The sequence below is a fragment of the Robinsoniella sp. KNHs210 genome (genome assembly GCF_000686105.1).
Taxonomy (GTDB): domain Bacteria; phylum Bacillota; class Clostridia; order Lachnospirales; family Lachnospiraceae; genus Robinsoniella; species Robinsoniella peoriensis.
This window is the reverse complement of the sequence record NZ_JMLZ01000002.1, coordinates 2,212,302-2,269,972: the sequence shown is the minus strand read 5'-3', so window position 1 is coordinate 2,269,972 and position 57,671 is coordinate 2,212,302. Positions and strand designations below refer to the sequence as shown.

General features: G+C 39.0%; 57 protein-coding genes, 1 tRNA gene, 1 pseudogene and 1 other annotated feature (2 of these 60 cut by a window edge). Of the genes and pseudogenes, 38 read left to right on the top strand and 21 right to left on the bottom strand.

Features of this window, described 5'->3' with window-relative positions:
* A protein-coding gene (locus tag CD03_RS0116855; protein ID WP_027294649.1) for an IS1634 family transposase crosses the window boundary here: on the bottom strand, nt 1–787 show its start. It extends 1,073 nt beyond the left edge of the window; 787 of the gene's 1,860 nt are visible here — the first part of the coding sequence; its start codon is at nt 785–787; its stop codon lies beyond the left edge, outside the window.
* Nucleotides 788–987: 200 nt separating this feature from the next.
* Nucleotides 988–2,190: an IS110 family transposase gene (locus CD03_RS0116850; protein ID WP_027294648.1), complete on the bottom strand. Its 1,203-nt coding sequence runs from the start codon at nt 2,188–2,190 to the stop codon at nt 988–990.
* A gap of 543 nt (nt 2,191–2,733) precedes the next feature.
* Between CD03_RS0116850 and CD03_RS33825 the strand changes: the two genes are divergently transcribed.
* The 3 genes from CD03_RS33825 (at nt 2,734) to CD03_RS0116835 (ending at nt 5,126) form a co-directional block, all read left to right on the top strand.
* On the top strand, nt 2,734–3,177 hold the full coding sequence (locus CD03_RS33825) for a MerR family transcriptional regulator (protein WP_044289442.1): 444 nt from the start codon (nt 2,734–2,736) through the stop codon (nt 3,175–3,177).
* Between the two features lie 228 nt (nt 3,178–3,405).
* The gene (locus tag CD03_RS0116840) at nt 3,406–4,098 is read left to right on the top strand and encodes an iron-sulfur cluster assembly scaffold protein (protein WP_027294647.1); all 693 of its coding nucleotides are present in this window, start codon (nt 3,406–3,408) and stop codon (nt 4,096–4,098) included.
* Nucleotides 4,099–4,115: 17 nt separating this feature from the next.
* Nucleotides 4,116–5,126, top strand: a complete 1,011-nt coding sequence (locus tag CD03_RS0116835) for a GGGtGRT protein (RefSeq protein ID WP_027294646.1) — start codon at nt 4,116–4,118, stop codon at nt 5,124–5,126.
* Nucleotides 5,127–5,304: 178 nt separating this feature from the next.
* On the opposite strand, the gene CD03_RS33820 is transcribed toward CD03_RS0116835, so the two are convergent.
* From CD03_RS33820 to CD03_RS33815, 3 genes are read right to left on the bottom strand one after another with little or no spacing between them, the layout of a single operon-like run.
* Nucleotides 5,305–6,021 (bottom strand): tyrosine-type recombinase/integrase, encoded by a 717-nt coding sequence (locus tag CD03_RS33820; protein ID WP_242849113.1) that lies wholly within the window; start codon nt 6,019–6,021, stop codon nt 5,305–5,307.
* Nucleotides 6,022–6,372, bottom strand: a complete 351-nt coding sequence (locus CD03_RS38600) for a hypothetical protein (protein ID WP_242849112.1) — start codon at nt 6,370–6,372, stop codon at nt 6,022–6,024.
* 46 nt (nt 6,373–6,418) lie between these two features.
* On the bottom strand, nt 6,419–6,946 hold the full coding sequence (locus CD03_RS33815; RefSeq protein ID WP_044289440.1) for a helix-turn-helix domain-containing protein: 528 nt from the start codon (nt 6,944–6,946) through the stop codon (nt 6,419–6,421).
* A gap of 146 nt (nt 6,947–7,092) precedes the next feature.
* Here CD03_RS33815 and CD03_RS0116820 point away from each other — a divergent pair, with 146 nt between their 5' ends.
* The 5 genes and pseudogenes from CD03_RS0116820 (at nt 7,093) to CD03_RS0116800 (ending at nt 10,488) form a co-directional block, all read left to right on the top strand.
* Nucleotides 7,093–7,287: a helix-turn-helix transcriptional regulator gene (locus CD03_RS0116820; protein WP_027294645.1), complete on the top strand. Its 195-nt coding sequence runs from the start codon at nt 7,093–7,095 to the stop codon at nt 7,285–7,287.
* An 11-nt stretch (nt 7,288–7,298) separates the two neighbouring features.
* On the top strand, nt 7,299–7,562 hold the full coding sequence (locus tag CD03_RS0116815; protein WP_027294644.1) for a hypothetical protein: 264 nt from the start codon (nt 7,299–7,301) through the stop codon (nt 7,560–7,562).
* A gap of 113 nt (nt 7,563–7,675) precedes the next feature.
* Nucleotides 7,676–8,678 (top strand): annotated as a pseudogene (locus CD03_RS33810) (AAA family ATPase).
* Between the two features lie 273 nt (nt 8,679–8,951).
* Nucleotides 8,952–10,166, top strand: coding sequence for a plasmid recombination protein (locus CD03_RS0116805; protein ID WP_027294643.1), 1,215 nt, complete (start codon nt 8,952–8,954; stop codon nt 10,164–10,166).
* Nucleotides 10,167–10,176: 10 nt separating this feature from the next.
* Complete coding sequence (locus CD03_RS0116800) at nt 10,177–10,488, top strand: hypothetical protein (protein WP_027294642.1); 312 nt, start codon at nt 10,177–10,179, stop codon at nt 10,486–10,488.
* Nucleotides 10,489–10,566: 78 nt separating this feature from the next.
* Here the strand turns inward: CD03_RS0116800 and CD03_RS0116795 are convergent, their stop codons facing one another.
* Nucleotides 10,567–11,139 carry a SymE family type I addiction module toxin gene (locus tag CD03_RS0116795; RefSeq protein WP_052377844.1) on the bottom strand — a complete coding sequence of 191 codons (573 nt, stop codon included), beginning with the start codon at nt 11,137–11,139 and terminating at the stop codon, nt 10,567–10,569.
* A 238-nt stretch (nt 11,140–11,377) separates the two neighbouring features.
* Between CD03_RS0116795 and CD03_RS0116790 the strand changes: the two genes are divergently transcribed.
* From CD03_RS0116790 to CD03_RS0116780, 3 genes are all read left to right on the top strand, one after another.
* Nucleotides 11,378–11,590, top strand: a complete 213-nt coding sequence (locus CD03_RS0116790; protein ID WP_027294640.1) for a helix-turn-helix domain-containing protein — start codon at nt 11,378–11,380, stop codon at nt 11,588–11,590.
* Nucleotides 11,591–11,716: 126 nt separating this feature from the next.
* Nucleotides 11,717–12,745, top strand: a complete 1,029-nt coding sequence (locus CD03_RS0116785; RefSeq protein ID WP_027294639.1) for a ParA family protein — start codon at nt 11,717–11,719, stop codon at nt 12,743–12,745.
* Nucleotides 12,746–13,351 carry a HEPN domain-containing protein gene (locus CD03_RS0116780; protein ID WP_027294638.1) on the top strand — a complete coding sequence of 202 codons (606 nt, stop codon included), beginning with the start codon at nt 12,746–12,748 and terminating at the stop codon, nt 13,349–13,351.
* Between the two features lie 363 nt (nt 13,352–13,714).
* Here CD03_RS0116780 and tnpC read toward each other — a convergent pair whose 3' ends face one another.
* From tnpC to CD03_RS0116750, 5 genes are all read right to left on the bottom strand, one after another.
* Nucleotides 13,715–15,331 carry an IS66 family transposase gene (gene tnpC, locus CD03_RS0116775; protein WP_027292110.1) on the bottom strand — a complete coding sequence of 539 codons (1,617 nt, stop codon included), beginning with the start codon at nt 15,329–15,331 and terminating at the stop codon, nt 13,715–13,717.
* A gap of 152 nt (nt 15,332–15,483) precedes the next feature.
* A complete protein-coding gene (gene tnpB, locus CD03_RS0116770; RefSeq protein WP_027292109.1) occupies nt 15,484–15,828 on the bottom strand; it encodes an IS66 family insertion sequence element accessory protein TnpB in 345 nt (114 codons plus the stop codon).
* Nucleotides 15,822–16,229 carry an IS66 family insertion sequence element accessory protein TnpA gene (tnpA, locus tag CD03_RS0116765; protein ID WP_027294637.1) on the bottom strand — a complete coding sequence of 136 codons (408 nt, stop codon included), beginning with the start codon at nt 16,227–16,229 and terminating at the stop codon, nt 15,822–15,824. Before tnpA ends, tnpB begins: the two co-directional genes overlap by 7 nt.
* A gap of 1,846 nt (nt 16,230–18,075) precedes the next feature.
* Nucleotides 18,076–18,213, bottom strand: coding sequence for a DUF6019 family protein (locus CD03_RS37915; RefSeq protein ID WP_156042930.1), 138 nt, complete (start codon nt 18,211–18,213; stop codon nt 18,076–18,078).
* A 151-nt stretch (nt 18,214–18,364) separates the two neighbouring features.
* On the bottom strand, nt 18,365–19,078 hold the full coding sequence (locus CD03_RS0116750) for a helicase associated domain-containing protein (RefSeq protein ID WP_027294636.1): 714 nt from the start codon (nt 19,076–19,078) through the stop codon (nt 18,365–18,367).
* A gap of 478 nt (nt 19,079–19,556) precedes the next feature.
* On the opposite strand from CD03_RS0116750, the gene CD03_RS0116745 reads away from it, so the two are divergent.
* The 4 genes from CD03_RS0116745 (at nt 19,557) to CD03_RS0116730 (ending at nt 24,536) form a co-directional block, all read left to right on the top strand.
* Complete coding sequence (locus CD03_RS0116745; protein WP_027294635.1) at nt 19,557–20,234, top strand: response regulator transcription factor; 678 nt, start codon at nt 19,557–19,559, stop codon at nt 20,232–20,234.
* Between the two features lie 24 nt (nt 20,235–20,258).
* Nucleotides 20,259–21,200 carry a sensor histidine kinase gene (locus tag CD03_RS0116740; RefSeq protein WP_242849111.1) on the top strand — a complete coding sequence of 314 codons (942 nt, stop codon included), beginning with the start codon at nt 20,259–20,261 and terminating at the stop codon, nt 21,198–21,200.
* Between the two features lie 172 nt (nt 21,201–21,372).
* Nucleotides 21,373–22,050 (top strand): ABC transporter ATP-binding protein, encoded by a 678-nt coding sequence (locus tag CD03_RS0116735; protein WP_027294633.1) that lies wholly within the window; start codon nt 21,373–21,375, stop codon nt 22,048–22,050.
* On the top strand, nt 22,047–24,536 hold the full coding sequence (locus CD03_RS0116730; protein WP_027294632.1) for an FtsX-like permease family protein: 2,490 nt from the start codon (nt 22,047–22,049) through the stop codon (nt 24,534–24,536). Before CD03_RS0116735 ends, CD03_RS0116730 begins: the two co-directional genes overlap by 4 nt.
* A gap of 200 nt (nt 24,537–24,736) precedes the next feature.
* On the opposite strand, the gene CD03_RS0116725 is transcribed toward CD03_RS0116730, so the two are convergent.
* On the bottom strand, nt 24,737–25,039 hold the full coding sequence (locus CD03_RS0116725; RefSeq protein WP_027294631.1) for a hypothetical protein: 303 nt from the start codon (nt 25,037–25,039) through the stop codon (nt 24,737–24,739).
* 335 nt (nt 25,040–25,374) lie between these two features.
* Between CD03_RS0116725 and CD03_RS0116720 the strand changes: the two genes are divergently transcribed.
* The 3 genes from CD03_RS0116720 (at nt 25,375) to CD03_RS0116710 (ending at nt 28,354) form a co-directional block, all read left to right on the top strand.
* A complete protein-coding gene (locus CD03_RS0116720) occupies nt 25,375–25,701 on the top strand; it encodes a cupin domain-containing protein (protein WP_027294630.1) in 327 nt (108 codons plus the stop codon).
* A 168-nt stretch (nt 25,702–25,869) separates the two neighbouring features.
* Nucleotides 25,870–26,706 carry a MerR family transcriptional regulator gene (locus tag CD03_RS0116715; protein ID WP_027294629.1) on the top strand — a complete coding sequence of 279 codons (837 nt, stop codon included), beginning with the start codon at nt 25,870–25,872 and terminating at the stop codon, nt 26,704–26,706.
* Nucleotide 26,707: 1 nt separating this feature from the next.
* Complete coding sequence (locus CD03_RS0116710) at nt 26,708–28,354, top strand: MutS-related protein (protein ID WP_044289434.1); 1,647 nt, start codon at nt 26,708–26,710, stop codon at nt 28,352–28,354.
* Between the two features lie 12 nt (nt 28,355–28,366).
* Here the strand turns inward: CD03_RS0116710 and CD03_RS0116705 are convergent, their stop codons facing one another.
* Nucleotides 28,367–29,254 carry a LysR family transcriptional regulator gene (locus CD03_RS0116705; protein ID WP_027294627.1) on the bottom strand — a complete coding sequence of 296 codons (888 nt, stop codon included), beginning with the start codon at nt 29,252–29,254 and terminating at the stop codon, nt 28,367–28,369.
* A 225-nt stretch (nt 29,255–29,479) separates the two neighbouring features.
* Between CD03_RS0116705 and pckA the strand changes: the two genes are divergently transcribed.
* From pckA to CD03_RS0116685, 4 genes are all read left to right on the top strand, one after another.
* Nucleotides 29,480–31,066, top strand: coding sequence for a phosphoenolpyruvate carboxykinase (ATP) (gene pckA / locus CD03_RS0116700; protein WP_027294626.1), 1,587 nt, complete (start codon nt 29,480–29,482; stop codon nt 31,064–31,066).
* A gap of 196 nt (nt 31,067–31,262) precedes the next feature.
* Entirely contained in the window at nt 31,263–31,445 is a 183-nt protein-coding gene (locus CD03_RS0116695) for a DUF6472 family protein (RefSeq protein WP_027294625.1), read from the top strand.
* A gap of 292 nt (nt 31,446–31,737) precedes the next feature.
* The gene (locus CD03_RS0116690) at nt 31,738–31,959 is read left to right on the top strand and encodes a hypothetical protein (protein WP_027294624.1); all 222 of its coding nucleotides are present in this window, start codon (nt 31,738–31,740) and stop codon (nt 31,957–31,959) included.
* Complete coding sequence (locus tag CD03_RS0116685; protein WP_027294623.1) at nt 31,940–32,251, top strand: YbjQ family protein; 312 nt, start codon at nt 31,940–31,942, stop codon at nt 32,249–32,251. Before CD03_RS0116690 ends, CD03_RS0116685 begins: the two co-directional genes overlap by 20 nt.
* An 85-nt stretch (nt 32,252–32,336) precedes the next feature.
* Here the strand turns inward: CD03_RS0116685 and CD03_RS0116680 are convergent, their stop codons facing one another.
* On the bottom strand, nt 32,337–32,519 hold the full coding sequence (locus CD03_RS0116680; protein ID WP_027294622.1) for a hypothetical protein: 183 nt from the start codon (nt 32,517–32,519) through the stop codon (nt 32,337–32,339).
* A 41-nt stretch (nt 32,520–32,560) separates the two neighbouring features.
* Nucleotides 32,561–32,719: a hypothetical protein gene (locus CD03_RS38290; protein WP_027294621.1), complete on the bottom strand. Its 159-nt coding sequence runs from the start codon at nt 32,717–32,719 to the stop codon at nt 32,561–32,563.
* A gap of 87 nt (nt 32,720–32,806) precedes the next feature.
* Between CD03_RS38290 and CD03_RS33800 the strand changes: the two genes are divergently transcribed.
* The 4 genes from CD03_RS33800 (at nt 32,807) to ilvC (ending at nt 36,303) form a co-directional block, all read left to right on the top strand.
* Nucleotides 32,807–33,658 carry an N-acetylmuramoyl-L-alanine amidase gene (locus tag CD03_RS33800; protein WP_081820270.1) on the top strand — a complete coding sequence of 284 codons (852 nt, stop codon included), beginning with the start codon at nt 32,807–32,809 and terminating at the stop codon, nt 33,656–33,658.
* 400 nt (nt 33,659–34,058) lie between these two features.
* Nucleotides 34,059–34,475, top strand: a complete 417-nt coding sequence (locus CD03_RS0116665) for a CBS domain-containing protein (RefSeq protein WP_027294620.1) — start codon at nt 34,059–34,061, stop codon at nt 34,473–34,475.
* 237 nt (nt 34,476–34,712) lie between these two features.
* Complete coding sequence (gene ilvN / locus CD03_RS0116660) at nt 34,713–35,210, top strand: acetolactate synthase small subunit (protein ID WP_027294619.1); 498 nt, start codon at nt 34,713–34,715, stop codon at nt 35,208–35,210.
* Nucleotides 35,211–35,283: 73 nt separating this feature from the next.
* A complete protein-coding gene (gene ilvC, locus CD03_RS0116655) occupies nt 35,284–36,303 on the top strand; it encodes a ketol-acid reductoisomerase (protein ID WP_377141913.1) in 1,020 nt (339 codons plus the stop codon).
* 114 nt (nt 36,304–36,417) lie between these two features.
* Here the strand turns inward: ilvC and CD03_RS36185 are convergent, their stop codons facing one another.
* Nucleotides 36,418–37,797, bottom strand: a complete 1,380-nt coding sequence (locus tag CD03_RS36185) for a serine hydrolase (RefSeq protein ID WP_052377841.1) — start codon at nt 37,795–37,797, stop codon at nt 36,418–36,420.
* Complete coding sequence (locus tag CD03_RS0116645) at nt 37,794–38,708, bottom strand: LysR family transcriptional regulator (protein WP_027294617.1); 915 nt, start codon at nt 38,706–38,708, stop codon at nt 37,794–37,796. The genes CD03_RS36185 and CD03_RS0116645 overlap by 4 nt, the downstream gene beginning before the upstream one ends.
* A 206-nt stretch (nt 38,709–38,914) precedes the next feature.
* Between CD03_RS0116645 and leuC the strand changes: the two genes are divergently transcribed.
* Complete coding sequence (gene leuC, locus CD03_RS0116640; RefSeq protein WP_027294616.1) at nt 38,915–40,183, top strand: 3-isopropylmalate dehydratase large subunit; 1,269 nt, start codon at nt 38,915–38,917, stop codon at nt 40,181–40,183.
* 12 nt (nt 40,184–40,195) lie between these two features.
* Nucleotides 40,196–40,681, top strand: a complete 486-nt coding sequence (leuD, locus tag CD03_RS0116635) for a 3-isopropylmalate dehydratase small subunit (protein ID WP_027294615.1) — start codon at nt 40,196–40,198, stop codon at nt 40,679–40,681.
* Between the two features lie 185 nt (nt 40,682–40,866).
* Here the strand turns inward: leuD and CD03_RS38925 are convergent, their stop codons facing one another.
* Nucleotides 40,867–40,989 carry a hypothetical protein gene (locus CD03_RS38925; protein WP_255348094.1) on the bottom strand — a complete coding sequence of 41 codons (123 nt, stop codon included), beginning with the start codon at nt 40,987–40,989 and terminating at the stop codon, nt 40,867–40,869.
* 260 nt (nt 40,990–41,249) lie between these two features.
* Between CD03_RS38925 and CD03_RS0116620 the strand changes: the two genes are divergently transcribed.
* The gene (locus CD03_RS0116620; RefSeq protein ID WP_081820269.1) at nt 41,250–43,559 is read left to right on the top strand and encodes a response regulator; all 2,310 of its coding nucleotides are present in this window, start codon (nt 41,250–41,252) and stop codon (nt 43,557–43,559) included.
* Between the two features lie 459 nt (nt 43,560–44,018).
* Nucleotides 44,019–44,972, top strand: a complete 954-nt coding sequence (locus CD03_RS0116615; protein WP_027294613.1) for a leucine-rich repeat domain-containing protein — start codon at nt 44,019–44,021, stop codon at nt 44,970–44,972.
* A gap of 491 nt (nt 44,973–45,463) precedes the next feature.
* Here CD03_RS0116615 and CD03_RS0116610 read toward each other — a convergent pair.
* A tRNA-Pro gene (locus CD03_RS0116610) sits at nt 45,464–45,537 on the bottom strand.
* Nucleotides 45,538–45,636: 99 nt separating this feature from the next.
* The gene (locus tag CD03_RS0116605) at nt 45,637–46,197 is read right to left on the bottom strand and encodes a manganese efflux pump MntP (protein WP_027294612.1); all 561 of its coding nucleotides are present in this window, start codon (nt 46,195–46,197) and stop codon (nt 45,637–45,639) included.
* Between the two features lie 414 nt (nt 46,198–46,611).
* Here CD03_RS0116605 and CD03_RS33790 point away from each other — a divergent pair, with 414 nt between their 5' ends.
* The 3 genes from CD03_RS33790 to CD03_RS0116590 are packed head-to-tail and all read left to right on the top strand — an operon-like array spanning nt 46,612 to nt 51,123.
* Nucleotides 46,612–47,088, top strand: a complete 477-nt coding sequence (locus CD03_RS33790; protein ID WP_052377840.1) for a MarR family winged helix-turn-helix transcriptional regulator — start codon at nt 46,612–46,614, stop codon at nt 47,086–47,088.
* 35 nt (nt 47,089–47,123) lie between these two features.
* On the top strand, nt 47,124–49,289 hold the full coding sequence (locus CD03_RS0116595; protein ID WP_027294611.1) for an ABC transporter ATP-binding protein: 2,166 nt from the start codon (nt 47,124–47,126) through the stop codon (nt 49,287–49,289).
* On the top strand, nt 49,282–51,123 hold the full coding sequence (locus tag CD03_RS0116590) for an ABC transporter ATP-binding protein (RefSeq protein WP_027294610.1): 1,842 nt from the start codon (nt 49,282–49,284) through the stop codon (nt 51,121–51,123). The genes CD03_RS0116595 and CD03_RS0116590 overlap by 8 nt, the downstream gene beginning before the upstream one ends.
* 26 nt (nt 51,124–51,149) lie before the next feature.
* Here the strand turns inward: CD03_RS0116590 and CD03_RS33785 are convergent, their stop codons facing one another.
* A complete protein-coding gene (locus CD03_RS33785; protein WP_052377839.1) occupies nt 51,150–51,896 on the bottom strand; it encodes an alpha/beta fold hydrolase in 747 nt (248 codons plus the stop codon).
* A gap of 169 nt (nt 51,897–52,065) precedes the next feature.
* Between CD03_RS33785 and CD03_RS0116580 the strand changes: the two genes are divergently transcribed.
* The 5 genes from CD03_RS0116580 to CD03_RS0116560 form a co-directional block, all read left to right on the top strand.
* The gene (locus CD03_RS0116580) at nt 52,066–52,962 is read left to right on the top strand and encodes an SPL family radical SAM protein (protein ID WP_027294609.1); all 897 of its coding nucleotides are present in this window, start codon (nt 52,066–52,068) and stop codon (nt 52,960–52,962) included.
* A gap of 16 nt (nt 52,963–52,978) precedes the next feature.
* A complete protein-coding gene (locus tag CD03_RS0116575; RefSeq protein WP_027294608.1) occupies nt 52,979–53,743 on the top strand; it encodes an AAA family ATPase in 765 nt (254 codons plus the stop codon).
* Nucleotides 53,744–53,947: 204 nt separating this feature from the next.
* Nucleotides 53,948–54,463, top strand: coding sequence for an RNA polymerase sigma factor (locus CD03_RS0116570; RefSeq protein ID WP_027294607.1), 516 nt, complete (start codon nt 53,948–53,950; stop codon nt 54,461–54,463).
* A gap of 117 nt (nt 54,464–54,580) precedes the next feature.
* Nucleotides 54,581–56,020, top strand: coding sequence for a DUF4367 domain-containing protein (locus CD03_RS0116565; RefSeq protein WP_027294606.1), 1,440 nt, complete (start codon nt 54,581–54,583; stop codon nt 56,018–56,020).
* Nucleotides 56,021–56,065: 45 nt separating this feature from the next.
* Nucleotides 56,066–56,352, top strand: a binding site (T-box leader).
* 190 nt (nt 56,353–56,542) lie between these two features.
* A protein-coding gene (locus CD03_RS0116560; protein WP_027294605.1) for a 2-isopropylmalate synthase crosses the window boundary here: on the top strand, nt 56,543–57,671 show its 5' portion. Its footprint extends 533 nt past the window's final position; only the first 1,129 of its 1,662 coding nucleotides appear in the window; the start codon lies at nt 56,543–56,545; its stop codon lies beyond the right edge, outside the window.

Here is a 57,671-nt window from a genome sequence, read left to right as displayed (position 1 = left end):
TTCCACAATGCAGGCACATGCTGACTGGGATTCCCCTGCTATCCATGAAAAGTCCCATTTCCACAATGGGATTTGAACGGTGTTCTTTACTTAAGCCATATTTTCTCAGACCATTGATAATCTCACCAGTCACTTCATCGACGATGTCTTCGTCAGGCTGTTCACATTCAAAGTAAAAGTTTGTGCAATCATAGTATAGGACAGATGAATCTCGCTTAATGACAGAATTGCTGTTTTTGTAAAGCCATGTCAGATAAGTGTCGTAATTCGCTTCCAAGATATCCATGAATCTAAGAATATGCTGGTAATCGAACTCCGGCTGTTCAAAGTAGGAAGCGAGACGATTCCAGGTAGCGTGTTTGGATTTGGGATCTAAAATCCTTGCATAAGTAAGGAAACGAGCGATTGTAAAACAATCAAAAGTATTTTTGCGGTCATTTGTTATCTCATGAAAGAACTCCTTGAGATTCAATTCTTTCATGATGTCCTGAAGAAAGAAATACCCAATATTCAACCAGTTGGAAGCCGATGCTTCATCAGCGGAAGGTCTGACCCTTTCGTTAAAATCGGCAGTCAGATTGAAAGAGACTTTGCCAACGCGGTATTCCTCATTCATCTTTTTGATTTGTTCTCTCACATAGAGTTCAGGATCATCTGTGACCTTCAATAACTCGGAGTGTTTTCCAAAGTTTTTAATATTTCTGGTGGTTGTTTTCTTTCCATTACGGATTCCCTGCTGTGCATAATAAGTGGGATCCTTTAGTCGTTTATCAAAGTATATTTTCATAAATGCATCACCCCTGTAATTATTATACCATATAAATACAACACATACAACATAAAAATAGTAAAAATTTGACAAAAAAACCTGCTAACAAAAGTCAAGGACTTTTAGCAGATTTTTAAATTATTTTATCAGTCTATTTTTTGGCATGCTAAAAAGGCTGGCATTGTGCTCCAGCCTGCACAGACTCATGTTTTCACAATCTATTGATAAACAGCAGTTACTCTTGCATAGTAAATTCGTAGAAATTTATTCAAACCAGCGATTTTTGCATGTTTCTTGCTTTTTCCTTCACTTTCCTTTTTTAAGATATAGTTGTATACAGCATCATCTTTTGGAGCAGGATGGCTCTTAAGCACTCTCATCACCTCATATCCCACCTTCCTAAGCGTTGAAGAACCTCGTTTCGTTATTTTGCGTTTCGAACCAATAAACTGCCCTGATTCATATGGAGGTGGGTCAATTCCAGCCCATGCTATGAGTGCCTTTGCGTTATGCAGTCTTCTCACATCACCAATCTCTGCAATCAGCTTAACCGCAAGGACATCACCAACCCCACCCATTTCCCTGACCGTTGAATATTCAGGAAGGGACTTCGCAAGTTCTTGCATTCGTGTTAAAATAAGAGACAGAGAACTATCCACAGTTCTCAATACCGATACCGCTTCCTGTACTAACATTTTGGTTGATGGGGTACTGGAAGACAGTGTGGGAATGCCACTTGAAGCTAATTCATAGACTGTCTCAGCCTTGGATCTGCTTTGGTGGTATTTCTTTTCTTTTGCCCAGACAAGATACGCCTCTGTGAATTTTTCAAGGCTCATGGTTGTGATTAAATCAAAGTGCCAAAATCTCTCCACAAAGTCGCTGAGCTTATCCTTGCCATTCGTTTCATTCCAGCTGTTAAACATCTTCTTGATACCCGGCATCACATAATCCAGGATATGTGTCAGTTCCTGCAAAGCTTTCACATGAAGTTCCATATAGTACCGGTATCTGCGTCCCAGAAGCTTAAGCTCCGCATAAACTTCTTCCTCACCTTCATATTTTTGTAATTTGAACCATTTCTCGATTCCGTAATTAGCAATCATCATCGAATCAAGTTTATCAGTCTTTGCTCCTCTGATGCTGCTATCCTTCGCATATTTCTTCATTGCAAATGGATTTACAACAGATACAAAATACCCCTTGTCATGAAGGAATGTCAAAACAGGCAAATGATAAATACCCGTAGCTTCCATCACGATACGTATTTCACCATCTAACTTTTGAAGCAGATTGTGAAAGTCTTCCAACTCCTTTTCCACATGTTGCATATCAAAAGGGCTACATATAATTTCCCCGTATGGCTTAAGTATACAGATAGTGCTTTTCCCTTTTGATACATCAATTCCTACGCTTATCATCTCGAACCTCCTATAACTGTTATTCGTAATTGTTCCAGCCGCACTCATTACCATCCAGTTTAGTTGGTTACGCGGGAGCAAATCCCAACCTGCTTAATCGAATGCTTATAACAAGGGGTTGGTTAACGGTTTTTTTGACGGATGCTACGACCCAAAAAAGCCCACGTCAGACCAATTACTCCCCTTATTATAAATAAAATAAGTGCAGGTGTCAGAGTTAATTACTCTCTAACAACTACACTTTTATGGTACTAAATAAGCCTGTATCAAGGCTTTAAGGTACTTTAGAGATATGGAAAGTGTCGAAGACCCGACCATGTAATGAAAAAGTACTTTCCGAAAATGAAATATATCTCAGAACCTCATTTGAGAGGTGGTGTGGTGAAATCGGATACATAAAATAAAGGAAATAATCCCTGAAACTGTGCAGTTATGAGGGGAATCATGACTTGTATTTTTTATTGATTGAAATTATCCCTGATTCATATTATAATAAAAGACAAATGTTAAAGTTACTTTAATGTATGATAAGGGGGTCACATTATGGAATATAAAATAAAGCAGGTTTCTGAAATAACGGGATTACCGGCATCAACACTGCGCTATTATGAAAAAGAACAGTTGCTGCCAACTGTAAAGAGAAATGAAGCAGGTGTTCGGATTTACAATGACAAAGATCTTGACTGGATATCGATTATATCCTGCCTGAAAGCAACGGATATGCCAATAGCCGACATTCGCAGATTTGTAGCACTGTGCGCAAAGGGAGATGTAACTCTGAAAGAACGCCGTCAGATGGTTATCGCGCATAAGCGCGTAGTGGAAAAGCATATAGAAGAACTGGAAAGCAATCTGGACCACATTAATTTTAAAGTAGAATATTATAATGCGGCATGCAGGCTGGGCTCCGAGGCACCCCTTAAACAGATTAAATATGTAGAATGTGATGATCAATGCGTTGTACGATTGAAGAATGCTGCCAGTTAAGGGAAAGAAAGAGAGTGGAAAATTCCATTCTCTTTCTTACTGCTGTGGTGTTTGTCGGGCTTAAAAGGGGTATTCTCCTGTTTTCCCTGTTTTAGGCAACACTTTTTTACAAAAAACACTAGACTATTTTGACGTTTTATGAGAAAATGATATCAAGTATGGTGTTAAATATCTAACGATATGAACACGTACATATCCAAAGAATTCATTTTTGAAAGGAGTCTTAAAATGATTTATTCACATGAAGTAGAAACGATGTGTAAAGTAGCGCAAGGCGTGGCTCATGGTGCTGCTCCGATCCCAGAAGAAGCAAAATGGGTAAAAGCAAAAGAAATTAAAGACATTTCCGGTTTAACACATGGTGTAGGCTGGTGTGCACCTCAGCAGGGTACCTGTAAATTAACATTAAATGTTAAAGAGGGCGTTATCCAGGAAGCATTAGTAGAGACAATCGGATGTTCAGGTATGACTCATTCCGCAGCAATGGCTTCCGAAATTTTACCAGGAAGAACAATCCTTGAAGCTTTAAATACAGACTTAGTATGTGACGCTATCAATACAGCAATGAGAGAATTATTTTTACAGATTGTTTATGGCAGAACACAGAGTGCTTTCTCAGAAGACGGACTTCCAATCGGTGCCGGACTTGAAGATTTAGGTAAAGGCCTCAGATCTCAGGTTGGTACAATGTATGGAACTCTTGCAAAAGGTCCTCGTTATCTTGAAATGACAGATGGCTATGTTACAGGTGTTGCTTTAGATGCAGATGACGAAATCATCGGTTACCAGTTCGTAAGTTTTGGTAAAATGATGGATTTCATCAAAGCAGGTGATGATGCTAACACAGCATTTGAAAAAGCTAAAGGTCAGTATGGTAGAGTTGCAGACGCAGTGAAAATCATCGACCCAAGACATGAATAATAGAGGAGGGGAAAAGAATGGCTTTATTTGAATCATATGAAAGAAGAGAAAAACAAATTCTGGCTGTTTTAAAAGAGTATGGTATTAACTCTATCGAAGAAGCAGCAGAAGTTACAAAAGCAGCAGGCTTAGATGTATATAATCAGGTTGAAGGTATTCAGCCAATCTGTTTTGAAAATGCAAAATGGGCTTACACTGTAGGCGCAGCAATTGCAATCAAAAAAGACTGCAGAAGAGCAGCAGATGCAGCAGCAGCTATCGGTGAAGGACTTCAGTCTTTCTGTATCCCGGGATCCGTTGCTGACCAGCGTAAAGTAGGTCTGGGACATGGTAACCTTGGTAAAATGTTACTGGAAGAAGACACAGAATGTTTTGCATTCTTAGCAGGCCATGAGTCTTTTGCAGCAGCTGAAGGCGCTATCGGTATTGCAGAAAAAGCAAACAAGGTTCGTAAAAAACCATTACGCGTTATTTTAAACGGACTTGGAAAAGATGCAGCTCAGATCATCGCTCGTATCAACGGATTTACATATGTTGAAACAGAGATGGACTACCACAAAGGCGAAGTAAAAGAAGTATTCCGTAAAGCATACTCTGAAGGACTTCGTGCAAAAGTTAACTGCTACGGTGCAAACGATGTAACAGAAGGTGTTGCTATCATGCACAAAGAAGCTGTTGACGTTTCCATCACAGGAAACTCCACAAACCCAACTCGTTTCCAGCATCCGGTAGCTGGTACTTACAAAAAAGAATGTGTTGATCAGGGTAAGAAATACTTCTCCGTAGCATCAGGCGGTGGTACAGGACGTACACTTCACCCGGATAACATGGCAGCAGGTCCTGCTTCCTACGGTATGACAGATACTATGGGACGTATGCACTCTGATGCTCAGTTCGCTGGTTCATCTTCCGTACCTGCTCATGTTGAAATGATGGGTCTGATCGGTGCTGGTAACAACCCGATGGTTGGTATGACTGTTGCAGTTGCAGTTGCCATTGAGGAAGCTGCTAAGGCTGGGAAGTTCTAAGAAATCCTTATTTTATAAGGGTTTGAGAAGTTGTGAGTTGTGCTGAAAAGTGTTGAAAATGAGTGTGTAGAACACGGGTAGCGCACACGTAGCACACAAGCGTAGCGCACAAAGATTAGAATTAAAATGTTAGTGTATAAGAGATGTTTTTCAGGGTGAACGCCTTGTGAAACATCTCTTATTTTGTTATCTTGCATATCTCTTTATGGAGTTGCTCCATTGTCCTGTGGGTATAGGTTTTTTCTGTGATGTCTGTTATGGCGTGACCGACAATGAGTTTTAATATGTATTCGTCTACATGACATTCTTTTGCTTTTGTGATGAAAGTATGTCTGGTTTCATGCGGTCGGTGGGTCAGCTTCAAGCGTTTCATGGCTTTTACGAATCTGCCCCGGTATTTGTCATAGGTCATGTAGGTTCCCTGTTGTCCGCTATCGTCATTGAACAGAAATTCATTTTCTGGTGAGAAACGTTTTTCAATGAGAGGGTGGATAAGAGGGTGAATTGGTACAACACGGTTTTTGCCTGCGTCTGTTTTCATGCCGCCTTTCATGGTGTTAGCTTCAAGGTCAATATCTGCAGTCTTTAAGGTAGCTAATTCCTGTGGGCGCCAGCCGCTGTAAATGCCTACTAGAATCATATCCACAAAAGGAACCTCATTTACGTTATCCCAGAGCAGATTAATTTCTTCTAGTGTAAAGGGAATGACTTCTTTTTCCGGCGCTTCCCGTTTGACTGCGTTACAAAGTTGTGCATAGTCCTTTTGGACAATCTCATGTTTCATTGCGTAGCGGTACATCATATTAAATAATGATTTTATTCTGCCTTTTGTGGCACTTCCTACATCTGCGTCACGTATGGTTCCCTCTAAATGCTCCACGCGAATATCTTTCATTCACATTTTGTAAAGAGGTGTACAGTATTTATAGGCGGCTTGGACAGTGCGTACACTAGACATTGTGGAGAGTGTGGGAAAATAGTCTTTACTCCACAATTCGTATACATCTTCAAAGGTAACAGAGTTGGTCTGAATATCATAGGGGCTGGAATTATAGTTTGCAATGGCTTGTATCGCTTCATCTCTGGTGTGATAATAGCCGATTGTCACCCGGTTTTGAACCAGCTTCCCTTTTTCCTCATTGTATGCCCAACCGTTTGTAATAACTGCACGCCACGGATTGCGGCGTTTGCCTGATAGTTTGTAGACACTTCCTGTTCCGTTTGCTCTTTGTAATGTTTTAGCCATACAATCATCCTTTCTGTATTTTGTTTTCAAGGAACATTTGTTAAAGTTATTCTTCTGGTTTTTCTTCCAGTGTGGTAGCGGAATAATAGGCAAGGTCTTTATCCTGTAATTCCTTGTACTTTGTGGCGCTGATACGGTCATGCTGAAATTCTTTCCGGTACTCTGCAAATTCTTCCAGAAACAGGCACATATCTGCATTGAAATCTGCTGACTTGTCTTTACCATTGAATGTAATAGAGCACTCCCATTCGTCATGATGGGGAGGGCGTTTCACATCAATATTAAAATTCAAGCCCTTTACTCTGTCCAATTTGAAAAGGAAGTCCATAATATCTGAAAGACTATGGATATTCTTTTTGTCATGTTCGTAGCCAATTAGAAAAGTAGATGTGGTATCAAGCACCTTTGCCAACTCGTTAATCATGGCAATGGAAACTTCAATTTCTCCGCTTTCATATTTTTGTATAGTGCGGAGCGATTTCCCTAAAAGGTTCGCTAATTCGGTCTGATTGATACCTTTCTGTTTTCTGGCTGCCCGGATTCTCTGTCCGATATTGTTTTGATTGTCTATCATTTGTTCACCTCCACCCTTATCATATCATATAAAAATACGAATTACAAGTACATATATTTGCAAAAATAACTTGACATATGAAAAATAGATACGTATAATAAAATATGTATTTAAAGTGCATATTTTGAAATTAAAGGAGGAAAACAATGCGATTAAACGAAACCAAAATGCAGATTAAGATGGGCGAACAGGAAATGAATATCCGAATGTTAGCGGAAAAGAGTGGGGTATCCAGACAGACGATTTCTTGTATCAAGGCAGGAAAGAGCTGTTCTCCGGTGGTAGCGTACAAATTAGCGGAAGCTCTTGGAATGAGCATGGAAGAAATTTTGAATCAGTAGGGAGGGATTTTATGGAGAGAATCCGGTACTATGTAGAATTACCAGAGTTTAAAGGTCGGAATGTACCAATAGCAGAAATCGCAAAAGCAATCGGAAAAGACGCTCAATACATACGATATGGATTGCAAAAAGGGATATTTACATTCGGTTATGCTGTTAAGCTGGAAAATTCATCAGAGTACAATTACTACTGTCCAGACCGCAAGGTATGGGAAGAAACCGGATATTTTAAGCCGGAAGAAGAAACCAAAGATAACGAAAAAACCCTTGCTTAGCAGGCAAGAGTTTTTAATGGTAAACGGGCAAGCCGCCGATACCATATCTCACAATATAAGTATACAGGCGGCTTCTCCAAAAATCAACTGAAAATTTGAAAAGGGGTGCCAATATGGAAGAAAAGAAGAGAACAGAGTTAAAGATTATAAGTATGGCTGATGTACAAGAGGAAGAAGTGGAATGGCTTCTTTATCCACTGATTCCTTTTGGTAAGGTCACGATTATTCAGGGAGACCCCGGCGAGGGTAAAACAACACTTGCCCTACAGGTTATTGCAAAGCTGACCCGTGGGGAAGCGGTACTTCCTTTTGACGAACCGGGGGCTGGGATTGAAAGTAAGGAAGAAGCAGAATCAGATAGACAACCTATGAATGTTCTGTACCAGACAAGCGGAGGACGGTCTGGGAGATACCATTAAGCCGCGTTTAAATGCGGCAGGAGCAGATTGTTCAAGAGTATTGGTGATTGATGATAAAGAAAAAGCACTGACTATGATGGATTCCCGTCTGGAAGAAGCAATCATTGAAACGGGTGCCAGATTGGTGGTGCTTGACCCAATACAAGGTTATTTAGGTGCTGATGTTGATATGCACCGGGCGAATGAAATCAGACCCGTAATGAAACGAATTTCTACATTAGCTGAAAAGTATTGCTGTGCTATTGTGCTAATCGGTCATATGAATAAAGCCAGCGGAGGAAAATCGTCTTATCGTGGTCTTGGCTCCATTGATTTTCAAGCGGCGGCTAGAAGCGTTTTAATTGTTGGCAGGATAAAAGATGACCCGGAAATCAGGGTAGTTTGTCAGGTGAAAAGTTCGCTGGCACCAGAAGCAAAACCGATAGCTTTTCGATTGGATAAGCAGAATGGATTTGAATGGACAGGAGAATATGACATCAATGTAGATGATTTACTCTCTGGTGATTGCAGAGGTCAGAAATCAAAAGGTGCAAAGGAGTTTTTAAAAGAAATTTTGGCAGATGGACAAATGGCTTGCAAGGATATTGAGGAAGAAGCAAAAGTCCGTGGAATCCGAAAAAAGACATTGTGGAACGCTAAAAAGGAATTAAATGTTGATTCCATAAAAATAGGAAATCAGTGGTACTGGACATTGTAAAAAAGAAGATGGCAAGATTGCCATGTCTATAGGAAAAGGGAATCTTGCCACCTTGATTATGTAGGGCTTGTCATGACAGGGCGGACAGAAAAAACGGCTGTGAAGCCGTGGGCGGCGTTAGCCGGAAAGCCCCCGGCAGGGCGCAAAACCTGCTTGCAGGTCTGCATTTTTGATAGGGAACCTGTCAAAAGTGCTTTGGCACTTTCGACGAAAGTAACAAAGCCATGGCGGCTTAAACGCCGCCCGTATTGCCCGACTGAAAGGAGGAGATTCATGGAACGCACAATCAGCGGCATGATGGGAAAAGGTTCACTTACCCATAACAGGAGAGCATTTACAGCAGAGAATGTTGACGCTGAACGGACAAAAAATAATATTGAGTATTGCAATGAAAGTTTAAAACAAGTATATCATACTTTGTTTGATGAAGCAGTCAACCGATATAATGCAAAGCAGACACGTAAAGACCGTATGATTGAAAATTACTATGATAAAATTAGAACAGGTAAACAAGAAAAACTTTTCTATGAAGCAGTATTCCAGATTGGAAACAAAGATGATATGAATGTAAGAGGGGAACATGGAGAGCTTGCAAAACAGATATTAGATGAATTTATGCAGGATTTCCAAAAGAGGAATCCTAATTTATATGTGTTCTCTGCTCACTTGCATCTTGACGAAGAAACACCTCATTTACATATAGATTTTGTACCATATACGACAGGGAGCAAACGGGGATTAGATACCAGAGTATCCTTAAAACAGGCATTAAAAATGCAAGGTTTTGAGGGAAGCAACAGACAGGAAACAGAATGGAATCTATGGATAGCTTCAGAGAAACAACAGCTATCTTCTGTCATGGAACGGCATGGAATCCAATGGTTGAAGTTGGGAACACACCACAAGCATTTAAGTGTACTAAATTTTGAGAAACAAGAACGAGAGAAAGAAGTCCTGCAATTAGATAAACAGCTAGAGGAAGCGTCATGCAAGGTAGCCGCTACCGAAAGACAAGTTAAGTCTAAAAAAGAGGAAGTATTACAGGCTGAAAAAGAGTTGACCCAGATGGTTTCCAATCGGGCGAAAGTAGAAAAGAATATCCAGATAATACAAAATGACAAAGAGTGGCAGTTGCCAGAGCCAACAACTCTAATGAGTGCAAAAGCATATAAAGAAAAGAAAGCGGAACCACTTGTTGCAAGATTAAAAGAAGTGCTACAGACAGTAATGATAAATAATTTAGATTTAAACCGTAAATTAGAATCAACAGGAAAGCGTCTGGAGCAGATACGAAAACAGTTAAATAGGTTAGAAAACCGTTTGGAATCTGTACAGCAGGAGAATGATGTGTTAAGAGAGCAAAACAGCGATTTAAAGCGGCTTAAAATGGTTTTAGGAGAGGAAAAGGTTATTTCTATCATTGAACATCAAAAAGCGGCAGAAATCCCTGATAACAAGCGTAAAAGCCGGAACGGAATGGAAAGGTAGGTGCTTCATTATGACAGAGATGGAAAAGAAAATCATGGTTCGTTTATGTGCAAAGATACTTCAATATGTCAATCTTACAGAAGATAAAGAAGCGGAAAATCTGATTCAATGGGTTATTATGAATAACAATCTGAAAGAGAACAATAATGAAATCCGCAAGATAACTGCTGACTATAAAAATGTGCAGACAGAGGTATATAGTGGGGTTCGGGAAGCCTTAAAAGCAAATCAGGAGATATGTAAAAAGCGAAACGAATTATATGAGAAACAACAGGATTTAAAAGGAAAGCTGTTCAAGATTGAAAAGGATCTGGAACGTTAGGGGAAAATCATAAGAATAAAAATCACCGGAACAGGGGGATATAGATTTCTGTTCTGGTGATTTTGTGACAGATATTATTTATTTTGGATTTGAGTTGTTAAGAATGACCAGCTTGTTTTGGAAACATTCAACGGAGATATGAGCACCAATAGGAAAACCATATTCTTCTACCCATTTTCCTTGTAAAGAGATTTGAGGTATAGAAGTTTGATAACCTGACGCTTCACGGACTTTTAAATTATGTGTTGGATTGTTTTGTAATTCATATGAGATATTCGTACTTAAATTATAATGCTGTAAAATCAAGAACATTCTTGCCAGCATAGTATCATGTCCCAATCTGCAAGGTTCAGTAAAATCAGGATTGCCTTGCCAATTCCCCATTTTTTGGACTTCATATATCAGATATGGTTTATTACAGGTTACAAATTCGGCTAACATACAGAGATTATTCAGTTGATAGAGCGTATCCACAATAGAATAAAACTCTCGGTCAGTTAAGATTTTCTTTGAGTAAAAATTCTGAAAGTCAATGTCATTTGACATCATAAGAAAGCGAAAATTTTCAATGAAAATCCGTTGTTTGTCTTTTGATTCTAATTTCTCATATTCCCGTGTTATGTAGTGGGAAAGATTTTTTTCAATTTCCAATATAGGAACCACCGCCTTTGTATTTTTATAGTCGAGTTTATAAAAATTTAATAATTAGACATCACCTCACTTGAATCACAAAAATATATTAATTATCACATTTATAATTGTGATTATACATAGCATGATGTGAAAAGTCAATACTAAGTTGTAAGAAATAGGTTGGAAATCACATAGAACTTTGATTTTTCACATTTATTCATGTATAATCATAAGAAAAGTGCAATGAGGTGATTGTATGGCTATGGCTTCTAAAATCCGTATTCTTCTGATTGAAAGAAACATGAAGATAAAGGACTTGGCAGAAATGCTTGGATATAGCGGTAATAATTTGAGTAATAAATTGAGAGATGATAATTTTTCAGAAAAAGAATTGAGAAAGATAGCAGAACTGTTGGATTGTGACTTTGACGCTACCTTTACTATGAAAGATACGGGGAAAATTATATAGTGATGAAATGAAAAGGATGTTTTCATTATCGAATCTTTAAAACGTGATGTTAACATCACGATATAATCTGTTAATAAAGCGATACTTTTAATTGCGAATAGAAAATTCTGAAAAGAGGATATAATTATGAAAGCAAAAATTATAGTACTTTTTAACCATAAGGGTGGTGTGAGCAAAACGACTACAACATTTAATATTGCTTGGAAATTAACACAATTAGGAAAACGTGTGTTAATTGTAGACGGTGATCCTCAATGTAATTTGACAGGTATGTTTTTAGGTGAACAATTTGATGAATATTATGAGAATGAGAATACATCAAAATTTAATTTAAAAGATGCTGTTAGTATGGCTTTTAAGGGGAGACCCCGACCAATAGAAGCCATAGAGTGTGTGGAAAATGTGAAAAATGCAGATTTATTTCTTATTCCAGGACATATGGATTTATCAGAGTATGAATCTTCGTTAAGCTTAGCATTAAATAGTAACAATGCCATTGTAACATTACAGAATCTTCCAGGTGCTTTTTATGAGCTGATAAGGCTATGCAGTGAAAAATATGATATTGATTATGTTTTTATTGATATGAATCCGGGGCTTAGTGCTATAAATCAAACGTTTTTTATGTATACTGATGCATTTCTTATTCCAACAAATCCAGACCCTTTTTCAGTTATGGCTCTAAAAACGTTAAAAACAGTATTACCTAGATGGAAAAAGTGGGCTATACAAGGGCGAGAATTGTTTGCTGAAGCAGCATATCCGTTGCCAGAATGTGATATGAAATTTATTGGCGAAATTATTCAAAGATTTAATGTTAGAAATAAAAAGGCAGCAAAACCATATACAGGTAAGATTGATGAAATAAAAGATTATATTGACAATGATTTGGTGAATGAGCTAGAAAAATATAATATGTCTTTTGATATAACACCAATTATTACTAAGGGTATATTAAATAATAGATGTTTAGCGGAAATAGCGGAGTTTGGCTCATTACTACAAAAAGCAAATGAAGCTGGTGTTCCTGTTTTTGCGCTTACTAAAAAAGATATGGGTGCAGTAGGGAATGTATATGATAGCATGGAAGCAAAAAGAAAACTCTTCGATGATGAATTTAGCAGAATTGCTAATGTGATAATGGAGCTACTATAAATGTTATTTGCATATGAAAAATTTGAGAAACTTGTGGAAGATACTAAAAATGTACATACTTTATATGAATATATAGAAAATGTAATGAAAGCTCCATTTGATTATAGTGACTTATTAAGATGGCAATGGATACAATGTGTATCAGCTTTTGATAAGCTTATTCATGATTTAGTACGAATTGGAATGATTGAAGTATTTCAAGGTCAAAGAATAGCAACGGCAAAATTTAATGCTTTTTCTTTGGATTATTTATCATATAATGAAATGTTAAATAATCCAATACAAAGAGTACAGATTTTTGAGCAAAAGATAATTCTAAAACATAGTTACCTAGCATTTCAAGATCCTAGTAAAGTTGCTGATGCGTTATCCTATATATGGAATGAAAATGATAAGTGGTTAAAGATTGCAAATAAAGTAGGGATAGATAAAAATGCTTGTTTGATAAAACTAAAAAACATTGTATCAAGAAGGAATCAAATTGTCCATGAAGGTGATTATGCAGATACTTTATCGCAACGTCAAGAAATATATAGTAGTGATGTGGTTGATATAAGAAATTTTATTTTAAAAGTTGGAGAGGGAATTTATTTATGTGTTAAATAATTTGTGTTGTTCTAAAGTTAGCTTAAAGTATAATAAGAGTTATACAGTAGTGCAGAGTAGCACACTCATAGCGCACAAACACCCCTAAAACCCTTGAAAATCCAACCTTCACCGTTTCGATTGAGGAAGCTGCTAAGGCTGGGAAGTTCTAAGAAACTGCATAGAATCAAGATTTATAGTGACTGCACTGACTTTTCATGGTTGGTGCAGTTTTTGTTATATAAAACTCTTTTGAGAATTGGAACAATAATGTTATAATATCTCTTATACAAATTGGAAACTATTATCGTAAGCGCAAAATAGTCTTACGCTATTAATAAATATCGCTTGCACCAAAGATAGATGCAAGCATTTTACTCTATTTTAGTTTTGACAGCTAGCTTTGGCAGCTTCGCTCCATGGAGCAAGTTGCTCTAACTGCTCATCTGACATGGTTTCAGTTGGCCGCCCGGCCAATAGATAAGTCAGATATTTATAGATGTTCAGATCATTCGCTTTCGCCATCTCAACCATGGTATATACCATAGAACTGGCGGCTGCACCTTTGGGACTGGTACTGAACAGCCAGTTCCGGCGCCCCACTGTGAATGGGCGGATGGCATTTTCGCTGAGATTATTAGAAAGACTGCAGTGTCCATCTTCAAGATAGGTAATAAGCGTATCTTTCCGGTTTTGGGCATAGTTCACCGCTCTATCAAGGCGGGTACCCTTGTTTGGTTTCTGCTGATCCAGCCATTTCCAGAATGCTTCCAGTACTGGCTTTTCTTTTGCGAGCCGGAATTCTTTTCGCTGCTCAGCTGAATGGTTTTTGGCTTTTGAATACCGTTCGCATTCAAAAAGTTTCGAGCAGAATTGGACGCCCTGTACTGCAGGATTGCTGTAATCATATTCCTTGCCTTTTGGTACAGCATCTATAAAGTAGCGTCTCGTATGAGACCAACAGGAGCATCGCTTGATACCGGGAAGATTATTATATCCCTGATATCCATCCGTTTCCAGATACCCGGCAAAACCATTCAGGAATCTCTCAGCATTATACTTGGCTCTTGTTTCTGTATAATGATAGAGCACAATCGGCGGCAGTTCATCTTCCCCGCTGCGGAACAGCCACATCCAGGAGTCTGTTTCTGGATTCCGTTCCGGCTCTCTTAATACCTGCACCCGAGTTTCATCTGCCATAAGATACTGTCTCTTAAGCAACTGGCGATGAAAGTAATCATATACAGGGCTAAAATAGTGCTCCGCACAGTAAATGACCCAGTTCGCAAGTGTTGTACGATTTAAGGCAACCCCAAGCTGCGCCCAGTCCTGCTCCTGCCTTTTCAGCGGCATACCATTCTGGTATTTCTGGTTCATTACCCAGGCAACTACAGATTCCGATGCATAGCTTCCAGGAATCAATGCATCTGCGACAGGCGCTTTCACAAAGACCTGTTCATCCGGATTTTCCTCTGATATAACACACTCTGGACATTTGTAGGTCTCCCGGTAAATATTTACAACTTTACCCTTTGCAGGTGAAAAACGAAATTCGTGACGAACGAATTCTTTGCCGATATATTCCATCTGTGCACCGCAGGAAGGACAGTTTTTCTCTTCCTCTGGCAGAGGGATAATCTCATCACAGGATGGGATATTTTTAAAGAGCTCTGCATGCGTGCGTTTTGCTTTACGTTTATGCGTTGGAACAGTGATATCATCTGGCAGTTCGGGATTCCAGTTATTGTCAGCTTCCTGCTCAGCTTCATCAAAAAGATTCAGCTGACCCTCCACATCCTTGCGTTTTTCACTGGAAGTGCCAAAGAGTTTCTTCGTTAGATATTCAATCTGCTGACGAAGATTTTCTTTCTCAAGACGGTCTGCCTCTAAGGTCTTTTGCAAAGACTTGATGAGTTCTGTCTGTGCAGCAAGAGTTGTATTCAATTGACTGATGGTATCCTTATATGCAAGGATTTTTGAATCTTTTGAATTGCCAGCCATAGGTTTTCTGCTCCTTTTTCTATGCTTTTATTTTACCATAAAAAGCATAGAAAAAGAAGCGGAAAATCCAGTATTTACAAGGGTTTGAAGCCTATCCCGAGTAGTGGAAAATGATCCACTTCCCGACAAAAAAGTGTGGATATTTTCCACCGTTAGTCAGTAGGTTTGAATGCTTTGGGCTGTTCGATTTCAAGACCAGACATGAGCCAGTCGAATTGCTGCCAGGTAAGCTGTCTTACTTCAAGCTGATTTCTTGGCCAGCGGAACCTGCCCTGTACTTCCATTCTTTTGTAAAGAAGTACAAAACCGTCAGTTTCCCACAGTAATGCTTTGATTCTATCACAGCGTTTGCCACAGAAAAGATAAAGTGCACTCCGTCTGGGATCCATATGCAGCTGTTGTTCCACGATTGCACACAGACCATCGATGGATTTTCTCATGTCCGTACGGCCGGTAACAATAAAGATTTCATCGGCAGCTGTGATATCCCCTAGCATTCAAACTCCTTCAGTACGTTGAATACCTGTGCGAGAAGAAGCGGATCGGTTCCATTGGGGATGGATAAAGTGCATCTGCCTATCGAAAGATTCATGGATGGTATATCTGGAACTGATACGCGGGTGCATGAAGTATCAAGCATAAGATCATTCTGGCTACATGAAGCTTGATTTTTAAAATCGACTTTTACTACTTCCTGTTTTTCAGGAGCGTTACAGCTGCGTCCGGTAGCTGGTGGAAGATCAGAGCAGCCTTTTTGGCGAAGTCTTTTCACCCAGTTGTAAAATGTCCCTGGTTTAATATCATGTTCCACACACCATTGGTGATCAGTGAGACCACTGCTGCGGCATTCCATAATTAAGCGATATTGTTCGTGTGCTGGTATTCTGGTACTTCTCATGAGCAATCCTCCATAAATGTAAGTAGAGTAAAATGCTCGCATCTATCATTTCTATCAATAGAAAAATGAAGTAAAATGCTTGCATTCTCTAACTATAATTATGGACTGGGTTTTAGGACAAAACAATCCGTGGAATTATTTTGCGCTTACCTATTATCAGAGTGAATAAGGGAAAATATCATGATTTTATTTCGAAAGATATATTGGACTAATTGTCCTATACATCTTCATTAGGTAGAAGTTTAAAGCAAATATCATTAAGCAAAACACCTTTGGAAACAATACTTGACGATATAAGTAAATATCGCGCAGGTTACATGGATATATTGATACAAGAAAATCTGATTGGTTGGAGATTTAAAAGTGAGGATTCTATATTTATATAATTGCTCCATAGTATGGTGAGTATATACTTTTTCAGTAATATCGTGATTGCATGTCCCACATTAGGAAGAATATAGATATGAAAAAATTTATTGATAAGGTATCAGTTTTGAGTAAAATTGATTGACAATGTTCTTGTTGCTGTCAGATGTGGTCAGCAGCACACATGCAACTCACAAGCCCTCTCTAAAAATTGGGAATCTCCCCATTAAGGCGGAGGAGCGGGGGATACTGGATAACAATATTATTACAGGAGTAATGGGAGCAAAGTCTAAAAATTAGCTACAGTAGAGCAGAGAATGGTGAATTTATTTCTGAACCCATAAAGATTTGTATTATGTCAGTTGAAGTAGAGCAGGAACAGGCACGCGTTATGCTAGTGGGCATTTTACTAAGTTTATGTGAAAAAAGGCTAATAATGAGCAATAAGATTAACTTTGCATGAATTTTATAAATAAATATATAAAATTCATGCAAAGAGTCACTATTCAGGGGTGAAAAGTTTAATAATAATTCTATTATAAAATTTTATTAAAATTGAAATCCATTATTAGTTGCTATCACCTATTCGAAGACCTGGGTCTCTCAGGAGACCTGGGAGGTTGCGGAGGCCTAGGAGGCCTGGGAGGCTGAGGGGGCCTGGGAGGCTGCGGAGGCCTTGGAGGTTGCGGGGGCCTGGGAGGCTGCGGAGGCCTAGGAGGCCTGGGAGGCTGCGGAGGTCTAGGAGGTTGCGGAGGCCTGGGAGGCTGCGGAGGCCTAGGAGGTCTCGGAGGTTGCGGAGGCCTAGGAGGTCCCGGAGGCTGTGGAGGTCTCGGAGGTTGCGGAGGCCTGGGAGGCTGCGGAGGCCTAGGAGGTCTCGGAGGTTGCGGAGGCCTGGGAGGTTGCGGAGGCCTGGGAGGCTGCGGAGGTCTAGGTGGCCTGGGAGGCTGCGGAGGTCTGGGAGGCACAGGAGGTCTCGGTGGTACTGGTACCGGTGGCCATGGCGGTATCGGAATCGGAGCACTTCTTTGAACAGCTACCCAAAAAGCATTTGATTGAGGAGGTATGCTCGCAGTCATAATTGGTGAAAAAGCAACATTTACCAGTGAACCCCTTTGAATACAGCATAAACATATGCTTTGTCCAAATGAATTTATTACGATTGTCTGATTGCTGAGATTTAATCTGATATTCTGTATAGATATCATATTATTTATATCTGGTACAGCGTAGGAAACTAGTATACTGCCATTAGAGTTATTAAAACAAGAAACATCTTCTACGAAAGCATTGTTTATTCGCATAATGTTTCCCTGTTGAAACATAGTTCCAGGAGGATCATTATTCATGTAATGCCACCAATAATTATTTTATAGCAGTATATGCAAATTTTGCTGAAATGTGAGCCTGGATAATAGAATAAGCTCCGGCATTATAAGCCAGAGCTTTATTAAGAAGATTTAATCGCTATTAATGTTAAGAGTTAATTTTTTCTGTTAATTTCATCATGTGCTTCCAAAATTCCCTTTTTAACGGCAGTCTTAATGATCCAGTATAGTAAAAAAGCTCCACCTACAAATATACAGGCATAAATCAAAAACAAAATTGGTACAACTGTCATAAACTTTCCTCCCTCGTATTTTATATACTTCTTTATTAATTATAAGTTATTAAAGTATAATTGTCAAAGGATCTGATTTATGTTTCGATGATGATAAAAATGTCTCAAAATGATGTTCTGATTTATAATAAATGACGTGTTGATCTACCTCTCACGATATTTCATACACATCCTGCTCTTTATACCGCATTCCGCGAAGGCCCCACAGCATGCCGATCTGATTTAATTTTTCGACTTTTTCACTTTCCAGAAGATAGAATCTGGTACCGCGCTGCCGTTCCCGTTGTGAATTAATCCAGGATCCCAGCCGGAAGCCGTCTTTTGTGACGTAGTCTAAGGGAATATTTAAATGACCGTAGGTTTCATAATACAGTTTGGCATCCTGATACCATTCCATCCATCCGCGGCGGTTTCTGAGTTTCCAGCTTATACCCAGTTCTTCCAATTTGAAACGCTGGCGGCAATCCATTTTGTTTTGCCAGTATCGTTTTCTTTGATAACTGATCCATTCTCCAATAGGCAATTGCCGGTAAACTATATTTCTGGGTATGTCAATATTTCCATTTTCTGCATAATAGTCTTTGCAGTAGTTATACCAGGTTTCCCATTCCGTTCGGATTTCCAGAGTCCAGATCATGCCAATCTGGTTTAACAGATATATTTTCCTGGCATCAATCCGATACGTTCCTTTTTGGCGATAGGCCGCCCGTTGTCTTTCAATCCAGCGCCCCAGAAGATATCCGCTATCAGTTTTGTATTTAGTTGGAATTTTTAATGTTTTGTTGGCTGTGTAATATTCTTTTGCTAATAGATACCACTCGTCCCAGGAAAGACGGGTGTAATTTCGATTATTTTTCTGATTCATAGAAGTTTCACGCCTCATTTCTCATTTGCTTTCCATATTGCATCAACTTTAATTTTTAAAAGTATAGCATAAGAAAACAATTGATGATCAGCGTTGTACTGAATAGCAGTTTTTTTGCTATGAATCGACTTTTTACGTATAATAATATAAAAAAATTAATATACAGTTATACTGTGCCAATGATGAAAATTATAGTATAATACAATGGAGTTTGATATAAGAAGCAATTTTAGGGATGGAATATCTGACTGACAATATAGAAAACAGAGAAATTACCCCATAAAAGAGGGAGGGCCAGTATCTATAGATACTGGCGAGTTATGAAAAAGATTATTAACTAAGTATTTGGTTTTACAAGTATTACTATAAAGCTTAGATATGAATAATTTATGTCTGTCAGTTAAATGATTTGTAAAGGATTTAAGTGAAAATATGAACATGTTGGATGGTACTGGATATACAAGGAGACTTATATATAATGAAAGAAATTTTACTGTTAGAAGATGATGAAGTATTAAGTTCCGGAATTTTAATGGCATTGAATAGAGAAAATTATCGGTTTACCCAATGTTTTACAATAGCGGCGGCTAAGGAAGCAATTAGCAGACAGACATTTGATTTGCTGGTACTGGATATCAACCTGCCCGATGGCAGTGGTTTTGATTTATGCCGTGAGATACGCAAAAACAGCAAGGTTCCCATCATTCTTCTTACTGCGAGGGATATGGAACTGGATATTGTCGCAGGATTGGAATCCGGTGCAGATGATTATATTACTAAGCCATTCAGCCTTATGGTTTTGAGGGCAAGGGTAAATGCGTTATTCAGGCGTTTTGAACCTGGTGAAAGTCCGGGAGAATATGTAATTGATTCTTTTGTATTTAATTTTACAAAGATGGAATTTTATAAAAATAATGTGCAGGTGGAATTGAGTAAAACAGAGCAGAAGCTGCTGTATTTATTTGTAATGAACCGGAATATTACGCTATCCCGCAATATGATGCTGGAGCGAATCTGGCCCGATGGAACAGAGTATGTGGAAGACAATGCCTTATCTGTGACCATTCGAAGACTGCGGGATAAATTGGAAGACAACCCATCCAAACCGGAATATATAAAGACGGTATACGGGTTGGGTTACGTATGGGTGAGCTAAAAGGCTCCGGCATATGCAGAAGTCATGAAATTGAAAATGGAGGAAAACATGGATATACAAATGATCGTCTGCATTACCATTGTTTTCATAGTTTTGGCAGCGGCGATAATGGTAGTCTTGTGGTATCGTCAGTCGGTGAAGAAAACGATGCAGATAGTGTTAAACCGGATTAACGAAGCGATAGCGGGAAATTACAGTGAAACAAAATATGATGAGTCGATGATGTCTGCAATAGAAGAGAGATTGAATCAGTTTCTTACGATTTCACAGGAGACAAAGCAGATCACCACGAAAGAGCGGGATACTATAAAATCCCTGGTATCTGATATTTCCCATCAAACGAGGATACCCTTGTCCAATATTCTGCTGTATTCACAACTGCTTGAGGAAAAACAAAACTTACCGGAAGATATATCAGGGATAGTGAACCAGATTCAGAACCAGGCTGATAAGCTGGATTTCCTGATTAAAGCATTGGTAAAATCGTCATATCTGGAAAATGAACTGATTTCCATTGCTGCTGTACCGGAACGAATAGATAAGTTAGTGCTTTTATCATGTCAGGAAGTAGAGATGCAGGCATTGCAGAAAGAGATGGTAATTGAATATGAAGAATGTGGATTATCCTGTAGTTTTGATTTAAAGTGGACATTAGAAGCAGTTAGCAATATATTAGAAAATGCAGTTAAATATTCTCCGGCACAATCAAAGGTTGTCATAAAAGTGCAGGCTTACGAGATGTTTTACCGAATAGACATACAGGACTCCGGTATGGGGATTTCAGAAGAAGAACAAGGACTGATATTTCAACGATTTTACCGTTCACCTAAGGTACAAAAGGAGAAAGGGCTTGGGATAGGGCTTTATCTTGCACGGGAGATTATTATAAGGCAGGGTGGATATATTAAGGTGAAGTCAGAGCCGGGCAGCGGGGCGCTATTCTCTATATTTTTAAGTCACAAATAAAGTTGTTGCGTGGGCTGTCAATATGATATATTGATGGTCTGTTTAAAATGACAGAATCTTACAAAACTGTCATATTTAAGAAAGGATCAGGTAAGAATTATTTGCTATGATTCTGTTGTGCAGATGGCGGGAATGGATTTTCAAACGCGCTCTGACGTAAGGAGGATTTATGATGTGTATTATAGAAACGAAAGACTTAAAAAAATATTACGGAGCCGGTGAAAATGTGGTAAAAGCACTGGATGGAGTGGATCTTTCTATTGGGAAAGGTGAATTTGTATCGATTGTGGGAAGTTCGGGCAGTGGAAAATCCACCCTTCTGCATATGCTTGGAGGTCTGGATATTCCGACTTCCGGAACCGTGATGGTAGACCGGATCAATCTTTCCAGTATGACGAAAGATGAGCAGACCATATTTAGGCGGCGCAAGATTGGTTTTGTATTCCAGAATTATAATCTGCTGCCTCTGTTAAATGTTTATGAAAACATTGTTTTGCCAATCCAGCTGGATGGAGTTAAGCCGGATAAAAATTATATCAATGAAATTTTGGACATCTTGGGACTTCAGTCTAAGAAATATGCAATGCCCGGGCAGCTGTCGGGAGGACAGCAGCAGAGAGTGGCAATGGCAAGGGCATTGGCGACGAAGCCTGCGATTGTGCTTGCAGACGAGCCGACCGGGAATCTGGACAGTAAATCCAGCCAGGATGTGCTGGGGTTGATTAAGATCACCAGTGAGCGTTTTTGCCAGACCATTGTAATGATTACGCATAATAGTGAAATTGCCCAGATGGCAGGGCGGATTATTCATTTAGAAGATGGTAAAATCTATGTCAGGGAACAGCTATGATCCGGGTTGAAAATAAAAAGGTGATTGCAGGACTGGCGAAGAAAAATTATATTCAGAATTGGAAAAAGAATATTTTAATAATTGCAGCAATCATATTAACTACATTTATGATAACAGCGGTCTGCAGCGTCGGTCTGAGCTATTGGAACGCAATTTCTCTAAGGCATGTAATGATGAATGGAATGATATTTGATGTGAGCCTGCCGGCACCTACTAAAGAGCAGGTAAAAAAAGCAAATTCTATGGACGAAATATTGTATGCCGGCATCACCGTAGAGAGTGCAGTTATCGATAAATATCAGGAAAATGATGTGAATATCCCCTTATCCTGGAGTGATACAACGAACTGGGAAAAGCAGTGTGTTCCGGCTTACGAATTCTTAGAAGGAAAGTATCCGGACAAAGAAAATGAACTTTTGTTATCTACCCAGACCTTAAAAAGAATAGGGATAGATACGCCTAAAATTGGGATGCATCTTCCGGTGTCCTATTTTTTATTGTCAGAAAAAGATACTTCTCATGAGAAGTCGTTTGTGTTATCCGGATTTTACAGGGATTATTCTGGAATGTCACAGGGTTTTATATCCAGGGATTTTTATGAAAATTCAGGAGCAGAACAAACGGTTATGACCCAGGGTTCTTTAAAAATAACACTGAAAAATCATCTGTATTCCGTAAAGGATATTAAAATGCTGGAAGATGAACTATCGATTGAAGGAAGACAAATGTTATTTGCAGATTACTATCTGATGGAAGACTTCGTAAAATTTGCAGCAGGGCTTATGGGTTTGTTTTTTCTGATTGTTTTGAGCGGATATTTTTTTATTTATAATGTTCTTCATATTTCGATTGCCAAAGAAGTCCGTTTTTTTGGACAGTTAAAAACAATTGGTACTACATCTAAACAGATCAGGAGGTTTGTACTTAAGCAGGTGCTGTGGAATTCGTCGTTAGGCATACCCTCAGGGATGATACTCGGAGCATTGGTGTCGTTTTTGATTGTACCATCTGCATTGGAATTAGCGAATCCTACACTCCAGCTAAAAGAAGCAGTAGTATTTCATCCGTTAATTTTTATCGGAGCTGCACTGTTTTCCGGGCTGACCATTTATTTCAGCAGCAGGAAACCTGCAATGATAGCGGGTGATATTTCACCGGTTGAAGCAGCAAAATATTTTGGTATGGTATCCCCGCACCGGGATAGAAACAGTGTGAATGGGGGAAGGCTTAGCTACATGGCATGGCGCAATATGTTCCGGGAGAAGAAGCAGGCGGTTATTATACTAACTTCTTTTTTTGTAACGCTTACGGCTTTACTGGTCATCACAACCCTGGTTAATGGAAGCAGTACAAAGCATGTCCTGAATACACTGCAAGATTCCGATTTACGCATTATTAATCTTTCCACAGCGTATAATAATCCTATTCAAAGAATACAGCCATCCGTAATCGAGCAGATAAAATCCATGGATGGAGTTGAGGATGTCCGGACAGTAAGTTCAGCTGAACTGCTGATTCCTTATGATGAAGATATTTGGAAGGAATATTTTATAGGGCTTGAGAAGAAGCCAATTGCCAGAGGCGATTATGAGGAGCAGATGGTACTTTATAAAGAAGGAAAAGAAACAGATTTGTTTACCGGCAGGCTCGTGGGCATTGATGAAGCGGAATTTGATTCCATTAATAAAGAAATGGACGGCATTTTAAATAAAGAAGCGTTTATGTCTGGTGAAATCGGTTTGATAAGCCCTTTCCTTACGGGAATTTCGGTTAAAGAAACATTGGGTAAAGAACTTGTTTACCAATTAAAACAGAATAATGAACGAAAACAATATAAGATAAAAATAGAGGCGGAAATTCCTGGTGTTAGCTTTATTGCCAGCGGATACTTACCAAGCATAATAATCAGTGATGGATTAGCAAAAGAAATCTTAGGCGAGCCTATAACCGAAATTATAAAGATCGTTTATGAAGAACCATTTAATGCCGAACTGGATAAAAAAATAAAAGAATTATTTAAGGGTGAGAAAAACATATCGATGGAGTCGAAATTTGACAGCTATGATGAAATGAAGCAGTCGGAGACTCAGTTAAAAATTCTTGGCGGGGGTCTTGGAATAATCCTTACCTTATTAGCCATTTTGAACTATAGCAATATGACTGCTGCAGGGATACAGAACCGGATAAAAGAATTTGCAGCGCTGCAAAGTATTGGCATGACTACGGTACAGATCAGGAAGTTACTGCTGATAGAAGGAACGTGCTATGGAATTGTTTCATTCTTTTTTGTAATTATCCTGGGAATTCCAATTGATTATGTCATATACCATGCAATGAACCGTTACAGGATTCCTTTCCAGATACCGGTCAGATCAACTCTTCTTGTATTTGGCAGTATTTTAATCACCTGTATTTTTGTTCCATTGGTGGTTTATCAATTTTTGCATAAGGATAATATTGTGGAACAGCTGCGGGATATGGAATAAAAGATGGCTCCGGTTGTTACGCCGGAGCCAGTAAAATGGTACCCGGTTGTGCGGACCGGGTGTGAGTTATGAAATATATTAGCTTCTTGCTAATATATGTTAAATCTATCATATTCTGTATGTGCATTCAAACAAAATCGTTCGACAAAATATTTCATAAAACGACAAATCAACTTGCTGCAAATATGTATAGGCAGGGGTTATCTGGATAAATCTTCCACAATGGTATCTTCGGTGAGACCGGAAAGTACAGCTATTTTTTCGTTAACCATACTGCGAAAGCAATTGGGGAGATGTTCTTGGTGGGCTCTGTGAATCGCTACACATTCCACACATTTTCCATGATATTTGCAGGGTTTTTTGCAGGAACAATGGTCTTGTGATTTCAGTGCTTCGCGAAGTTCCGCTACGAATTCATCCTGGATTTTTATACCCTCTTGCCGGTTGCCCTTATGAAATTCCTTCATGGCTTCTTTCTCTTTTGCATGTCCATCAATTTTCATAGTATGTACAGCTCCTTTTTTCTTTTATTATAAAACAGATACGTATGAATGTCAAAAGTGTATAACTATTCATTATACTATGCATCACAGTAATAAAATATCTTGTATTTATACATGTGGTGAGATATAATAATGTCAGCAGTTGAAATTTACCGGGAAGCATAAATTCTAAATGAAATCAGCATTCCAAGTAGAATAAAATATGGTCTTCGATGAGGAAGAGTTTCTGGTTGCAGCAGTTACCGGGGACTCTTTTCTATTGAGTCAGGGAATTTCAGACTGCAGGCAGAGCTAAGATACATAAAAAATTGCAAATCAGAAATGGAGGATTTGAGATGAAAACAGAAACAGTGGAAAATATGTGTGGTGGAAAAGGACATGTTGTGATCAAACATATCCTGGGCGAAAAAGAATTAAACGGCAAATGCGGTCTATATGCGGAAGTAACTATTGAACCGGAATGTTCTCTGGGGTATCATGAACATCACGGAGAGAGTGAAACTTATTATATCTTATCCGGAACAGGTGATTATGATGATAATGGAAATGTTCGCCCGGTAAAAGCAGGAGATGTTACATTTACCCCGGATGGTTCCGGGCATGGACTAATTAATACGGGAAATACGGATCTTGTTTTCATGGCACTGATAATTATGGATTAAAGCTTGTTCGATGAATAAAATAATTTATTAATATTGCAGTTCGCACAAATACTTCTGAATTTTTCAGGAGTATTTTTCGTAATTAAGAAAAAAATGCAGAAATTTCTAAAAACATCTTGACTGTAAACCTGGTTTATACCTTATATACCAATAAAAGGAGGTGAAAACTTGACAATAAAAGAGGTTGAAGAGGAATTAAATGTCACCAGAGCAAATGTTCGCTTTTATGAAAAGGAGGGGCTGCTGACTGCCAGGCGAAATCCGATTAATGGTTACCGGGATTACTCCAGGGAAAATATTGAGACTTTAAAAAAGATTATCTTTCTAAGAAAGCTTAATGTACCTATTGAAGAGATTAAGCTGGTGCAGTTGGAAAAGCTCTCGATGGAAGAAATGCTTCATAAACAGGCAGACTCATTGGAGGCAGAGATAAAACAATTAGAACAATCCAGGTGGATTTGTTTAGAGCTGGTTAAGAATCAAGATTTTGATTATGCCAATTTAACGGTAGAACGGTATGAGGATGCTGTAGACAAATCCGGTTATATGATTTTTCGGGATACGATTAGTAATCTTGCAGCAATGAAAGGAAAGATTGCAATATGGTCAATCATTATCTTTTCATTTATATTAGCGTTTATCTCTTATCCGCTGCTGCCGGAAGGAATTGTAGTCTGGTGGAACGATATTGGTAAAATCGTTTATGGAGATAAACTGCTTGTCTTTATTTTTCCTGTCATTGCATCCATGCTTGTCTTCACAGCCAGATCCTGGGTCTGGAATTTTCTCTATCGCAATATGCCTTACTATATGCTGAAAGTGGATGCCATTACCACAATCGTGTGCCTCTATTTGTCCATTCTTTTGCTGACAAGTCAGCTATATGCGATTTTCTATCACAACTGGATAAGCTGGCCAATTGAAAGCAGCGTTATCGTGGAAACACTCATATTTTTATTTATTTTGTTAGTAATTGCCTATAAAAAGAAAAAGGAGGAGCGATAACATGGAACTGGCAATGATCTTTGTGATTATGCTGGCATTATTTATGGGGGCTGTTTTTTATGAACGTAAATGCGGTGAGCGGAAAGTTCGTAAGTGGATTCATGATTCCTATGGTAAGATACCGGCAGACAGAAAGCTTCCCTTTGAACAGATTCAAATTTTCTGGGAAGAATTTAAAATGGACATTCCCGAGAACGAAAGCGTAGATGATGTTACCTGGAATGACCTGGAGATGGATAAGATTTTTTCCAGAATAAATGTCTGTACATCATTTGCGGGGGAACAGGTGCTGTATGCCAGGCTTCACAAGCTGCCGGCAGATAAAGCCGGGCTTTTAATTCTGGAAGAACAAATTTGCTTTTATTTCAAGAATGATAAAATCAGGGAAGAAGTGCAGTATTTGCTTAGCAGACTTGGGAAAGAAGAAGTGAATTATTATCTGCCTGTGTTTATGAGTAATCTGGATGCTCTTGGTTCAATTCATGTAAGGTTTTACAGGATTATGCAGATATTGCTGTTCTTGTCTGTGATTCCGGCTCTTGTCAGAGGACAGTCAAGCCTTCTGTTGATTACAGCATTGGTATTTATGATCAATGCAGTAATTTATGCACTGAATAAAGTCAGGCATGAAGTCTATATGGATACCCTTACCGGGATTATAGGAGTGGCAAAGAGTGTAAAAGAAATTGTGAAAAAACCGGAGAAATACACGATTCATATACCGGAATGCATCAAAGAAAATGTAAAATTATTCGATAAAATAACGAAAATGCTTGTCAGCCTTCAGCGGAAGAAGCGGGAAGGAATGTCTGGAGATCTATTAGGGGTTGTCCATGATTACCTGATAGGAGCAACCCTTTGGGATTTTATTGTCTATGATAAAATCATCCGCTACCTGAGGGGAAAACAAAAGGAATTTATGGAGCTGTTTGAGTTCATAGGCGAGTTGGAAGCATCTGTTTCTGTAGCTTCATTCAGGAAAAGCCTGGAGTTATACTGTATACCTGAATTTATAAATAAGCCGGTGCTGAAAATGACGGAAATCTATCATCCGCTGATCGAACATCCGGTCTGCAATACGGTATCCCTGGACCGTAACTGTATCATAACGGGATCAAATGCTTCCGGAAAGTCTACGTTTATCAAAGCCGTGGCGGCAAATGTGATCCTTGCGGAAAGCATTCATACCTGTATGGCAAGACAGATGCAGCTGCCGGATGCCATGGTGATTACCTCCATGGCGGTGCGGGACGATCTTATGGGCGGTGAAAGTTATTATATGAAAGAAATTAAATATCTGAACCGCATTGTAAAAAGTGTAAAAGATAAACGGATGGTCATCTGCGTTATTGATGAGATTTTAAGAGGAACGAATACACAGGAGCGAATTGCGGCTTCGGCGGCAATATTAGAATATCTGGAAAATCAAAATTGCCTAGCGATTGTGGCATCCCATGATATTGAGTTGACACGGAAACTGGAAGATGCCTATGGATATTATTTTTTTTGTGAACAGATGCAGGGCAGGGATATTGCATTTGATTATAAGATCCGGGAAGGGGTCAGCAATACGAAGAACGCGATTGCTCTGCTGGAGGCTATTGGCTTTCCGAGTATGATCATCGACAGAGCAAGGCAGATGCTGTGATACGGCTTTTTGTCACTTTTCACAAATAATTTTTTTTAGCTGGAATGCGGCAGCACTGAGCGGATACTTTGTGTTCTCAACGAGACAGATATTTCGGAAAGGAATTTCTTCTGCAACCCGGATTTCAAACACTTCCTGTGCGTTTACTGCACGTGCTGCAAATTCCTCTGGAATAAAACCGATACCGAGATCATGGGTAACCATTGGCAGTATCAGGTCGGTGGTAGCCACCTCGATGTCAGGCTCCAGGTACAGCTTATGGGAGGAAAATATTTTTTCGTAAAAGGTATAGGTCGTCGTACCCTTGGATAAGGAAATCAGAGGATATTGTTTTAAATCTTCTAAATGGAGAACCTGATCTTTTAAATGTTTAAAATGAGGACCTGCAATTAAAATTTCCCGAAAGGGAAGGAGTTTTGTTTCTTCGAGGGGGGCATAGGCATCCGTAGGTGTGGTGACGATGGCAAAATCAATTTTGTCGTATTTCAGGTGATCAATTGCTTCTGGTGTGGTAACATTTTGAATCAGCAGCTTAATATTGGGGTACATGGAGTGAAAACTCTTCAGTTTTACCAGCAGGAAACCATGCAGTGCTGTTTCACTGGCTCCAATACGGATCAATCCATCCTGGAGAGTGGAAATGTCTTTTAAAGATTTTTCGCCGATAAAGATTTCTTCGCAGGCTCTGCGGACATGGGCAAATAATTCTTCTCCCTCATGTGTCAGGGAAACGCCTTTTTGTGAGCGGACAAACAGTTTGCAGCGCAGTTCTTCTTCCAGAAGTTTAATGGTACGGGAAATAGATGGCTGGCTGGACATCAGCAGATTGGCAGCCTGGGTAATGCTTTTGTATTTTGCCACGAAATAGAATATTTTGTAGTATTCAAAATTTGCCGACATGGTATTGATTCCTCCATCGTAATTGATCCATAGAAAATTGTTATGGACACTATACAATAATATTATTTTATTTTATGCTTACTTAATAGTATAATACGATTTGTATAAAACAACAAGCTTTTGTTGACATATCAACTGTAGGCGCCAGCATTGCCAATGCAATATAGTAATAAGCGGCAGTTCTGAAATCAGTAGAAATGACGGCAAAGGAAATAGGAGGAAAATATGAATACATATGGTCTTGAAAAATTAGGTATTATTAATCCCAAAGCTGTTTACCGCAATTTAAGCCCGGCGCAGCTGGTAGAAAAGGCACTTTGCAATGGAGAAGGAAAATTAAGCAGCACAGGTGCTTTAGTAGTTACTACCGGAAAATATACGGGACGTTCTCCGGAGGACAAATTTGTAGTAGATTCAAAAGGAATCCATGATGATATTGCGTGGGGAAAAGTAAACCGTCCGATCAGCCAGGAAAAATTCAATGGGATTAAAGAGAAATTAACGGCTTATCTCCAGAATCGTGAACTCTATATTTTTGATGGCATGGCGGGAGCAGATCCGGCATGTACAAAAAAATTCCGGGTGGTAAATGAATTGGCAAGCCAGAACCTGTTTATACATCAGCTTCTGATCCGTCCTACAGCAGATGAACTTGCTGACTATGGAGATCCGGACTTTACCATAATTGCAGCTCCGGGATTTAAATGTATCCCGGAAACAGACGGTGTGCACAGTGAGGCAGCAATTATGATCGATTACGAAGCAAAACTGATTGTAATCGCAGGGTCACAATATTCCGGAGAAATGAAAAAAAGCGTATTCTCCGTTATGAATTATCTGATGCCGAAAGAGAAAAATGTACTGCCAATGCATTGTTCTGCAAACATGGATCCGGTAACCGGAGAAACAGCGATTTTCTTTGGATTATCAGGAACAGGAAAGACAACGCTTTCAGCAGATCCGGGACGTAAGTTAATCGGTGATGATGAACACGGCTGGTCAGAAGAAGGAATCTTTAACTTCGAAGGCGGCTGCTATGCAAAATGTATTAATCTGGATCCCGAAGGCGAACCTGAAATCTATGGAGCAATCAGGTTCGGAAGTCTGGTTGAAAATGTGGTGATCGACTCTGAGAGCCGTGAACCTGATTTTGATGATGGAAGCCTGACCGATAATACCCGTGTGGGTTATCCGGTAGATTATATATCCAATGCTGCAATCCCAGGAGTAGGAGGTGTGCCGAAAGTGGTAATCTTCTTAACCGCAGATGCATTTGGCGTACTTCCTCCAATCAGCAGACTTGACCAGAATGCAGCAATGTATCACTTCGTGACCGGATTTACATCTAAGCTGGCAGGAACAGAGAGAGGGGTTCAGGAACCGCAGCCCACATTCTCCACCTGTTTTGGTGAACCATTTATGCCAATGGATCCATCCATTTATGCAGAGATGTTAGGAGAGCGGATTGAAAAACATGATACAAAGGTATATCTGATTAACACCGGATGGGCAGGCGGACCGTACGGAGTCGGAAGCCGTATGAAACTGAAATATACACGTGCTATGGTTACTGCTGCACTGAATGGCGATATTGATAAGGCAGAATATAAACATGATGAGGTATTCAACTTAGATGTTCCTCAGAGCTGCCCGAATGTGCCGGATGAAATTATGAATCCACGTGATACATGGGAAGATAAAACAGCTTATGATGAGTCAGCTAAAAAACTTGCAAAGATGTTCCAGGAAAACTTTGCAAAAAAATATCCGAATATGCCAAAAAATATTGCAGATGCAGGCCCAAAAGCATAATCAGAAATGAACAGATAAAAATTACAAAAAATTACAAAATACGAAAGATAAAAAAGTAAGCAAAGGCCGTTTCTTAGAGTGATATTCCGACAGGCTCCTGAGAACGGCTTTTATCATGTCCAAAATTAATGGATGGAAAATGAATCAAATCCGGTGTATAATTGATTAAGACGTTTTTACAAAAAGGAGGAGTAAAATGACTGGAAAATCTAATTGTGACTGCTGCTTGAATTATGCATATGATGATGATTATGAATGTTATATCTGTGAGGTAAATCTGGATGAGGATGAGATGGGCCAGTTTATGAGAAATACATTTACTAATTGTCCTTATTTTCAGTTTAATGACGAATATAAAGTAGTCCGTAAACAGATGTAAAGTCCCATAAAAGAGGGAGAGCCAGTACCTTTAGGTACTGGCGGGTTATGAAAAAGATTTTTTAATAATGTGTTGTTTGTACTGATCTCTCTGTACAAATAATACTATAATATTATTCTGTGAAAAATATGTGACGTAGAATTGAAGAATTTGTGTGCATTTTATAAAATAAATGGAAACTCTTTTGAAGCAAGAATAACAGGAGAATAATCAGTACTTCTCAAATGCAGTTGTATCATACCGAAAAAGATGTTAAAATAAAGCTATGATAACAGTCAGGGAGGAAATCAATATGAAATATCAAAAAATGATAGCGCCTATAGTAATTACGGCATTACTGGTTCTTTTTTTAATGGTGTATCTCACAATGATTACCGTTGTGCCAATTCCCATAGTTGTAAAGGTTTTATTTGGAATTATTATTTTAGCGTTGATTGGTGTTTCCTTTTTTGTACTGGCAGAACGATTAAAAGAGATAAGGAGCGGAGAAGAAGATGATCTTAGTAAATACTGATTATATTACTGGAAAGACATTTGAAATGCTGGGCTTGGTAAAGGGAAGTACCATACAATCCAAGAATATCGGCAGAGATATTACCCAGGGGTTCAAAACCATTGTCGGCGGGGAATTAAAGGCTTATAATGAGATGATGAATGAAGCCAGAGCGCTGGCAACAAAAAGAATGGTGGAAGAGGCAGAGGGCATGGGCGCTGATGCAGTAGTAAATATCCGTTATGCATCCTCCGCTATCATGCAGGGGGCAGCGGAAGTAATTGCTTATGGAACTGCCGTGAAATTTATGTAACAAAAATTAAATCCATGTTATTGCAGTCTCCTGTGAGAGACATAATAACATGGATTTTTCTCTGCTGTTTTTAGGAATATTAAAATTAATTACCACCGGGACCGTCTTTGCGGGGTCTCGTACTTTCATCTTTTGGAATAATATTTCCATTGCCAAACTCAGGAGGAAATGTATTTGTTGCATTATCCGGTTTTGGTGTGTCGATTTCAGGAATGTTGCCATCATCGTAAACATTTGTTTTCGTGTTGCCGTCGTTAACATTTATCATGTGTTGTTCCTCTCTTTCGCATGAATGCCTGGAATCGCAGGCTATTGGTTGCCTTCACCTTCCGCTACTATTTCTTCCAGTACGCGTATTAAGTCATGAATATTATTCAGTTGTACATTTTTTTCCAGGATCAGATTTTTCAGATCGATGGAAAGTGTTTCGAATTTCTCCTTTACTTCCGGAGCTATATAAGAAGCCATTTATCATCACCTCACATATAATATGTTCAGAAAAAGGCAGTTTTATTCATCTGATTCCTTTTTTGCCGGATTGCATATGCTAGATATATGGATAAACAAAGCGAGGTATGTGACATGGAAATAAAAAAAAGTATTTTAACCAATTCAAGTTGTTATAAAACAGGCAGAACCATAACGCCTCAGGGGATAATGACACATTCCACAGCAACTCCTGGAGGGACTGCAAAGGATTTTATCAGTTATTGGAATGGAGATATTGACGCCTGCACAAATTATATCATTGATGATACCGGTATCTATCAGCTGCTCCCGGAGACCCACAGATCGTGGCATGCCGGCTCACCGGCAAATGATATGTATATTAGTTATGAAATCTGTGAACCTGGAACGTTTTCTTATAATGGCCAATGGCAGTCAATGGGAAATTATGATCCTTCCCTTCCGGAAAATATCCGTTATTTTCGGAATGTATATGAAAAAGCAGTCTGGCTCAGCGCTTATTTTTGTAAAAAATACGGATGGAAGCCGGACAAAGAGCATGTTCTGTGCCATTATGAAGGATTTTTAAAAGGTGTGGCAACAGAACATGTGGATGTAACCCATTGGTTTCCAAAACACGGCAAAAGCATGGATACTTTCCGGGCAGATGTCAAAGCAGCAATGGGCAATGAGTCAAAGCCGGAGAATCCAAAGCCGGAAGATCCGAAACCGGAAGAAAATGTACAATATTATGTTCAGGCAGGATCCTTTAAAGATGAGAAGATGGCGAACAGCCTGTCAGCAGTTTTAAATAAAAAGGGTTTTCAGGCATTTGTAAAGAAAGTGAATAAACTCTATAAGATTCAGGCGGGTGCTTTTAGAGACAGGGAAAATGCAGCTAAGATGGTACAAAAGTTAAAAGATGCCGGTTTTGAATCTTTTATTATAAAGAAGTCCTGATTTGCAGGACCAAGGTGTCCGGATGATGTTGCGGGGGCAGAAATTCTGCCTTTTCTGGCTCCCGGCATAGTAAATGGGATCGTTGCAATGTAGAAATCAGGATGGGAAAAGAGCAAAAAAAGGGGACCAGTTGCCTGGTCCTAAAAGGAAAGAGAAATGTATAAAAAAAGCTTATTCGCTTTATTTATAAATAATACTATACTATGCAGATATGAATGAAATATGGCGTCAGACTTAATATATTCTAAAATAATTAAAAGAATTATAAAAAAACAGGAAAGCTTAACTTTATAAAATACTTATAAACTATTTATGAATTACGTACTTTGCATTGACGAACATTGTAGATTGTCTTATAATATTTTTGTATGGAAGTAAGAAAAAAACAGGGAGACTACAGATGAATATTTTATTCTTTTTGACCCCGAAAAGTGAGGTTGCGTATTTGTATGATGACTATTCGCTGCGGCAGGCGCTGGAGAAGATGGAGCATCACAGATACAGTGCAGTACCGATTATTAACCGAAAAGGCAATTATGTTGGTACGATCACAGAAGGGGACATGTTATGGAATGTGAAAGACAAATACCTATTAGATTTACATAAAGCAGAAGATATCCCGCTGGCACAGATAAAAAGAAGGTGGTACAATGATCCCATCAATGTTAACTGTGAGATTGAGGATCTGGTAATGACATCGATGAATCAGAATTTCGTACCCGTAATCGATGATAATCAGATTTTTATCGGTATCATTAAAAGGAAGGATATCATTCAGTACTGTTATAACTGCTATAAGGGAAGCCTGAAAAAATAAGTTAAAATTAGTAATGTTTGGTAGAACAGATTAAATTTCTCTTATATGGAGTTGTACTTGCATATTTTGTTGTATTTTCAGAAAATTGCACCGGGTAACGGAAAATTACCCGGATATTTTAGGAATATTCACTTTAACAATTCAATGTGTTACAAAACCACTTTGCCAAATTTGACATTGACAAAGAATGTAATAATTGGTAGAATACTTTTAGTCTGTATAAAAGGTGGTTTTACTATGAAAAAACGTATATTATCTATGTTAGTTGACAACACATCCGGTGTATTAAGCCGTGTGGCAGGTTTATTTAGCAGACGTGGCTATAATATTGACAGTTTGACTGTTGGTGTAACCGCTGATCCTAGATATTCCAGAATGACAGTTGTTGTATGTGGAGATGAATTGATCCTGGATCAGATTACCAAGCAGGTAGCGAAACTGGTAGATGTGGTGGATATTAAGTCGTTATGTCCGGAAGAGAGCGTCAGCCGTGAGCTAATCCTTGTGAAGGTACGGGCAGATGCAGGCAATCGTCAGGCTATTATTGCAGTAGCTGATATATTCAGGGCTAAGATCGTAGATGTGGCAGTGGATTCACTTATCATCGAACTAACAGGAAACCAGTCAAAACTGGATGCTTTTATTAACCTTCTGGAAGGATATGAGATTCTGGAACTGGCACGAACCGGTATTACCGGATTATCCCGTGGTGCGGAAGACGTAAGATATTTATAGTACGTCAGATACATATGGAAAGAGTACGCTAGAGGCTTTTAAACCTTTAACAAATATAAAACATTTGGAGGAAATGAAAATGGCAGCAAAAATTTATTATCAGGAAGATTGTAATCTTGCATTATTAGAAGGTAAAACCATTGCTATTATTGGTTATGGCAGCCAGGGGCATGCACATGCGTTAAACGCAAAAGAGTCCGGATGCAACGTTATCATTGGTCTTTATGAAGGAAGCAAATCATGGGCGAAAGCGGAAGCACAGGGATTTGAAGTTTATACAGCTGCAGAAGCAGCAAAAAAAGCGGATATCATCATGATTCTGATTAATGATGAAAAGCAGGCTCAAATGTATAAAGAATCTATTGAGCCAAACTTAGAAGAAGGAAACATGCTGATGTTTGCTCACGGTTTTGCAATTCACTTCGGACAGATCGTAGCACCTAAGAATGTAGATGTTGTAATGATCGCTCCTAAGGGACCTGGACATACCGTAAGAAGCCAGTATCAGGAAGGAAAAGGAGTTCCTTGTCTGATCGCAGTACATCAGGATTCTACAGGAAAAGCTCATGACAAAGGATTGGCTTACGCTTTAGCAATCGGCGGAGCAAGAGCTGGTGTTCTGGAAACAACTTTCCGTCAGGAAACAGAAACAGACCTCTTCGGCGAGCAGGCAGTTCTTTGCGGTGGTGTTACAGCTCTTATGAAAGCTGGTTTCGAAACATTAGTAGAGGCTGGTTATGAACCGGAAAGTGCATATTTTGAATGTATTCACGAAATGAAACTGATCGTTGACCTGATCTTCGAAAGCGGATTTGAAGGAATGAGATATTCTATTTCTAACACAGCTGAGTACGGAGATTACATCACAGGTCCTAAGATCGTTACAGATGAAACAAAGAAAGCAATGAAACAGATCTTAACAGACATCCAGGAAGGTGTTTTTGCACGTAACTGGTTATTAGAGAATCAGGTAGGATGCCCGAACTTCATGGCTAAGAGAAAACAGGAAGCAGGTCATCAGTTAGAAGAAGTTGGTAAAGAACTTCGTAAATTATATAGCTGGAATGACGGAAACAAATTACTGGACAACTAATTCCAGATTCAGCATTTCTATGCAGGTAAAATTGTTGGGGAGCTCCCAGTGATTATATAGTCAAAAAATCCGGCAGGGTTATGATTTTTCATAACGCTGCCGGATTTTTTGTGATCAGGAATTGAAATGCCGATATACGATTTGTGATATGGCGCGAATATTAGCCTGTGCCGCACCTGCATTAGAGATATTTGACATTACACAGAGAATATAATCTGCTTTGGGAGAATAGACAATTGCCATATCGTGCTGATATTCATCCGTTTCTCCGGTTTTATTGGCAACAACTGTTCCGGCTGGAAGACCGGACGGTATTTTAATGCGGAAAGTCTGCTGCTTTAGCAGATCCAGCATTTTGTTCGAATAGGTTTTTGATACGCATTTTCCATTGTAAATGTCTTCTAGAATTTTTCCGCAGTTCTGGACGGATGTCTGATTCCAGGTGGTACCGTTGTTAATGTCTTCCCCGCTGTTAGAGCAGGAAATAGCCTGTCCCTGATTAGTATCCGTATATCCATATTTTTTACAGAAATCGTTGGTTGCATTTTTACCAATGGTACGGACCAGCGTGTTAAAAGATTCGTTGCTGCTGTAAGTGATCATAGAGTGGAGCAGCTGGTTGATGGATGCGGTTTCTGAAATTCGACCGTTTTGAATGGATTCATATACGGCGCCCATGGTAAATACCTTTATGACACTGGCTGCATAATAATAATTATTACCAATTAAACAGATTTGATCATCATTTAAATTTTTTACGTAAACAGACCACCTGCCCGGTGTACAGGAGTTATTGATGTAAGCCGTCAGCTCATCGTTCAGGGCGGTAATGGACTGCTTTTTATTTTTGATCCATTTTCCATTTTTATCTACATAATAGCCTTGTACCCAGGTATTAACTGCCATTTTGCCATTGGAGTTAAAATAATAGTCATAAGTCTTTTTCCCTTTTTTGATTTTCTGCCATCCGGTTTGCATCACACCCTTTTTATTAAAGTAATAAGTGGATTTGCCTTTTTTCAGCCAGCCGGTCTGCATGATACCTTTGCTGTTAAAATAGTATTTCTTACCTTTTATAGTATGAAATCCTTTTTGGATGATTCCTTTTTTATTGGCATAGTATTTTTTGTTATTGTATGTTTTGAATCCATTCGTACGGAGATAACCGTTTTTATCAAATAAATATGTATTACCTTTTACTTTTTTCAGTCCCGTGGCTGCTGTCCCGTTGGAAGTAAGATATAATTTCTTCCCTTTAAAAGTAACGAAGCGGTTTTGGATCATACGGCCTTTGACATTAAAATAGTAGCGTTTGCCATCAATTTTATAAGTGGTATTACAGATTTTTTCCCCGTTTTTATCGTAATAATACCGGTATTTCATCTGTACCCACCCGGTTTTTGCGGGCTTTGCACCGGCGGCATGGGTGGTAACAGGTAATGTGGTTGCCATTAGAATCAGCAGTAACAGTAGTAAAGATCGAAACTTCTTCATAAATCAATATTCCCCCTTTTGGTTTTACTGCAGAAGCTGATGAATTCCTGTAACGCGTGGGAGGGATATGACGATTTAAGATATGCAAATCCGACCTGGCGCTTATGAATTGGAAATTCAAGAGGAATCTCCTGCAAAGTCTGGTTGTCTAACTCTTTCTGAACAAATTTTTTTATGACGCATGCAACGCCAAGCCCTATTTTTGCGAAATCAATCAAAAGATCCATCGTCGTTACTTCTAACAGGGTGTTGGGTTCCAGCTTCTGCTCAGCCAGATAATCATCGATATACTGGCGGGTCATATTATCTTTGTCTAAAAGCATAAGAGTGGCTGTACTTAATATATCATATTTTTCTTCTTTTGTCCGTAAGAAAAGGTTATCCAGGTAATTTTTTGATGCTACGAAAATGTCTTCAATTTCTTCTATGGGATGGAATTGGATATGAGTGTTGTGCTCCGGTTTACTAATCAGCCCGATGTCAATTTTCTGTTCTTCTAATAACTGCAGGGTACGATTACTGGACTGGCATTCAATCGTTATGCGGATGTGAGGGTACAGCTTAATAAACTCCTGCAGATAAGGGAGCAGCAGGTATTTGCAAAGGGTTGTGCTAACGCCTATACGCAGGTGGCCAATGCCCAGATCAGCGGCCATGCGCAGCTGCTCTTCCCCGGTCTCAATGGCGTCAAAAGCCGTTTTGACATGGTCATAGAGCAATTTGCCTTCGTCAGTAAGCCGTACACCACGGGAGGTTCTGGTAAAAAGAACCGTATCCAGAGACTGTTCCAGCCTTTGAATCGACTTGCTGATTGCTGGCTGGCTGATGTAAAGTTCCCCGGCGGCTCTGGAGATATTGCCGGCATTTGCTACGGTAAAAAATATTTTATAGAGTGACAGGTTCTGATTCATAGATATCCTCATTTCTTTGCGAGTCCGAAAATAACGTTAACAAAATGACATTGGAAGTAAACTGCAATAATATAACGTCAAGTTATAACAAATATTCATAATATGTATTTCTATTATATCAATATTTGTGATATAATTCAAACAATAGTTAAGATCCATTCGTTTTTAGGGATTTTGATTCAACGAAAATCAGGAGGACAAATAACATGGGAATGACAATGACACAGAAAATTTTAGCTGCTCATGCCGGACTGCAGACTGTAGAAGCAGGACAGCTGATAGAAGCAGATCTGGATCTGGTACTGGGAAATGATATCACTTCTCCGGTAGCGATTCATGAAATGGATAAAATGAAAACAGGAGGGGTATTCCATAAGGATAAAATTGCCCTTGTAATGGACCACTTTATTCCGAATAAAGATATCAAGTCAGCAGAGCATTGCAAATGCGTGCGTGAATTTGCCTGTAAGCATGATATTACCAATTACTTTGATGTAGGAGATATGGGAATTGAACATGCGCTTCTCCCGGAAAAAGGACTGACAGTAGCAGGAGATGTAATCATCGGTGCAGATTCCCATACTTGTACGTATGGAGCTTTAGGAGCATTTTCAACCGGCGTGGGAAGTACGGATATGGCAGCTGGCATGGCAACAGGTAAAGCATGGTTTAAAGTACCTTCCGCCATTAAATTTAACCTGGTTGGAACACCTTCAAAATGGGTGAGCGGGAAAGATGTGATTTTACATATCATCGGTATGATTGGGGTGGATGGTGCTCTCTATAAATCTATGGAATTTGTAGGAGAGGGTGTCAAGAATCTTACAATGGATGACCGTTTTACAATTGCAAATATGGCAATTGAGGCTGGCGGTAAAAATGGTATTTTCCCGGTAGATGAATTAACTGCTGCATATTTTGAATCCCATACCAAGAGGCCTTATACCGTTTATGAAGCAGATGAAGATGCCGAATATGAAGAAGAGTACACAATTAATTTAAGTGAATTAAAGCCTACGATCGCATTTCCACATCTGCCTGAAAATACGAAGACTATTGATGAGATCCAGGAAGATGTTGTGATTGATCAGGTTGTTATCGGATCCTGTACTAATGGACGTATTGATGATTTGAGATGTGCAGCCGGAATTTTAAAAGACCGTCATGTGAAAAAAGGAATCCGCTGTATCGTAATTCCTGCAACTCAGAAGATATATCTCCAGGCGATCGAAGAAGGGCTGATCCAGACCTTTATTAAAGCAGGTGCAGTGGTGAGTACACCTACATGCGGTCCTTGTCTGGGCGGCTATATGGGAATCCTGGCAGCGGGAGAGCGCTGTGTATCTACAACCAACAGAAACTTTGTAGGACGTATGGGTCATGTGGAATCAGAAGTATATCTCACAAGTCCTGCAGTAGCTGCTGCAAGTGCAATAACCGGTAAAATTTCAGCTCCGGCAGAATTAGGATTATAGGAGGAAGCATCGATGAAAGCAAATGGAACAGTATTTAAATATGGAGACAACGTAGATACAGATGTCATCATTCCGGCAAGATACCTGAATTCTTCTGATCCGGCGGAACTGGCAACACATTGTATGGAAGATATCGATAAAGATTTTGTGAATCAGGTGAAAAAAGGAGATATTATCGTTGCAGAGAAAAACTTCGGCTGCGGCTCATCCAGAGAACATGCACCTATTGCAATCAAAGCAGCCGGTGTAAGCTGCGTTATTGCAGAAACATTTGCAAGGATTTTTTACCGGAATGCAATTAATATCGGTTTGCCGATTATTGAATGTCCGGAGGCTTCCCAGGGGATTGAAAGCGGAGATGAAGTGGAAGTAGATTTTGACAGCGGGATGATCTATAACAAAACAAAGGGAACAGAGTTTAAAGGACAGGCGTTTCCAGAGTTTATGCAAAAATTGATCGAGGCTGGCGGACTGATTAATTATATAAATAATAAATAAGACAGCGATGATATTCGGAAGGGGCGTGCAATTGCATGCCCCTGTTATTTATTACCTTTTGCGCATCAAATAATAATTATCTTACCAGCATTATCATCAATTTTGTCTTTTCTTTCTATCAAAAAAATGTTGCAGCATATTTTCTGATTCGTTCGGCAGCATCTCAAATAAAACTGGTTTCAGGATTATAAATAACCGACTGCCTGACCAATTACATAACCTGCAAAATATACAAATATCACTAATAATGCAAAAGCTAATACTGTTTTGAAAATATTTTTAGGAGTAACTTTCTCTGTTGATTTCATATAGGACCACACCTCCTTAAAAATTCTGATTTAAATATATCATATAAAAATGGAAAAATATACTACCAATATTATTGTCTGGTTTTATCAGATTAAAAAAGGGTATGATAAAGGTGCATTTTATAAGAAATCCTAAAGAATAAACGTTGAAAATATATCCCGGATCGACTATAATGAAATCTAATATATCTGAATTTTTTTATATATTATAGACAGGATTAATGGTTCAACAAACAGACCACTGTTATACGCACAACTGTATGGGAAAATATAAAATTTACAGAAAAATACTTTCAGATAAGGAACGGGATGAAATGCTACATAAAATGATAAAAGTAAATGCAAATATAATTTCAAAGGCAATAACTGTCATTATTATATTGATTATAATAGTTTACTACACAATAACAATTTACAACTCCAATATTATGAATAAACAAATGGTCACTGTTAGTGAACATCCGTATACAGTTGTCGTTGCAATAGGTGATGTCAAAGCAAACTTGATGTTATTGCGTGCATTGCCGGAGAGATTGACATACTCCCAGTCTCAGGAGATCGTTGAGGGGATAAGAGCATATTATGACACCATCAACCAGTCTATGACGGAGAAGATAGACTTATTGCTTGAACGTTACCTTGCCGATAAAGAAAGTGTCCCTGCCATGCAATCTACCTATCTTCAGCTAATTGAAGCCCAGACAAAGCTCTTATCAATAGCAGAAGGCGAGGATAGTAATGCAGAAGATATTTCGGCATATTATACGAAGGAAATAATACCCAAACTGGACAAGCTGGATGAGCTGTCTGAAACCATCACGAAAGGTGCTGGAAATAAACTAAAAGAATATTCTTCTCTGGTAACCCGTTCCAAGAATACCATGTTGGTAATGGCTAGTATTCTCAGTAGTGCTATGCTGATAGCAATTATTTTTTATATGTACATTTTACGGCTAAAATACAAAGCCGAGGAAGAAATGCGTGACATTAGGGCAGAACTTGAAGTAGAACAACGTGCCAATTCTGCAAAATCACAATTTTTATTTAATATGTCACATGATATTCGCACCCCTATGAATGCCATCATCGGTCTTACTGCCATAGCTGCTATGGATATTAATAAGCAGGACAAAGTAAAGGCATGTCTTACTAAAATAACTACTTCTTCAAAACAGCTGCTGGGTCTCATCAATGATGTTTTAGATATGAGCCGGATCGAGAGCGGAAAGGTTTCATTGAATGATGAAGATTTTGTGCTGCCGGAACTAATTGATGACTTCATCAGCATTACACAACTGCAAACAGCTGACAAAGGATTAAAAATGGAGATCAATGTCAGTGATCTGACCCATGAACGAGTAACAGGTGATGCAGTACAAATCAGGCGTATATTGTCGAATATCTTTGGCAATGCCCTGAAGTTTACACCCGCTGGAGGAGAAATCTGGTTAACCATACGTGAGCTGCCACCCACGACAAAAGGATATGGAACTTATCAGTTTATTATGCGTGATACTGGTATTGGCATGACGGAAGATTTTATAAAAAAACTGTTTCTGCCTTTTGAACGAGCTGAAACATCCACCAAAAGCAAGGTGGAAGGAACTGGTCTGGGAATGGCTATTACAAAAAATATCGTGGATATGATGAGTGGGCAAATCAAGGTTGAAAGTGAGGTAAACAAAGGTACAACATTTACGGTAACTCTTCCAATAAAGCTGCAAAACTGTGAGGAAGAACTTTGTGATTTCAGTCAATTATATGATTTGCGTTCTCTAGTTGTTGATGATGATCCCATCGCCTGTGAGAGTACTGCTAGAATGATAGAGGAAATCGGCATGCGCAGTGAATGGGTGCTCACGGGAAGCGAGGCTGTGAAAAAGGTAAAAATAGCGCATGAATCCGTCCAGGATTATCACGTAGTTATTGTAGACTGGCAGATGCCAGGTATGGATGGTGTACAAACCACTCGCCAGATACGCGAAATTGTTGGTGAGGAACTGCCGATAATTGTTCTGACGGCGTATGACTGGGCTGATATTGCTGAAGAGGCTCAATCTGCTGGTGTGAATGCATTTTTATCAAAACCGGTATTCAAATCCAGGCTGTACCATGTTATGAGCGATCTGACAAAAGAGGAAAAGAAAGATTTATCGATCGATGCTGAAAATTTAGAAAGTATGCAACACTTTTCAGGTCGTGTTCTTCTGGTAGAGGATAATGAGATTAATATGGAAATAGCGGAAGAGTTTATTAGATACTTTGGAGTTGATATAGAAAAAGTCTGGAATGGATTAGAGGCGGTGGAACGAATTAAAGCGGTTGCGCCGGATTATTATGACCTTGTGTTTATGGATATCCAGATGCCGCATATGGATGGTTATGAAGCCACCCAGGAAATCCGAAAATTTGAAAAGGAGCAAGGTGACACTCATCTGCCGATTGTTGCGATGTCTGCAAATGCTTTTATAGAAGAAATTAATAAAGGCTATGCCTGTGGAATGGATAGTTATATCACCAAACCTGTGGAACTTGTAACGCTTTATAGCGTTTTGAAAAAGTATCTTTAAGCTGCAATTCAATAGTAATTTCACGCTTAAGACAAGCAGTGGAAAAAGCGCATATTGTAATATAAGAGTTGAATAAGATTTATGGATAGAGGCGTACATTTGTATGTCTCTATTTTATTGAAAAGATTTATCTACGGTAAAAGTGGATAATATTACCGACTAGACGAGAATAGCTGCCAGTTAGTCAATAGGGGATGAAAATTTGATGGAAATATGATATTATAATGTTTAATTCTAATAATATAATGTGAATTATTTATAAAAATATAGGAAGGAGAAGCGTAAGAATCTAATATTTGGCAATTCCAGATTCATATTAGTAAGTAGTATGTTCAATGAAACTTCCAAAGAGAAAAGGGAGAATATCTATGAAGAGAAGGATGAAGATTTCAGGAATTATTTGATATAAATCTTCTAAACAAAGCATCATATTAATTAAAATAAATAGGGGGTAAAATTATGAACAAAAAACTAAAAATATTAATAACTTCAATCATCCTAGTGCTGGTTATGGCAATGCTTCCAGTAAATAATACAATGGCTTCCAATAGCAAAGTAATTCGTAATGACAATACTGGTATACCAGATAAAGTTTTATATCAAATTATTTTGCGTAAACTTAACAAATACGGGTTTGATACATTTACTGAAAAAGAAGCATTGAAAATAAAAAAGCTGGATGCAAGTAATTATAATAATACTAAAAAAATAAAAAGCCTAAAAGGAATAGGGAAGCTTAAAAATCTTGTTTTTTTAGATGTTTCTTACAATAAAATATTTTCTTTATCTGGGATAGAAAAATTAAATAAACTAAATGTGTTAGATTTTAGTTTTAATCAAGTGAAAAATATAAAAGCAATTAAAAATTTGTATAGCTTAAAGCATCTTACTTTAGATGGTAATAAAATAATAAGCCTTAAAGACATTGAAAATTTAACAAATTTAGAATCAATTTATGCACAATTAAATAGAGTAAAAGAATTACCAAATCTTAAAAAATATACGAAATTAATGGATGCTAATTTTAAATATAATAAAATTAGCAAAAAAGAATTGACTAAAAAGTTGCCAGATAATTGGCTGAGAAATGATAATTGGTTTAAAAGTCATGTTAAACTTCAAAATCTTGTTAAATCAATCAACCTAGTTAAACCAAATTCATTTAATAGTATTAATAAGAATACTAAAAAAATTATAGGAAAGGCAAATAAAAAGTCGACTATTGTGCTTAGAGATTCAACAAAAAAAAGAATACAAACAGTTAAATCAGATATTAATGGGCAGTTTTCATTTAAAAATCTCGATTTAAAAAAGTATGCAGGAAAAACATTGTCATTAGAATCATATGTAGTGGATCAAGTGTATGATGAGCGGTATATCCTAAAAGTGAAGAAGTTTATTGTCCACAAATAACAAAGGTAACGGACAAAAATGTCCACAACTCAGATTTACAGCTATTCTCTAACCCAGATCACATCTATGCGGTTACAAAATTCTTTTCTTTTTAATATTGTTACAACGATAACAAATAATGAATATAACATATTTCCAATATACGGCTGAGTGGAAAATCTCTTTGCCAAGCCAGCACTTATGAAAAAGAAGATGATTTGTAATATAAGGAGAATCCAATAAGAATTAAATAATCCGAATTTCTATGAGGCTTCAGACACCCCATCCTGTTGCCTCCTCTGTGTTACAATATTAATTTACAAAATCTATTTTAATAGTTAAGCTAAATAAAATTTGCTTGCATCGATCTTTTGTTCAAGCGATATTTATCATTAACGTAGGATATTTTGCACTTACATTAGAACAGGAACAGTGTTAGAACAGTCCTTCAAAAAACAAAAAACACTAACTCTCATATCCCAGAAAGTCAGTGTTTGTACGGGTTTTCATCATCGGAGTGACAAGATTTGAACTTGCGACCTCTCGGCCCCCAGCCGAGCGCGCTACCAAGCTACGCCACACTCCGTTGATGCATATTATAGCAATAAAACAAGAAAAAAGCAAGTTTTATTGTGCATATTTTTTAGAACAATTTTAATATAATCACAATACTTTAAATAGTCATTTAAAAAACCCCTAAGTGCTCTAAAAGAATCTTCGTTCCCATGAGAATTAGTATTATTCCTCCGGCGAGTTCTGCTTTTGATTTATATCGTGCGCCAAAGATATTTCCGATTTTAACACCGATAAAGGAACATGCAAATGTTACGATACCGATAAAGGAGACAGCAGGAATGATATCTACACTTAAGAAAGCAAAGGTAACTCCTATGGCAAGAGCATCAATGCTGGTAGCAACGGCAAGTACCAGCATAGATTTCATATCCAGGGAGTCATTACAGCACTCCTGCTCTTTGCTCAAAGCTTCCCGTATCATATTAATCCCGATGATTCCCAGTAGTATAAAAGCAATCCAATGGTCTATACTGGTTATGTATTCTTTGAACTGCACACCCAGGAAATACCCAATCAGCGGCATACCTGCCTGGAATATTCCAAAGTAGAGCCCTACAATACAACATTTCTTAAATGTACTTTTGGGCATGGATAACCCCTTACAGATGGATACAGCAAATGCATCCATAGAAAGCCCTACTGCTAAAATCAATAATTCTGCTAAATTCATATCTTTCCTCCTGCGGTATGTTTATGTATCTTAAAAACGATGCCAGTTGCTGTACTACTTATAATAGTAATTTTAAAACACGCTCTGGGACAAAAGAAAAGACCTATCCGCAGATGGAATCTCTGCAGATAAGTCTCGTTATTTAAAGCAGAACCAGATAATTACTTATCAGTATGTTGACCCTGCTACACATGCGTGCTAACTACTCCCTTATGCTGGCGTTAACGTTTGTTTTGAATAGTATATAATAATTTTTATCATTTGGCAAGTGAAATATAAATTAGTTAGATGTCAAACTTTATAAAAAGTTTAGAATTTTTTTGTTGAATTAGAAAATAACGGGTGATAATATATTCGTTAGATGTCTAACTAAAAAACGAGACTTCAAACGATGCACAGATAGGGGTGAATAAGATGGACATGGATTTGTGTGCAAAGGTTAAATTCAGTGAATGGGCGATACAAAGATATGAGTTTCGATATCTTCGCCATGAACTGGACAATGAAAAGCTTTATAAAGGGGATCCCAGGCTCCTGATGTTTATTTCCCAGACAGAGGGATGCAGCCAGACTCAGATAGCTAAGAACCTTTGCATAAAACCGGCTACGCTGACTGTGATGATTAAGAGAATGGAAGCGGCAGGGCTGATCAGCCGGAAATCAGATGATAAGGATATGAGAACCCAGAGGGTTTACATAACCCAACGTGGAAAAGAGACTGCTACACGTACCAGGGATGTTTTTAAAAAAGCGATTGAAGAAATTTATGATGGCTTGACGGAACTGGAATTGGCTGAATATTTACGTATTATGGAAAAAATACAAAAAAATCTTGTGAAATTGACGGACAGTATTCCAAAAGAAGCCTTCGATTTTGAATTACCGCGTTAAAATGAAATGCTTAAGTAGTAATGAGAGGAGATATTATGTTTAAAATTTTTAAGTATCTAAAGAAATCAGCCGGGATAATACTGGTAATTGTCCTGTTGCTGTTCCTTCAGGCTTATTGTGATTTGTCATTGCCTGATTATACTTCGAAGATTGTAAATGTAGGCATTCAGCAAAATGGTATTGAGGATGCCGTAGCAGAAACAATCCGCGGGGAAACCATGGATAAACTGTTTATCTTTATGGATGAGGATACCCAGAATCTGGTGAAAGAGAATTATACACTGGAAAATAATATGTGGTCCCTGAAGAAAGTAGATAAAGAAACCAGAGATAAGTTAAACACGGAATTTGGAAAGCCCATGCTGATGGTATATGGTCTGACTTCTGATTCGGATCAGACAAAAGCGATTCTGGCACAAATGAAACTGCCGGAGGGCACAGATCCATTTACCGTATTTGCCCAGATGCCAAAAGAGCAGATGGATAAAGTGATGGAAGGCATGAGTGAAAAGCTGGATAAGATGCCGGAATCCATAATCACCCAGTCGTCTATTAATTTTGTAAAAAGTGAGTATCAGGCCCAGGGGATTGACATGGACGGAATGCAGACAAATTATATTTTAAAGTCTGGTCTGGTGATGCTGGCGTTTGCACTGACAATTATGATTGCAGCCGTTCTGGTTACATTCCTGTCATGCCGGGTAGCAGCGTCCTTAAGCCGGGATCTGCGTGAAAAAGTGTTTGAGAAAGTGATTTCCTTTTCCAATGCGGAATTCGATAAGTTTTCCACGGCTTCCCTGATTACAAGAAGTACCAATGATATTCAGCAGGTACAGATGCTGATGACAATGCTTTTCCGTATTGTCCTCTATGCTCCGATCCTGGGTATTGGAGGCGTAATTCACGCACTGGGTACGAATAAATCAATGGCATGGATTATTGCCGTGGCTGTAGGAGCGATTCTGGTTGTAGTATCCATTCTTTTCAGCGTTGCCATGCCGAAATTCCAGGCGCTGCAGAAATTAATTGACCGCCTGAACCTGGTATCCAGGGAAATACTCCAGGGTGTTCCGGTTATTCGTGCATTCAGTACAGAGAAGCATGAGGAACAGCGTTTTGAAACAGCCAATCATGAACTGATGAAAACGAATCTTTTTGTAAACCGGTGTATGACATTCATGATGCCTCTTATGATGTTTATCATGAACGGGATTACCGTATTGATTGTGTGGAAAGGTGCGGCCGGAATTGACAATGGAAATATGCAGGTTGGAGATCTGATGGCATTTATACAATATACCATGATGATTATTATGTCCTTCCTGATGCTTACCATGCTTTCCATTATGCTGCCAAGGGCAAGTGTATCCGCAACACGTATTAATGAAGTGCTGGAGACAGAAGTGATCCTTCATGATCCAAAAGACCCGAAAAGTGCAGACAGAAGCAAAAAGGGTATCGTAGAATTTAAAAATGTATCATTTACCTATCCGGAAGCGGAGGAAAGTGTACTTTCTAATCTGAACTTTACGGCAAAACCGGGTGAAACCACAGCGATTATCGGAAGTACCGGATGCGGTAAATCTACCCTGGTGAATCTGATTCCAAGATTCTTTGATGTGACACAGGGACAGATTCTGGTAGATGGTGTGGATGTCCGTGAACTGAGCCAGCGTGAGTTGCATGATAAAATCGGATATGTACCTCAAAAGGGTGTTCTGTTCTCGGGAACTATTGCTACGAACCTGCGCTACGGTAAAGAGGATGCAACAGATGAAGAAGTGGCAAAAGCGGCTCAAATAGCACAGGCATATGACTTTATTCAGGAAAAAGATGAGAAGTTTGATTCGCCGATTGCCCAGGGCGGAACGAATGTATCCGGTGGACAGAAGCAGAGGCTTTCTATCGCCAGAGCAATCGCAAAAGAACCTGAGATTTATATCTTTGACGATAGTTTCTCCGCGCTGGATTATAAAACGGATGTTGCCCTTAGAGGTGCGCTGAAAAATGAAACGAAGGATGCCACAACGATTATTGTAGCCCAGCGTATCAGCACCATACTCCATGCAGAGCAGATTATTGTTTTGGATGAAGGAAAAGTAGCAGGAATAGGAACACATCAGGAATTACTGAAAAACTGCGATGTATATTATCAGATTGCAGCATCACAATTGTCAAAGGAGGAATTGTCCAATGAGTAATGAGAAACATGGCAGGCCTGGCAGACCTATGGGGCCGGGCGGACATATGGTTCCGGGTGAGAAAGCAAAAGACTTTAAAGGTACGATGAAAAAGCTCATAGGTTATATGGGACGATATAAATTCCGGTTTTTGATTATGATGGTATTCGCAATTGCCAGTACAACATTTGCAATCATCGGACCGACTATTTTAGGTAATGCAACGACAGAAATTTTTAATGGCTTAATGGGAAAAATCAATGGTACCGGCGGTATTAATTTTGATAAAATCGGTGAGATTCTCCTGACACTGCTGGGATTATATGTGATGAGTGCCTGCCTCTCCTTTATACAGGGATTCATTATGTCCGGAATATCAAATGATGTATCTTATAATTTAAGAAAAGATATATCCCATAAGATTAACCGTATGCCAATGAAGTATTTCGAAAGCAGAACTACAGGAGAGATTCTTTCCAGAATTACCAATGATGTGGACACTTTGGGACAGAGCTTAAATCAGAGTGTTACGCAGCTGATTACTTCGGTGACCATGTTGATTGGTGTATTCATCATGATGCTTCGTATCAACATCATTATGACGGTTTGTGCACTTTTAATACTCCCGATCTCGATGCTGATTATCAGCAGAGTTATGAAGTTTTCACAGAAATTCTTCCAGCAGCAGCAGAAATACCTGGGAGATGTAAACGGACAGGTGGAAGAAGTATACAGCGGTCATAATATTGTAAAAGTATTTAACAAAGAACATGCGGTAGTAACAGAGTTTAAAGAAACAAATCAGAAATTATATGAATCTGCATGGAAATCCCAGTTCTTTTCCGGAATGATGATGCCTATTATGCAGTTTGTAGGAAATCTGGGGTATGTTATGGTTGCACTTCTCGGCGGATTTTTGGTAATCAAGGGAAGTATTGAAGTAGGCCAGATACAGTCCTTCTTCCAGTATATTCGTAACTTCACCCAGCCGATCCAGCAGATCGCCCAGGTAACTAATATGCTGCAGGCTACGGCAGCAGCTTCAGAACGAGTATTTGAATTCCTGGAGGAAGAGGAAGAAGACCAGAAGGTTGAAAATCCGGTTCATATTGATCACTTACAGGGAAATGTAGAATTTGAACATGTAAGCTTCGGCTATAATCCGGAGCATATAACAATTCATGACTTCTCAGCGCATATTAATGAGGGTCAGAAAATCGCAATTGTTGGACCGACAGGCGCAGGAAAGACCACAATGATCAAGCTTCTGATGCGTTTTTATGATGTCAATACAGGATCCATTAAGGTAGATGGCCATGATCTTCGGAATTTCAATAGAAGTGAACTCCGTGAAATGTTCGGTATGGTATTACAGGATACCTGGCTGTACAATGGAACGATCATGGAAAATATCCGTTACGGACGTCTGGGAGCTACCGACGAGGAAGTTATTGCTGCTTCCAAAGCGGCACATGCCCATAACTTTATTAAGACTCTGCCCGGTGGGTATAACATGGTGTTAAATGAAGAGACCAGTAATATATCTCAGGGGCAGAAGCAGCTGCTGACAATTGCCAGAGCGATTCTTGCTGATCCCAAGATCTTAATCCTGGATGAGGCAACCAGTTCCGTTGATACAAGAACGGAAGTCCGTATCCAGAAAGCGATGGATTATCTGATGAAGGGACGTACCAGTTTTGTAATTGCCCACAGATTATCTACGATTCGTGATGCAGACCTGATACTGTTTATGAAAGACGGTAATATTGTAGAACAGGGTAACCACGATGAGTTAATGAGTAAGAACGGATTCTATGCGGATCTGTACAACAGCCAGTTTATAAAAACTGCATAATTGCATAAAAAAACCCCGCCGAAGCGTTAATGCTTTGGCGGGGTTTTTAAACATGATAAAATAAAATGGTTTGTTTCATCTGCCCATTTACCAAATACAAAATGATTGGCTCCAGGTATGATTTTCAGCTGCGCTTTTGGCAGAGAATGTGCGATCAGCTTCGTGTGGCTCTCTTTGATCATATCGTGCTGTCCGGCAATTACCAGGGCGGGAACAGTGATCTTTGCAAGCATTTCCGGGTGTATACGGGGTTCCTTCACCATAAGCCCTAATATGGAAGCATTATGTAATGCTTTTTTGTCAAATTTAGCAATAAAAGAACACAGATAATAGCCAATCATAATTGGAAACTGATAGGTAAATTTTACGCCGGAGGGGGACAGATTGGCTCCGGCAAGAACCAGAAAGTCTATTTTAAATGTAGAGTTTAAGGCAATTTCAAGTGCTGCATTTGCGCCATCGCTGAATCCAATCAGTGCTGCATGGGTAACTCCCAGTTTCTGGAGCAGCATAACTGCGTCTTTGGCAATTTGCTTCAGAGTAATAGCTGTATTAGATACCATAGACCGGCCGTGTCCCCGGCTGTCCATCGTAATTACTCTGTAGTCTTTGGAAAATACTTCTAACTGACGCTGAAAGCAGGTCCAGTCTTCGCCATTCCCGTGAATGAACAATATAGTATTCTCATTTTCACTATCGCCATAAATGCGGTAGTAGATTTCGGCATCATGAATATTCAGATAGCCGTCTTTTAACGCTTCGATGATAATCACTCCTGTTCTGTATTGATAATCTCATTATAAGTGATATTTGGAAAAAAGCAATTGGAAAATGAAAGGAATTCTAAAAAAACAATTGTTCTGTTTTTTGAAAGGCAGTATAATAATCAAATACAGAAAAAAGCCTGCAGATTATACGATTTGCATGCGGATTGGAGTTCATATGGAATACATACCGGCAAAGACTATTGTTACCAGAACAAAGAGCGCAGATTCCTGGTTTGGAATCGATTATAATATGAATATTTATAAAGGATGCTGTCACGGGTGCATTTACTGCGACAGCCGCTCCGAGTGTTACCGCATTGATGATTTCGACCGGGTGAGGGCGAAAGAAAATGCTTTGCAGATTATCCGGGATGATTTGCGAAGAAAAGTAAAAACAGGAGTAGTAGGAACAGGTGCCATGAGTGATCCCTACAATCCTTTTGAAAAAAATCTGATGCTTACCCGACATGCTTTAGAACTTGTTGACGCTTTTGGTTTTGGTGCTGCAATTGCGACAAAAAGCCCCCTTATCACAAGAGACATAGATATTCTGGAAGAAATAAAGGAACATTCACCGGTTTTGTGCAAGATTACCGTAACTACGGCAGATGATGAATTATGTAAGAAAATAGAACCTGGGGTGGCGCCTTCATCCAGCCGTTTTGAAGCCCTGAGAGAATTGTCCTCACATGGTATCTTTGCGGGTATTTTGCTGATGCCGGTGCTGCCTTTTTTAGAGGACAGTGAAGAAAATATACTGCGTATCGTGCAGCTGACAGCAGAAATGGGCGGTAAATTTATCTATCCTGCCTTTGGTGTGACTCTGCGCCTGAATCAAAGAGAATGGTATTTTGAAAAGTTAGATGAATTATTTCCTGGTGAAAAACTGGTGGAAAAATATATCAGGCGATTTGGTAATTATTATGAATGCAGAAGTCCCAGGGCGAAAAAATTATGGGGAATATTTGCAAATGAATGCGAAAAGTTTGGAATACGTTATAAAATGCAGGATATTATTTACGGTTATCAGAAGAACTATCAGATTACCCAATTGAGCTTGTTTGATTTATAAAAGAGGGAGAGTAATTATGGATCATAAATATATACGGTCAATAAAAATAGAGTGGGAAAAAACAGATCCGGATGCTTACTATCGTGATATTAAAGCACTGGCTTCCATAAAAGAACTGGATTTTCACCAAAATATTACTTTTTTCGTTGGGGAAAATGGTTCCGGAAAATCTACACTGCTGGAGGCAATTGCGGTAGCATATGGCTTTAACCCGGAGGGCGGCAGCGTTCATTACAATTTTTCCTCCAATGACACGCATACGGATTTGTGGAAGCATCTTCGTATCGTAAAAGGCATTCGAAAAGCAAAAGACGGGTTTTTCTTAAGGGCAGAGAGTTTCTACAATGTGGCAACTAAGATGGAGGAACTGGCGAAAACCACCGGCGGAGGAATCATGATGGATCCGGCATTCTTGAGCGGTTATGGAGGAAAATCGCTTCATCACCAGTCGCATGGGGAGAGTTTTCTGGCGATTGTACAGAATCGTTTCCGGGGAGACGGGGTTTATATTTTAGATGAGCCGGAAGCGGCACTGTCGCCCCAGAGACAGTTGACGCTTTTGTTATATATCTCACAGCTTGCAAAAGAAGGATCACAATTTATCATAGCCACGCATTCGCCTGTTTTACTTGGTATGCCGGATGCCGGGATATACTCTTTTGATGCTGACAGTGTATTACCCATAGCATATGAAGATTCAGAATGCTATCAGGTAATGGAAATGTTTATCAATCATCGAAAAGTAATTTTAGACCGGCTGCTGAATGGCGACGAGATATAAGGTATTATTATATATGGAAGAAACTAGTGTCTTCCGGCATAAATACGCCGAGAGGATCTAGAACCCAGACGCAGTATATTTTCCAAAATAAAATATTTTCACATAATGCATCCTTTTTCCAATCGTATCTGTCTAATGATTGTAAACACATAAAAGTGCGGAAAAAATGTGGAGAAAATGCACTTTGAAAAAGGAGGTGTTCCATTGAAGCATCTGGTAATCAAGGCACAGAAAAATGATGAAGAGGCTTTCATCAAGCTTATGGAATTAAATAAGCAGAGTATGTACAAGATCGCGAAATCTTATCTGCACCACGAGGAAGATATTGCTGATGCCATGCAGGAAACGGTTTTAAAGTGTTATGAAAAATTAGAAACATTGAAAGAGCCAAGATATTTCAAAACGTGGCTGGTTCGTATTCTGATTAATAATTGCAAAGACATTTTAAAACAAAATAAGTCATTATGCCTGATGGATGAGTTCCCGGAATTGGCTGATCCCGACCTGCCCCAGGATAACCTGGAATTTACAGAACTTTTGAATGCTCTGAATGAGAAGTACCGTACAATCCTGATCTTATATTATGTAGAAGGTTTTAATACAAGAGAGATTGCAGAACTTCTGGAAATGAATGAGCATACGGTGAAAAGCCGCTTGCTTCGTGCAAGACAGAACTTTGCAAGAGAGTATCAAAAGGACATAGCCTGTGCAGGCAGGTAGTAAGTTGGAAGAAAATAATAAAATAGAAAGGATGCCACAATTTTATTCTTTCAATCTGCTTTATCGTGGCCATATTACATATTATACTGTAATATGTAATATGCAATGGGTGAAAAAATGGGAAAATTATATTCGGAAGAAGAAGCTAAGAAAATTTTAAAAGAAGAAATTACAACTTCAAATGTGGTTGACCAGAAAATGAATCAGGCATATCAGGAAATTCGAAGTAAAAAAACCGGAAGAGGAAAGCGTCGTGCTTATAAGAAAGTAGTTGTGGCAGCAGCGGCGGCGGCACTTATCGCAACCACTTCCTTAGTGGCTCTGGCGGCAAATGGATTCTTCCAAAAAGAAGTAGTGGAAAGCAATGATTCGGTATCGTATAAGTTTACGGTTGATTATGAATTAAGTGCAAATAAAATTGATGTGAAGCCTGGGTATCTGCCGGAAGGGTATACAACTGAATTTGCCGAGAATAAATTCTGTAAAGAAGATAGCTGGGGAAACGGAATATCCATCATTCCTATGACTACAGTGGATATTGACCGGATCAACAACGAATTTTCTGTGGACAAGATTGAAAATGTGGAAAAGACTACTTTAAATGGGATGGAAGCCCATGTAATTACCGTAAAGGAAGCGGAAAAATACAGGAGGGGGAACTGTGTGCTCTTATTTAATCCTGAGGATGGTTATGTCATAGAGGTATGGGGGTTCTATGACGTTCCGGTTGATGAATTAAAGAAAGTGGCAGACCAGCTTATAATAGAAAAATCCCAGGATGAAACGGTGGCACTCCCTACAGCTGAAGAGTTGGAAAAAGAAAAGGAAATGCAGCTGGAAGACCAGAAACGGGTTGAACAGTACCAGAAAGCAAAAGAAGCAGGAGTTGGAGAAGACAGGATTGTGCCCATAGGACAGGAAATTAAGGCTCAGGATTTCGATGATGATGAGCTTGCTGCAGAAGGTGGTGGGTTCAACAAATTTGGATATACCATAGAAAGCGCACAATATGTGGATACCATATCAGAATATCCAAAGGAAAATTTCTATAATTATGATGAGGAGATAGCATCCTGCCTGAACGAAGACGGAAGCCTGCGCGATCATCTTCGCCAGAAGATGAGTGAAGACGGCAAGTTGAATGTTGACGAAAGTACGGAAGAGTCTGTGGGAAGTAAGTTCCTGGTAGTGGATGTCCAGGTGAAGAACTATGCTGAAAAAGCAGTGGATGCTCCGTTATATCTGAATATTGCAAGGCTGCAGCAGCGTGCAGATGGGACATATGACCAGGACAGCAAATGGGAATATATGCCTGTCCCTATGGAGAATTGGCCGATACTTGAGATGCCGGTATACTTTGATAAACCGCAGAATGTAGAAGGCAATGACAGAATTCATCAATTTTTCTTCCGTACGATTCAGCCGGGTGAAACGTTAAGCTATACCCTGATGTATGTAATAGATGATGATATGACTGGGGAAATATTCCTGGCACCGCCAATCACAAGCGCAGACGCGGAACTGACCACGCAATATTTTTCCTTAAAAACTAATTGACAATTTCTGAAAGAAGTGATATTGTTAGTACTATAGTTGATAAGAGTAAATGCAATGAAGAGGAATAGTACAATTATTTCTGATTACAGAAAGCTGTCGGTTGATGCGAGACAGTTGAGGAAGAAATTGGAACTCACCTTGGAGCGGCTGCCCCAAATTCTTAATATAGTTTAAATGCTGGATAGAGAAAAGTAGACGCAGACGGAACCCCAACCGTTATCTGGGTAGGATATAAGATTCTATTGAATCCGTATCTGATGAGTGTATGAAGAAATTCATAAAATAGAGTGGTACCGCGCAAGACAAGTATATTTTAGTCTTTCGTCTCTAAATGACAACGGGATTGTCAGGAGACGAAGGACTTTTTTTGTTTCCTAAAATAAGTTGTTATCGAGATTTGCCTGCTGAACAGGTGTGGCAGGATGCAGATACATGTTATCTGACATTTAAGAATTGCAGACGATTATCAACATATACATGGAACAGGCGGACATGGCAAAACAAGAAAAGGAGATTAAGAATATGAAAAATGTGAATAAGTACACAAGGCAGTATTTTATGCCGCCAGTAAATGCAATGAACTGGGCAAAGAAGGATCATATTGAAAAAGCACCAATCTGGTGCAGTGTAGACCTGAGGGATGGAAATCAGGCTTTAATTGTTCCTATGTCATTAGAGCAGAAGATAGAATTTTTTAAATTATTAGTAAAAGTTGGATTTAAAGAAATTGAAGTTGGATTTCCGGCTGCGTCGGATACGGAATATCAGTTTTTGAGAGCATTGATTGAAAAAGATTTAATTCCTGATGATGTTACCATTCAGGTGCTGACACAGGCGAGAGAACACATTATCCGTAAAACCTTTGAAGCATTGAAGGGAGCAAAAAAAGCAGTTGTTCATGTATATAACTCCACTTCCCAGGCACAGAGAGAACAGGTATTTAAGAAATCAAAAGAAGAAATTCTGAATATTGCAGTAGAGGGTGCATCGTTATTAAAGAAACTGGCAGCAGAAACAGAAGGAAACTTCTCATTTGAATACAGCCCGGAGAGTTTTACAGGAACAGAAGTGGAATATTCCCTGGAAGTATGTAACGCAGTATTAGATGTATGGCAGCCGACTCCTGACAATAAGGTTATCATCAATTTGCCAAGTACGGTTCAGCACTCAATGCCTCACGTATATGCCAGCCAGATTGAATATATGTGTGATCATATGAAATACCGGGAAAATGTTATCGTTTCCCTGCATCCGCACAATGACAGAGGATGCGGTGTATCCGATGCAGAAATGGGTATCTTGGCAGGTGCTGACAGAATTGAAGGAACTTTGTTCGGCAACGGAGAGCGTACCGGTAATGTAGACATTGTGACTTTGGCAATGAATATGTATTCCCAGGGGGTGGATCCGGAACTTGACTTCAGTAACATGCCTGCAATCTGCGACGCATACGAAGAGTTTACCGGAATGAAGATTGATATGAGAAGCCCATACAGCGGTGCGTTAGTGTTTGCGGCCTTCTCAGGTTCCCACCAGGATGCAATTGCAAAGGGCATGAAATACAGAGAAGAGCATGACTGTGACCAGTGGACAGTTCCATATCTGCCTATCGACCCTACCGATGTGGGAAGACTGTACGAAGCAGATGTTA

Bases quoted from the DNA above. Each gene is read 5' to 3' on its own strand.
- CD03_RS0116620 (WP_081820269.1), top strand. From the start codon at position 41,250: ATGGGAAAATATAAAATTTACAGAAAAATACTTTCAGATAAGGAACGG.
- CD03_RS0116615 (WP_027294613.1), top strand. From the start codon at position 44,019: ATGAACAAAAAACTAAAAATATTAATAACTTCAATCATCCTAGTGCTG.
- CD03_RS33825 (WP_044289442.1), top strand. From the start codon at position 2,734: ATGGAATATAAAATAAAGCAGGTTTCTGAAATAACGGGATTACCGGCA.
- CD03_RS38290 (WP_027294621.1), bottom strand. From the start codon at position 32,719: ATGGCTTCTTATATAGCTCCGGAAGTAAAGGAGAAATTCGAAACACTT.
- CD03_RS38600 (WP_242849112.1), bottom strand. From the start codon at position 6,372: ATGGCTAAAACATTACAAAGAGCAAACGGAACAGGAAGTGTCTACAAA.
- CD03_RS33815 (WP_044289440.1), bottom strand. From the start codon at position 6,946: ATGATAGACAATCAAAACAATATCGGACAGAGAATCCGGGCAGCCAGA.
- CD03_RS37915 (WP_156042930.1), bottom strand. From the start codon at position 18,213: ATGACAGTTGTACCAATTTTGTTTTTGATTTATGCCTGTATATTTGTA.
- leuD (WP_027294615.1), top strand. From the start codon at position 40,196: ATGAAAGCAAATGGAACAGTATTTAAATATGGAGACAACGTAGATACA.
- CD03_RS0116720 (WP_027294630.1), top strand. From the start codon at position 25,375: ATGAAAACAGAAACAGTGGAAAATATGTGTGGTGGAAAAGGACATGTT.
- CD03_RS0116605 (WP_027294612.1), bottom strand. From the start codon at position 46,197: ATGAATTTAGCAGAATTATTGATTTTAGCAGTAGGGCTTTCTATGGAT.
- ilvC (WP_377141913.1), top strand. From the start codon at position 35,284: ATGAAAATGGCAGCAAAAATTTATTATCAGGAAGATTGTAATCTTGCA.
- CD03_RS38925 (WP_255348094.1), bottom strand. From the start codon at position 40,989: ATGAAATCAACAGAGAAAGTTACTCCTAAAAATATTTTCAAAACAGTA.
- CD03_RS0116565 (WP_027294606.1), top strand. From the start codon at position 54,581: ATGGGAAAATTATATTCGGAAGAAGAAGCTAAGAAAATTTTAAAAGAA.
- CD03_RS0116835 (WP_027294646.1), top strand. From the start codon at position 4,116: ATGGCTTTATTTGAATCATATGAAAGAAGAGAAAAACAAATTCTGGCT.
- CD03_RS0116580 (WP_027294609.1), top strand. From the start codon at position 52,066: ATGGAATACATACCGGCAAAGACTATTGTTACCAGAACAAAGAGCGCA.
- CD03_RS0116750 (WP_027294636.1), bottom strand. From the start codon at position 19,078: ATGAATCAGAAAAATAATCGAAATTACACCCGTCTTTCCTGGGACGAG.
- CD03_RS0116800 (WP_027294642.1), top strand. From the start codon at position 10,177: ATGACAGAGATGGAAAAGAAAATCATGGTTCGTTTATGTGCAAAGATA.
- ilvN (WP_027294619.1), top strand. From the start codon at position 34,713: ATGAAAAAACGTATATTATCTATGTTAGTTGACAACACATCCGGTGTA.
- CD03_RS0116735 (WP_027294633.1), top strand. From the start codon at position 21,373: ATGTGTATTATAGAAACGAAAGACTTAAAAAAATATTACGGAGCCGGT.
- CD03_RS33800 (WP_081820270.1), top strand. From the start codon at position 32,807: ATGGATAAACAAAGCGAGGTATGTGACATGGAAATAAAAAAAAGTATT.
- CD03_RS0116730 (WP_027294632.1), top strand. From the start codon at position 22,047: ATGATCCGGGTTGAAAATAAAAAGGTGATTGCAGGACTGGCGAAGAAA.
- CD03_RS0116805 (WP_027294643.1), top strand. From the start codon at position 8,952: ATGGAACGCACAATCAGCGGCATGATGGGAAAAGGTTCACTTACCCAT.
- CD03_RS0116590 (WP_027294610.1), top strand. From the start codon at position 49,282: ATGAGTAATGAGAAACATGGCAGGCCTGGCAGACCTATGGGGCCGGGC.
- CD03_RS0116780 (WP_027294638.1), top strand. From the start codon at position 12,746: ATGTTATTTGCATATGAAAAATTTGAGAAACTTGTGGAAGATACTAAA.
- CD03_RS0116690 (WP_027294624.1), top strand. From the start codon at position 31,738: ATGAAATATCAAAAAATGATAGCGCCTATAGTAATTACGGCATTACTG.
- CD03_RS0116595 (WP_027294611.1), top strand. From the start codon at position 47,124: ATGTTTAAAATTTTTAAGTATCTAAAGAAATCAGCCGGGATAATACTG.
- CD03_RS0116815 (WP_027294644.1), top strand. From the start codon at position 7,299: ATGGAGAGAATCCGGTACTATGTAGAATTACCAGAGTTTAAAGGTCGG.
- CD03_RS0116820 (WP_027294645.1), top strand. From the start codon at position 7,093: ATGCGATTAAACGAAACCAAAATGCAGATTAAGATGGGCGAACAGGAA.
- tnpA (WP_027294637.1), bottom strand. From the start codon at position 16,229: ATGAGAAGTACCAGAATACCAGCACACGAACAATATCGCTTAATTATG.
- CD03_RS33790 (WP_052377840.1), top strand. From the start codon at position 46,612: ATGGACATGGATTTGTGTGCAAAGGTTAAATTCAGTGAATGGGCGATA.
- CD03_RS33820 (WP_242849113.1), bottom strand. From the start codon at position 6,021: ATGAAAGATATTCGCGTGGAGCATTTAGAGGGAACCATACGTGACGCA.
- CD03_RS0116680 (WP_027294622.1), bottom strand. From the start codon at position 32,519: ATGATAAATGTTAACGACGGCAACACGAAAACAAATGTTTACGATGAT.
- CD03_RS0116710 (WP_044289434.1), top strand. From the start codon at position 26,708: ATGGAACTGGCAATGATCTTTGTGATTATGCTGGCATTATTTATGGGG.
- pckA (WP_027294626.1), top strand. From the start codon at position 29,480: ATGAATACATATGGTCTTGAAAAATTAGGTATTATTAATCCCAAAGCT.
- CD03_RS0116705 (WP_027294627.1), bottom strand. From the start codon at position 29,254: ATGTCGGCAAATTTTGAATACTACAAAATATTCTATTTCGTGGCAAAA.
- CD03_RS0116725 (WP_027294631.1), bottom strand. From the start codon at position 25,039: ATGAAAATTGATGGACATGCAAAAGAGAAAGAAGCCATGAAGGAATTT.
- CD03_RS36185 (WP_052377841.1), bottom strand. From the start codon at position 37,797: ATGAAGAAGTTTCGATCTTTACTACTGTTACTGCTGATTCTAATGGCA.
- tnpB (WP_027292109.1), bottom strand. From the start codon at position 15,828: ATGCTAGGGGATATCACAGCTGCCGATGAAATCTTTATTGTTACCGGC.
- CD03_RS0116575 (WP_027294608.1), top strand. From the start codon at position 52,979: ATGGATCATAAATATATACGGTCAATAAAAATAGAGTGGGAAAAAACA.
- CD03_RS0116740 (WP_242849111.1), top strand. From the start codon at position 20,259: ATGAAATTGAAAATGGAGGAAAACATGGATATACAAATGATCGTCTGC.
- CD03_RS0116685 (WP_027294623.1), top strand. From the start codon at position 31,940: ATGATCTTAGTAAATACTGATTATATTACTGGAAAGACATTTGAAATG.
- tnpC (WP_027292110.1), bottom strand. From the start codon at position 15,331: ATGGCTGGCAATTCAAAAGATTCAAAAATCCTTGCATATAAGGATACC.
- CD03_RS0116850 (WP_027294648.1), bottom strand. From the start codon at position 2,190: ATGATAAGCGTAGGAATTGATGTATCAAAAGGGAAAAGCACTATCTGT.
- CD03_RS0116785 (WP_027294639.1), top strand. From the start codon at position 11,717: ATGAAAGCAAAAATTATAGTACTTTTTAACCATAAGGGTGGTGTGAGC.
- leuC (WP_027294616.1), top strand. From the start codon at position 38,915: ATGGGAATGACAATGACACAGAAAATTTTAGCTGCTCATGCCGGACTG.
- CD03_RS0116745 (WP_027294635.1), top strand. From the start codon at position 19,557: ATGAAAGAAATTTTACTGTTAGAAGATGATGAAGTATTAAGTTCCGGA.
- CD03_RS0116695 (WP_027294625.1), top strand. From the start codon at position 31,263: ATGACTGGAAAATCTAATTGTGACTGCTGCTTGAATTATGCATATGAT.
- CD03_RS0116645 (WP_027294617.1), bottom strand. From the start codon at position 38,708: ATGAATCAGAACCTGTCACTCTATAAAATATTTTTTACCGTAGCAAAT.
- CD03_RS0116665 (WP_027294620.1), top strand. From the start codon at position 34,059: ATGAATATTTTATTCTTTTTGACCCCGAAAAGTGAGGTTGCGTATTTG.
- CD03_RS0116840 (WP_027294647.1), top strand. From the start codon at position 3,406: ATGATTTATTCACATGAAGTAGAAACGATGTGTAAAGTAGCGCAAGGC.
- CD03_RS0116790 (WP_027294640.1), top strand. From the start codon at position 11,378: ATGGCTATGGCTTCTAAAATCCGTATTCTTCTGATTGAAAGAAACATG.